52 protein-coding genes and 1 other annotated feature (2 of these 53 cut by a window edge) are annotated in these 57,671 nt (G+C 47.8%); of the genes, 12 read left to right on the top strand and 40 right to left on the bottom strand.

The features are described 5' to 3' along the window. From grpE to gpr, 8 genes are all read right to left on the bottom strand, one after another. Positions 1-533, bottom strand: the 5' portion of a protein-coding gene (gene grpE, locus AB4Y93_RS06115; RefSeq protein WP_441889993.1) for a nucleotide exchange factor GrpE. 7 nt of this gene lie to the left of the window's left edge; only the first 533 of its 540 coding nucleotides appear in the window; the start codon lies at positions 531-533; the stop codon falls past the left edge of the window. 417 nt (positions 534-950) lie between these two features. Further along, positions 951-1,976, bottom strand: a complete 1,026-nt coding sequence (hrcA, locus tag AB4Y93_RS06110) for a heat-inducible transcriptional repressor HrcA (protein ID WP_167272367.1) — start codon at positions 1,974-1,976, stop codon at positions 951-953. Positions 1,977-2,185: 209 nt separating this feature from the next. After that, positions 2,186-2,665: an N-acetyltransferase gene (locus AB4Y93_RS06105; RefSeq protein ID WP_167272363.1), complete on the bottom strand. Its 480-nt coding sequence runs from the start codon at positions 2,663-2,665 to the stop codon at positions 2,186-2,188. A gap of 91 nt (positions 2,666-2,756) precedes the next feature. After that, a complete protein-coding gene (gene hemW, locus AB4Y93_RS06100) occupies positions 2,757-3,935 on the bottom strand; it encodes a radical SAM family heme chaperone HemW (protein WP_441889990.1) in 1,179 nt (392 codons plus the stop codon). A gap of 347 nt (positions 3,936-4,282) precedes the next feature. After that, positions 4,283-6,100, bottom strand: a complete 1,818-nt coding sequence (gene lepA, locus AB4Y93_RS06095) for a translation elongation factor 4 (RefSeq protein WP_441889988.1) — start codon at positions 6,098-6,100, stop codon at positions 4,283-4,285. Between the two features lie 98 nt (positions 6,101-6,198). Next, positions 6,199-6,627, bottom strand: a complete 429-nt coding sequence (locus AB4Y93_RS06090; RefSeq protein ID WP_441889986.1) for a hypothetical protein — start codon at positions 6,625-6,627, stop codon at positions 6,199-6,201. Between the two features lie 62 nt (positions 6,628-6,689). Next, positions 6,690-7,961, bottom strand: coding sequence for a stage II sporulation protein P (gene spoIIP, locus AB4Y93_RS06085; RefSeq protein WP_441889984.1), 1,272 nt, complete (start codon positions 7,959-7,961; stop codon positions 6,690-6,692). Between the two features lie 170 nt (positions 7,962-8,131). Then, on the bottom strand, positions 8,132-9,139 hold the full coding sequence (gene gpr, locus AB4Y93_RS06080; RefSeq protein ID WP_441889982.1) for a GPR endopeptidase: 1,008 nt from the start codon (positions 9,137-9,139) through the stop codon (positions 8,132-8,134). Positions 9,140-9,356: 217 nt separating this feature from the next. Between gpr and rpsT the strand changes: the two genes are divergently transcribed. Beyond that, positions 9,357-9,629 carry a 30S ribosomal protein S20 gene (gene rpsT, locus AB4Y93_RS06075; RefSeq protein WP_167272346.1) on the top strand — a complete coding sequence of 91 codons (273 nt, stop codon included), beginning with the start codon at positions 9,357-9,359 and terminating at the stop codon, positions 9,627-9,629. 66 nt (positions 9,630-9,695) lie between these two features. Here rpsT and holA read toward each other — a convergent pair whose 3' ends face one another. From holA to AB4Y93_RS06040, 7 genes are all read right to left on the bottom strand, one after another. Then, positions 9,696-10,733, bottom strand: a complete 1,038-nt coding sequence (gene holA / locus AB4Y93_RS06070; RefSeq protein WP_441889980.1) for a DNA polymerase III subunit delta — start codon at positions 10,731-10,733, stop codon at positions 9,696-9,698. 242 nt (positions 10,734-10,975) lie between these two features. Further along, positions 10,976-11,980 carry an anti-sigma factor family protein gene (locus tag AB4Y93_RS06065; RefSeq protein WP_441889978.1) on the bottom strand — a complete coding sequence of 335 codons (1,005 nt, stop codon included), beginning with the start codon at positions 11,978-11,980 and terminating at the stop codon, positions 10,976-10,978. Then, positions 11,977-12,525, bottom strand: a complete 549-nt coding sequence (locus tag AB4Y93_RS06060) for a sigma-70 family RNA polymerase sigma factor (RefSeq protein WP_167272307.1) — start codon at positions 12,523-12,525, stop codon at positions 11,977-11,979. The genes AB4Y93_RS06065 and AB4Y93_RS06060 overlap by 4 nt, the downstream gene beginning before the upstream one ends. A gap of 231 nt (positions 12,526-12,756) precedes the next feature. Beyond that, positions 12,757-15,342: a ComEC/Rec2 family competence protein gene (locus AB4Y93_RS06055; protein WP_441889976.1), complete on the bottom strand. Its 2,586-nt coding sequence runs from the start codon at positions 15,340-15,342 to the stop codon at positions 12,757-12,759. Positions 15,343-15,429: 87 nt separating this feature from the next. Then, a complete protein-coding gene (locus AB4Y93_RS06050) occupies positions 15,430-15,960 on the bottom strand; it encodes a deoxycytidylate deaminase (protein ID WP_441889974.1) in 531 nt (176 codons plus the stop codon). 118 nt (positions 15,961-16,078) lie between these two features. Then, complete coding sequence (locus AB4Y93_RS06045; RefSeq protein ID WP_441889972.1) at positions 16,079-17,383, bottom strand: homocysteine synthase; 1,305 nt, start codon at positions 17,381-17,383, stop codon at positions 16,079-16,081. A 153-nt stretch (positions 17,384-17,536) separates the two neighbouring features. Continuing rightward, entirely contained in the window at positions 17,537-18,028 is a 492-nt protein-coding gene (locus AB4Y93_RS06040) for a ComEA family DNA-binding protein (protein WP_441889970.1), read from the bottom strand. A 106-nt stretch (positions 18,029-18,134) separates the two neighbouring features. Between AB4Y93_RS06040 and comER the strand changes: the two genes are divergently transcribed. Further along, the gene (gene comER / locus AB4Y93_RS06035) at positions 18,135-18,974 is read left to right on the top strand and encodes a late competence protein ComER (RefSeq protein WP_441889968.1); all 840 of its coding nucleotides are present in this window, start codon (positions 18,135-18,137) and stop codon (positions 18,972-18,974) included. 46 nt (positions 18,975-19,020) lie between these two features. Here comER and leuS read toward each other — a convergent pair whose 3' ends face one another. The 4 genes from leuS to AB4Y93_RS06015 all read right to left on the bottom strand — a co-directional run bounded on the left by leuS (position 19,021) and on the right by AB4Y93_RS06015 (position 23,846). Next, a complete protein-coding gene (leuS, locus tag AB4Y93_RS06030) occupies positions 19,021-21,453 on the bottom strand; it encodes a leucine--tRNA ligase (protein WP_441889966.1) in 2,433 nt (810 codons plus the stop codon). 85 nt (positions 21,454-21,538) lie between these two features. Continuing rightward, positions 21,539-21,753, bottom strand: a binding site (T-box leader). A gap of 61 nt (positions 21,754-21,814) precedes the next feature. After that, a complete protein-coding gene (locus tag AB4Y93_RS06025) occupies positions 21,815-22,258 on the bottom strand; it encodes a DUF350 domain-containing protein (protein ID WP_441889964.1) in 444 nt (147 codons plus the stop codon). Positions 22,259-22,271: 13 nt separating this feature from the next. Further along, entirely contained in the window at positions 22,272-23,516 is a 1,245-nt protein-coding gene (locus AB4Y93_RS06020) for a glutathionylspermidine synthase family protein (RefSeq protein WP_441889962.1), read from the bottom strand. A gap of 3 nt (positions 23,517-23,519) precedes the next feature. Next, positions 23,520-23,846 (bottom strand): aminotransferase yhxA, encoded by a 327-nt coding sequence (locus AB4Y93_RS06015; protein WP_441889960.1) that lies wholly within the window; start codon positions 23,844-23,846, stop codon positions 23,520-23,522. Positions 23,847-23,978: 132 nt separating this feature from the next. Here AB4Y93_RS06015 and AB4Y93_RS06010 point away from each other — a divergent pair, with 132 nt between their 5' ends. Further along, positions 23,979-24,431, top strand: coding sequence for an RNA helicase (locus tag AB4Y93_RS06010; RefSeq protein WP_441889958.1), 453 nt, complete (start codon positions 23,979-23,981; stop codon positions 24,429-24,431). A 70-nt stretch (positions 24,432-24,501) separates the two neighbouring features. On the opposite strand, the gene AB4Y93_RS06005 is transcribed toward AB4Y93_RS06010, so the two are convergent. Continuing rightward, a complete protein-coding gene (locus AB4Y93_RS06005) occupies positions 24,502-25,914 on the bottom strand; it encodes an arsenic transporter (protein WP_441889956.1) in 1,413 nt (470 codons plus the stop codon). A gap of 168 nt (positions 25,915-26,082) precedes the next feature. Then, positions 26,083-26,817, bottom strand: a complete 735-nt coding sequence (locus AB4Y93_RS06000; protein ID WP_441889954.1) for an alpha/beta fold hydrolase — start codon at positions 26,815-26,817, stop codon at positions 26,083-26,085. Positions 26,818-26,961: 144 nt separating this feature from the next. Between AB4Y93_RS06000 and AB4Y93_RS05995 the strand changes: the two genes are divergently transcribed. Further along, positions 26,962-28,911, top strand: a complete 1,950-nt coding sequence (locus tag AB4Y93_RS05995) for an ATP-binding protein (RefSeq protein ID WP_441889952.1) — start codon at positions 26,962-26,964, stop codon at positions 28,909-28,911. A gap of 19 nt (positions 28,912-28,930) precedes the next feature. Here the strand turns inward: AB4Y93_RS05995 and mobB are convergent, their stop codons facing one another. From mobB to AB4Y93_RS05970, 5 genes are read right to left on the bottom strand one after another with little or no spacing between them, the layout of a single operon-like run. Further along, positions 28,931-29,449, bottom strand: coding sequence for a molybdopterin-guanine dinucleotide biosynthesis protein B (gene mobB / locus AB4Y93_RS05990; RefSeq protein ID WP_441889948.1), 519 nt, complete (start codon positions 29,447-29,449; stop codon positions 28,931-28,933). 3 nt (positions 29,450-29,452) lie between these two features. After that, a complete protein-coding gene (mobA, locus tag AB4Y93_RS05985; protein ID WP_441889946.1) occupies positions 29,453-30,064 on the bottom strand; it encodes a molybdenum cofactor guanylyltransferase in 612 nt (203 codons plus the stop codon). After that, positions 30,061-32,229, bottom strand: coding sequence for an assimilatory nitrate reductase catalytic subunit NasC (gene nasC / locus AB4Y93_RS05980; protein ID WP_441889944.1), 2,169 nt, complete (start codon positions 32,227-32,229; stop codon positions 30,061-30,063). Before nasC ends, mobA begins: the two co-directional genes overlap by 4 nt. Then, positions 32,214-34,199: a nitrite reductase large subunit NirB gene (gene nirB, locus AB4Y93_RS05975; protein ID WP_441890518.1), complete on the bottom strand. Its 1,986-nt coding sequence runs from the start codon at positions 34,197-34,199 to the stop codon at positions 32,214-32,216. The genes nasC and nirB overlap by 16 nt, the downstream gene beginning before the upstream one ends. Continuing rightward, the gene (locus AB4Y93_RS05970; RefSeq protein WP_441889942.1) at positions 34,199-35,503 is read right to left on the bottom strand and encodes a molybdopterin molybdotransferase MoeA; all 1,305 of its coding nucleotides are present in this window, start codon (positions 35,501-35,503) and stop codon (positions 34,199-34,201) included. Before AB4Y93_RS05970 ends, nirB begins: the two co-directional genes overlap by 1 nt. A gap of 462 nt (positions 35,504-35,965) precedes the next feature. Here AB4Y93_RS05970 and AB4Y93_RS05965 point away from each other — a divergent pair, with 462 nt between their 5' ends. Together AB4Y93_RS05965 and AB4Y93_RS05960 are read left to right on the top strand one after the other, a co-directional pair. Then, positions 35,966-37,180, top strand: a complete 1,215-nt coding sequence (locus AB4Y93_RS05965; protein ID WP_441889940.1) for a nitrate/nitrite transporter — start codon at positions 35,966-35,968, stop codon at positions 37,178-37,180. 90 nt (positions 37,181-37,270) lie between these two features. Beyond that, positions 37,271-38,260, top strand: a complete 990-nt coding sequence (locus tag AB4Y93_RS05960; protein WP_441889938.1) for a lipoate--protein ligase — start codon at positions 37,271-37,273, stop codon at positions 38,258-38,260. Between the two features lie 581 nt (positions 38,261-38,841). Here the strand turns inward: AB4Y93_RS05960 and AB4Y93_RS05955 are convergent. The 4 genes from AB4Y93_RS05955 to AB4Y93_RS05940 are packed head-to-tail and all read right to left on the bottom strand — an operon-like array spanning position 38,842 to position 40,825. Further along, on the bottom strand, positions 38,842-39,510 hold the full coding sequence (locus tag AB4Y93_RS05955; protein WP_441889936.1) for a LysE family translocator: 669 nt from the start codon (positions 39,508-39,510) through the stop codon (positions 38,842-38,844). Positions 39,511-39,527: 17 nt separating this feature from the next. Continuing rightward, positions 39,528-40,283, bottom strand: a complete 756-nt coding sequence (locus AB4Y93_RS05950) for a GNAT family N-acetyltransferase (protein WP_441889934.1) — start codon at positions 40,281-40,283, stop codon at positions 39,528-39,530. Positions 40,284-40,308: 25 nt separating this feature from the next. Then, the gene (locus tag AB4Y93_RS05945) at positions 40,309-40,611 is read right to left on the bottom strand and encodes a hypothetical protein (RefSeq protein WP_441889932.1); all 303 of its coding nucleotides are present in this window, start codon (positions 40,609-40,611) and stop codon (positions 40,309-40,311) included. Positions 40,612-40,627: 16 nt separating this feature from the next. Then, a complete protein-coding gene (locus AB4Y93_RS05940) occupies positions 40,628-40,825 on the bottom strand; it encodes a YwbE family protein (RefSeq protein WP_167272225.1) in 198 nt (65 codons plus the stop codon). 141 nt (positions 40,826-40,966) lie between these two features. Here AB4Y93_RS05940 and AB4Y93_RS05935 point away from each other — a divergent pair, with 141 nt between their 5' ends. The 3 genes from AB4Y93_RS05935 (at position 40,967) to AB4Y93_RS05925 (ending at position 44,499) form a co-directional block, all read left to right on the top strand. Next, the gene (locus tag AB4Y93_RS05935; RefSeq protein WP_441889930.1) at positions 40,967-42,760 is read left to right on the top strand and encodes a DEAD/DEAH box helicase; all 1,794 of its coding nucleotides are present in this window, start codon (positions 40,967-40,969) and stop codon (positions 42,758-42,760) included. A gap of 21 nt (positions 42,761-42,781) precedes the next feature. Further along, positions 42,782-44,194, top strand: a complete 1,413-nt coding sequence (locus AB4Y93_RS05930) for an RsmB/NOP family class I SAM-dependent RNA methyltransferase (RefSeq protein ID WP_441889928.1) — start codon at positions 42,782-42,784, stop codon at positions 44,192-44,194. A gap of 206 nt (positions 44,195-44,400) precedes the next feature. Next, a complete protein-coding gene (locus AB4Y93_RS05925; protein ID WP_441889926.1) occupies positions 44,401-44,499 on the top strand; it encodes a dihydroorotate dehydrogenase in 99 nt (32 codons plus the stop codon). A gap of 84 nt (positions 44,500-44,583) precedes the next feature. On the opposite strand, the gene AB4Y93_RS05920 is transcribed toward AB4Y93_RS05925, so the two are convergent. The 3 genes from AB4Y93_RS05920 to AB4Y93_RS05910 are packed head-to-tail and all read right to left on the bottom strand — an operon-like array spanning position 44,584 to position 47,852. After that, positions 44,584-45,381, bottom strand: a complete 798-nt coding sequence (locus AB4Y93_RS05920; RefSeq protein WP_441889924.1) for a Cof-type HAD-IIB family hydrolase — start codon at positions 45,379-45,381, stop codon at positions 44,584-44,586. Between the two features lie 22 nt (positions 45,382-45,403). Next, a complete protein-coding gene (locus AB4Y93_RS05915) occupies positions 45,404-46,153 on the bottom strand; it encodes a pseudouridine synthase (RefSeq protein ID WP_441889922.1) in 750 nt (249 codons plus the stop codon). Between the two features lies 1 nt (position 46,154). Then, on the bottom strand, positions 46,155-47,852 hold the full coding sequence (locus AB4Y93_RS05910; protein ID WP_441889920.1) for an RsmB/NOP family class I SAM-dependent RNA methyltransferase: 1,698 nt from the start codon (positions 47,850-47,852) through the stop codon (positions 46,155-46,157). A 259-nt stretch (positions 47,853-48,111) separates the two neighbouring features. Here AB4Y93_RS05910 and AB4Y93_RS05905 point away from each other — a divergent pair, with 259 nt between their 5' ends. Next, positions 48,112-49,440 (top strand): FAD-dependent oxidoreductase, encoded by a 1,329-nt coding sequence (locus AB4Y93_RS05905; RefSeq protein WP_441889918.1) that lies wholly within the window; start codon positions 48,112-48,114, stop codon positions 49,438-49,440. 75 nt (positions 49,441-49,515) lie between these two features. On the opposite strand, the gene AB4Y93_RS05900 is transcribed toward AB4Y93_RS05905, so the two are convergent. Both AB4Y93_RS05900 and AB4Y93_RS05895 read right to left on the bottom strand, forming a co-directional pair. Continuing rightward, complete coding sequence (locus tag AB4Y93_RS05900; RefSeq protein ID WP_441889916.1) at positions 49,516-50,091, bottom strand: xanthine phosphoribosyltransferase; 576 nt, start codon at positions 50,089-50,091, stop codon at positions 49,516-49,518. A gap of 82 nt (positions 50,092-50,173) precedes the next feature. After that, positions 50,174-52,174 carry a YhgE/Pip family protein gene (locus AB4Y93_RS05895; RefSeq protein ID WP_441889914.1) on the bottom strand — a complete coding sequence of 667 codons (2,001 nt, stop codon included), beginning with the start codon at positions 52,172-52,174 and terminating at the stop codon, positions 50,174-50,176. A gap of 181 nt (positions 52,175-52,355) precedes the next feature. Here AB4Y93_RS05895 and AB4Y93_RS05890 point away from each other — a divergent pair, with 181 nt between their 5' ends. Beyond that, positions 52,356-52,811, top strand: coding sequence for a MarR family winged helix-turn-helix transcriptional regulator (locus tag AB4Y93_RS05890; protein WP_441889912.1), 456 nt, complete (start codon positions 52,356-52,358; stop codon positions 52,809-52,811). A 37-nt stretch (positions 52,812-52,848) separates the two neighbouring features. On the opposite strand, the gene AB4Y93_RS05885 is transcribed toward AB4Y93_RS05890, so the two are convergent. From AB4Y93_RS05885 to AB4Y93_RS05875, 3 genes are all read right to left on the bottom strand, one after another. Further along, positions 52,849-53,808, bottom strand: a complete 960-nt coding sequence (locus AB4Y93_RS05885) for an acetylxylan esterase (protein WP_441890516.1) — start codon at positions 53,806-53,808, stop codon at positions 52,849-52,851. A gap of 155 nt (positions 53,809-53,963) precedes the next feature. After that, entirely contained in the window at positions 53,964-54,767 is an 804-nt protein-coding gene (locus AB4Y93_RS05880; protein WP_441889910.1) for a GTP pyrophosphokinase, read from the bottom strand. Between the two features lie 17 nt (positions 54,768-54,784). Next, entirely contained in the window at positions 54,785-55,882 is a 1,098-nt protein-coding gene (locus AB4Y93_RS05875) for a quinone-dependent dihydroorotate dehydrogenase (RefSeq protein ID WP_441889908.1), read from the bottom strand. A 174-nt stretch (positions 55,883-56,056) separates the two neighbouring features. Here AB4Y93_RS05875 and AB4Y93_RS05870 point away from each other — a divergent pair, with 174 nt between their 5' ends. Then, complete coding sequence (locus tag AB4Y93_RS05870) at positions 56,057-56,197, top strand: hypothetical protein (RefSeq protein WP_167272088.1); 141 nt, start codon at positions 56,057-56,059, stop codon at positions 56,195-56,197. A gap of 70 nt (positions 56,198-56,267) precedes the next feature. Here the strand turns inward: AB4Y93_RS05870 and AB4Y93_RS05865 are convergent, their stop codons facing one another. Then, positions 56,268-56,504: a ferredoxin gene (locus AB4Y93_RS05865; RefSeq protein ID WP_167272158.1), complete on the bottom strand. Its 237-nt coding sequence runs from the start codon at positions 56,502-56,504 to the stop codon at positions 56,268-56,270. Between the two features lie 149 nt (positions 56,505-56,653). After that, positions 56,654-57,671: the 3' portion of a DNA polymerase IV gene (locus AB4Y93_RS05860; RefSeq protein WP_441889905.1), read on the bottom strand. 251 nt of this gene lie beyond the right edge of the window; the window shows 1,018 of its 1,269 coding nt (coding positions 252-1,269); its start codon lies beyond the right edge, outside the window; the stop codon is at positions 56,654-56,656.

The following is a 57,671-nucleotide window of genomic DNA, read 5'->3' as shown; positions in this document are numbered from 1 at the left end:
CTTACTTTAACCATTGCAGGACGCAGGACACGATCCTTCAGGATGTAGCCCTTTTGAACTTCCTCAACGACAATGCCTTCTTCATGCTCATCTGATTCCACTGTCATAATTGCTTGATGGAATTCAGGGTTAAACGCCTCACCAACAGCCTCCATTGCTTTGAGGCCTTCTTGCTGCAGCGTTTGCTCGAGTTGGCGGAAAATCATATCTACGCCTTTGGCAAGCGCATCAAAGTCTTGATTAGCGGTAGCCGCTGATACAGCACGTTCGAAGTTATCGACAACTGGAAGCAGTTGTCCGATTAGCTTCATGGAAGCGTATTGCGCAAGATCTTCTTTTTCCTTTTGCGTACGACGACGGAAATTATCGAAGTCCGCTTGTGCACGTAAGTATCTTTGTTGATTCTCCTCGGCCAGCTTTTCGAGCTCATCAAGGCGCGAATCTTCCTGCACTTCAACTTCTTGCTGCTCTTCCACTTGCTCGTCTATAACTTCATCGATTGTTTCGTTATGTTGTTGGTCATTACTCACCATATTCACCTCCTTAAAAGAATTGCAACACAACTGGCTGAGCCAGTCGTTCAATTCTTACTTCGTAAGCATAATCCTTAAAAGAATTGCAACACAACTGGCTGAGCCAGTCGTTCAATTCTTACTTCGTAAGCATTATTGCGAAGCATTTCTCAACTTAATGGCCAAATAGCAGCCATTTAAAACTACCCAAAGCGCAGATAAATCGTGCGCGTTTGCCTTTGCCGTTCATCTGGTGCTGCGCGCTGTGCGCGGGAGATAAGTGGTGATGCCTGAAGAGCGCCAGCGCTCGCCTTTGAAAACGGGAATATTCCGCAGGAATACATTCAAAATTCCCGTTTTCTACAGCGACGGAAGACAACACCACGTTCGTATGCGCCAAGCATACAGCACCAACTATAATGCAACAGCAAACCGACGCTATTTATAGAAGCGTCCCATGATCAAAGCCAAATCCTTACTAATAACATCAAGGAGGCTAATGACTTTCCCGTACTCCATACGAGTAGGACCAAGTATTCCAATGGTGCCAAGCGACTTTCCATCCAACTGGTACGTTGCCGTAATCAAACTGCAATTCGCGATCGCCTCTTGGTCATTTTCTGTTCCAATCCGCACTTGTATACCCGAAGGTGCCGCGGAAATCATTTTCATAACGGCAGGTGTTTGATCTAGCAAATCCAGGATCGTCTTCACTTTATCAACATCTTTGAACTCCGGCTGCGTTAGCATGTTCGTTGTTCCGCTAAGGAAGATCCGCTGCTCATCATCATTTGTCAGTGCACTGTCCAAAATACCAAGCACTTCTTCGCAATGATCAACATAACGCTCCAGCTCTTGCCCGACTTCTGCATATAGCTTTGACTTCAGACGAACAAGCGGAATGCCAATCAGCTTCGCATTCAGGATATTCACAATCTTCTCCATCTCATCCATTCGGATGCCGGGTGGAATTGTAATCGTCCGATTCTCAACATGACCAGTATTCGTCACAATAATCGCAACAGCGGACTTATCATCTAGAGGCACCAAATTAAAGTGTTTCAGTGAGTTGCTGAACATCTCCGGCCCAAGCAAGATTGACGTGTAATTTGTGAGATTGGACAAAATCATCGCTGCATGCTGGATGACTTGCTCCATCTGACTCATTTTCTCTGAGAAGAAGGAACGGGCTTGATTCATATCCGTATCATTAATTTCATTAAGCTTCACGAGATGATCAACATAATAACGATAACCTTTAGTGGATGGAATGCGTCCTGCCGACGTATGCGGCTGCTCGAGGAAACCAAGCTCCTCCAGATCGGCCATTTCATTACGAATGGTAGCAGGGCTGAAGCCAACGTCACCGCGCTTCGAAATGCTTCTAGAACCAACTGGTTCAGCAGAACGGATATAGTCGTCTACAATTGCATTCAGTATCATTCTTTGCCGTTCAGTCAACATTCGCATCCCTCCAATAGATTATCTGATCTTCTCGTTAGCACTCATTAGACCCGAGTGCTAATCATTAATACAAAAATACCAAACCACCTTGTTCATTGTCAAGTCGGTTCAGCATTTTCAGGCCTGTCTTCTAAGGATTAACATAATAAAAAGGCTAGGCATGCTGCCTAACCTTTGTCTATTCTATAATTTGACTAATCCTCATCGGGTTAGCTCAACATTTTCAATACAGCGATCTCGTCGCAAGCATGCTGCTTAGGACAGTTTACACAGTCTTTCCACACCTTCTCCGGAAAAATCTCCTTCTCCACAACGGTAAATCCGTTCCGCAGGAAGAAATTAACCGCATAAGTGAGCGCCATAACTTTCGGTATACCTTGCTCTCTTGCTTGTTCGATCAAAAAATCAACAAGCTTATTGCCGATCTTGAGACCTCTGTATCCCTCAGTCATGCCCAGCGAACGGATCTCAACCAAATCAGCCCCAAGTCGTAATAATGAGCCGCAGCCTACGACCTTGTCGCCAAGTTCCGCCACAACAAACGTATCCAGCTGGTACTTGAGCGTCTCCCGGGTGCGGGGCAGCATGATACCCTGTTCCGCATAGCCTTTAATGAGTTCATACAAAGTTTCCACATCTTCCGGTGCCGCTTTTCTGCAAACCACCGTTAATTGTTCCGTCGCCTCCATGCTGCAATCGCCTCCACCCGGTGCAAATTCATTCCATGTGAATAAATATACAGCATGTCGCATGTTTTCTCAAGATCTAATTTTCCGAATATTAGCCAGCAACTTCCTCTTCGAGTCCAATGAATGAACCAAATACGTCATTGCCAAATAGAACGCCCTTATCCGTCAATTTATATACGGTATCTCCAGCGTCTTCGATACGTTCAAGCAGACCATTCTTCACAAGTTTCTCAATAATGGAACCAAACTTATCTTCAAGTTTACGCCCTTCAAATTGAGCAGCATAATCGGAGGCACGAACACCTTTAAGCAGACGAAGCCCCACCATCATAAAGTCTTCCATCGCTTCGTATTCAGGCACAACGTTCTCTTCCAGCCGCGGCAGCTTTGTCTTTGTATAATCAATGTATGGCTGAACGCCCTTGACATTGACGTGACGTAGTCCACGTGCGTATCCATGCGCCCCTGCCCCAAGTCCGTAATACGGCTCATTACGCCAATAGGTCGAATTATGTCTGCTCTCATAACCTGGTCGTGCGAAGTTGCTGATCTCATAATGATTACGTCCTGCTTGCTTCAGACGGTCCATTAACAATGTATACATATTAAATTCCTCATCCTCTGGAGGCAAAGGCAATTCATCACGTTGATACAGCTTGTGGAACAACGTATTCTCCTCTACCTTGAGGCTGTACAGGGAATAATGCGGCAGGTCCAGCGCCAGCGCTTTGTTTACGCTATCCTCTAAGGTCTCAACCGTTTGGCCTGGCAATCCGAACATCAGGTCGATCGACAGATTTGTAAAGCCTGCTGCACGGGCATTCTCAAGACTCTTGTATACATCTTCCACACTATGAATTCGGCCAATCCGCTCAAGCAGAGCATTGTTAAACGACTGCACGCCAAAGCTGATCCGGTTCACACCACCAGCGAACATAGCCCCAAGCTTCTCAGGATCAGTTGTGCCCGGGTTAGCTTCCATCGTAAACTCCACATCATCAGCAAGTGGAAAATACTTTTTAACCGAAGCGAGGAAACGTTCCATCTGCGGTGGTGTCAGTACAGTGGGAGTACCTCCTCCAACAAAAACGGTATCGATTCTCTCCGGCGGCATTTGAGCAACGGTTAAGGCCATCTCTCTCTCAAGAGCTTCCAGATACTCATCAACCGGCTGTCCCTTTAATACATACGAAGTGAAATCGCAATAATGACATTTGTTCGTACAAAATGGGATATGAATATAAAGCGCCTTCGGCGCGTAATTAATCATCTTGAAATTTCCTCCTAAAAAGAATGATCACACAAAAGGCTGAATGATAGCCGTTTGTGGTTATTCTTACCTGGTAAGCAATCGCTATTTTACCTATCTAAAAAAATCGACAGGACTAAGGTGAGCAAGCTCTCCTTAGTCCTGTCATTCGTAATACGTGAGTTACGGCGATGGGGTAAAGGGTATCTCGTGGAAGAGCGAAGCGCCCGCCTTTGCCAGCCATTTGCTACTTCCGAATATGATTCAGGCAAATGGCTGGCAACAGCGGCTGTAACGAGATACCCTGTCCCCAATCTGCCGCACCTACTCACTATCTATAGAAACGACAGACTAAGGAGCAGCTCCCCTTAATCCTCGTCGATTTTCAGCACCGCCATGAAGGCCTCTTGAGGAACCTCTACGCTGCCGACCTGCTTCATCCGTTTCTTACCTTCCTTCTGCTTGTCCAGAAGTTTCCGTTTACGGCTGATGTCACCGCCATAACATTTGGCAAGAACGTTTTTACGCATAGCTTTAACCGTCTCACGAGCAATTACTTTCGTACCAATGGAAGCCTGTACAGGAACCTCGAACATTTGGCGTGGAATAAGCTCTTTCATCTTTTGACAGATAATCCGGCCGCGATGATAAGCACGGTCGCGGTGAACGATAACGGACAAGGCATCGACTTGCTCGTTGTTCAACATAATATCCATCTTCACTAGATTTGATCTGCGGTATCCAGACACCTCATAGTCAAACGATGCGTAACCTTTAGTGCTCGATTTCAGTTGATCGAAGAAGTCATATACGATCTCCGACAGAGGGACTTCATAAGTAAGCGTAACACGGTTCGTGTCCAGGTATTCCATATTGACGAACTCGCCACGTTTGCCTTGGCATAACTCCATAATCGCACCTACATAATCATTAGGTACAATAATCGCCGCTTTGACATATGGTTCTTCAACAAAGTCGAGCTTGCCCGCTTCTGGGTAATTGGACGGATTATCGATGGTAAGTACATCACCATTCGTGAGCGTTACACGATAAATTACGCTTGGCGCTGTCGTAATGAGCGGAATATTAAATTCACGTTCGATACGCTCCTGAATAATCTCCATATGCAAAAGACCAAGGAATCCACAACGGAAGCCGAAACCAAGCGCTGTAGAGGTCTCTGGCTCATAACGCAGCGATGCATCATTCAGCTCAAGCTTCTCTAGTGCTTCACGCAGATCATTATAATCTTGCGTTTCGATCGGATACAGACCACAGAATACCATCGGGTTAATTTTGCGATAACCAGGAAGTGCTTCAGCAGCCGGACGTTTCGCTTCCGTTACCGTATCACCAACACGTGTATCTTTTACATTCTTAATACCCGCCACGACGAAGCCAACGTCACCTACTGCAAGCTCGTCCACAATACTCATCCGTGGTTTGAACGCGCCTACCTCAATAACCTCAAATTCAGCGCCTGTCGCCATAAAGCGGATTTTCTTACCCGGTTTGATACTGCCGTCAATGACGCGCACATATACGATAACCCCTTTGTATGGGTCATAATGGGAGTCAAAGATAAGCGCTTTAAGTGGTTCATCTGGATCGCCAGTTGGAGCTGGAACCTTTTGCACAACTTGCTCCAAAATCTCTTTAATTCCGATACCCGCTTTAGCTGAGGCAAGAACAGCATCGCTTGCATCAAGACCAATAACATCCTCGATCTCTTGCTTCACGCGTTCAGGCTCTGCGCTTGGCAGGTCAATTTTATTAATAACCGGAAGAATCTCCAGGTTGTTGTCTAGTGCCAAGTAAACGTTCGCAAGCGTCTGTGCTTCAATGCCTTGTGCAGCATCAACTACAAGCAGCGCTCCTTCACACGCAGCCATACTGCGGGATACTTCATACGTGAAATCGACATGCCCAGGCGTATCGATCAGGTTAAGTAAATATTCTTCACCATCATCTGCTTTGTACGTAAGCCGTACAGCCTGAAGTTTAATGGTGATACCGCGTTCCCGCTCCAGATCCATCTGGTCGAGTACCTGCTCTTGCATTTCGCGCGAAGATAACGCTCCGGTAAACTCAAGAATACGGTCAGCGAGCGTCGACTTCCCGTGGTCAATATGTGCAATAATTGAGAAATTCCTAATTTTCTTTTGCCGGTCACGAACGTCAGTCATGCCTAACCCCCACACAATCCATTATATAGCTAATCATTCTTTCCATTATATCAGCTATACGGTGTACCAGCAATGCGGTTTGCCACAAAGATGCGGCCCTAGCCTGTTACGGAATTCAGAATGGAAGCAATGAACCTTATACTGCCGCTAGATACGGACTGAAGCAAGCCGGCAGTTCCATCCGCTACCTTATTCACCGCTGGCTCACCTGAATCTGACGAGATGCCTGGCAGCCGCTCATGACGGGCCGTTTCCTCAGCAATCTTCCGCACTTCCTTCAGTTCTTTCTCAAGTGCGTCAATTTTCCGCTCAGCTGATTTAGATAACCCAGTGCTTTCCACCGTATCTTCGTAATCTGCTTCCGTTATCGACCTCGTGTTGTCTTGCGACATAATGGCAGATGAAGTGCCTCCACCGTCGATTGGTCCATAGATCTTTTCTATTCCTGTAGAAGACATCTCTACCCCGTACAAAATAATAAAGACAAGAACTCCTCCAAGCAGTATCCATTTCAAAGCGCCCTTCATCGTTCTTCAGCTCCTCCCATGAGGCAAGGCTGCATCAGCAGCCTTGCCTTAACCTAATTTGCTTATTTCACTCCTGAAACTTTCTCAGCATCCCAGTAAATATCTGCGATAATTTTTGCCAGTACATCTGCTGTCCGGTAGCTCTCTGTCAACGTATTGTCCACGCCGCCGATTTCAATCAGCACACTGTCATTGGCAAGAGATTGATTATATTCTCCGTTTCCGGTTGCGGTGGTTTTACCCAGGATCCCACGGGAAATCCCCGGATATTCTTTTTCTAGAGCATTATGAATTTGTGTTGCAAACTCTGCGTTTTTCTTCCAATCAGGATTCTTGTGTCCAATAATGAAATACACTTGTGCATAGCTTTTACCGCCAATATCAACCGTCGTCGTTTTGCGTCTGCCCGAATCCCGATGGATATCGAAAAGAAATTTCAGCTTTTTGTTGCTCGCTAATGCTTCTTGTACAGTTTTCTTCGAGTACTTATAGGAGTAGTTCCAATCATAATCCTTAATGGCTGTCGGATAATCCGTATCCGAGTGAGTTGTGCCAACGCCGAGGTCTTCCAGCTTCGATGCCAGCCTAGCTCCAACGAGAGTAATGTTTTTTGTTGCCGAATTTGCGTCACCATTTTTATCCGTCAGCTCCGGGTACCAGGATTCCCGGCTGTGGGAGTGGTAGATAAACACGACTTTGTCTTTTCCAGTTGTATGTTGTGAGCCCGAATTGTCTGGTGTTGGCGTTTCTGTTGGTGTTGGTGTTGGCGTTGGTGGTGTCGTTGTTTCCGTTGGTTCATCGACTCCACCTGGCAAGCCAGGATCATTTCCATTTCCATTTCCATTTCCAATTCCATTGCCATTGCCATTCGAATTAGAATCGCCTTGACTTGGCGCATTATCTTCCGGCCAAACATTCAAATCTGTTCCGACCCCTTTGGCGATCAGAAATGATTCATCCGCACTCATTCCCGGAATTTCACCTGCTATTAGACTTCTTGGATCACTAGGATTAACATCCGTCATTAGTCGGACGAGAAAGCTGCTAATTTGTGTACCGGATAATTCCTCAGCCGATTTGCTGCTATGGAACTGAGGCATCTCCATTTCTAGCATATCCCCAAAGAACCCGCTTGAAACAGAAGCTGCAAAACCTGTCATAGAAGACACTGGAGCAGACAGTGAATGCTGATGCGCCATGCCGGCAATACCGATTGCAACAAAAAACAACATCGAACATATCGACAACACCACGAATGTTTTACCCGTTACGAGCAGCTCTCGAATACGCTTGCTTCCTCTCGTCAGATCAAACAGCATAATGGTTTTTTTCATTTCAAGTTCTACCTCCCACTTCTCGTTGCTCATCTGCTATTAATCTATGAGACAAGAAGCTTTGATAGAACTAGATATGAAATACTAGATTTCAATTGATAGATTAAGAGAGTTGAGCTAACAACGAAAAAAGCTCCTGAGGCTGTTAAGCTTCAGGAGCTTTTAGTTAATCAATGCGTATAGGCAGCGACATTGTCGGTATCGACCGCTTCATGGAGAGAGGCGTTGAGGCCGCTGGCGATTATGTTGGCGATATCTTCGATAAACTCATCAATCTCCTTAGGTGTTACAAGCAGATCATGGCCCATTGGGTTAAGCGCCTCTTTCACTAGCTGGAGACGTTCTGCCTCGCCCATCTGATTCATCAGGCCAAAGATCTGATCGTTATTCCCATTGTTCGCTGCCATATGGTTTCTCATCAGCTCAATCGTATGGTTAACAATCGTCGAGGCATAAACCACAGTAGGTACGCCAATCGCAATGACAGGGATTCCTAGAATCTCCTTTGTCAGCCCTTTACGCTTGTTGCCGATCCCTGAGCCCGGATGAATGCCAATGTCTGCAATCTGAATCGTTGTATTTACCCGATCAAGTGATTTGGACGCCAAAGCGTCAATTGCAATAATGACATCCGGTTTTGTTTTCTCCGCGATCCCCTGCACAATCTCGCTCGACTCGATACCCGTAATCCCCAGTACACCCGGCGCGACGGCACTAACCGCACGATACCCTGGTGCAACCTGATCAGGCATAAGCTCGAAAAAGTGGCGTGTAACCATTACATTCTCCACCACTAATGGTCCAAGCGCATCCGGTGTGACGTTCCAGTTCCCGAGACCAACAATAAGTACTTTTGCTGTCTTTCCTACTCCAAGTCGTTCAAGGAACATCTCGAAATGCTTCGCGAATTGGGTTGCTACACGATCCTGCAGCTCCGTATCCTGATTCCGCAGCGCAGGTACTTCTATGGTGACGTAACGGCCGGGCACTTTGCCTATCGCACGTGAGCCTTGTTCATTCTGAACATGAAGATGGGTGATCATAATCCCATTATCATCTGTTGTTTCGGAATGTATGCCTGGAATTGGCCCACCGCCGCCAAGCTGCTCCGCCATTTCCTTCGCTTCCAGCGCCAGATCCGTGCGGATATTGTACATCTGCAAATCAAGTTCACTCATCTAACCATTCTCCCTTCAAAGCAATGCCATCATCTCCAGCTTATTGTTCGCAAGGGAGACGATTTCATACTTTGGCAAGAGATGTGCAAAAATGGCAGGTTCGGTACGCTATTGCTTTTCGGACCTGTACATGGTAATATATTTTAAGTTGTGTTACCTAGATTTATAGCGTACGCTTTTTGTTTGCTTACGCAAACTTTGTAGGAGGTGAAATTCGATGCCAAACATTAAATCCGCAATTAAACGCGTTAAAACGAGCGAAAAACGCCGCGCTTTGAACGCTTCCCAAAAATCCGCGCTTCGCACAGCTGTTAAATCCGCTGATCAAGCGATCGCTGGCACTGATGTAGATGCTGCTAAAGCGGCTCTGATCGCTGCAACGAAAAAATTGGATAAAGCGGCTACTAAAGGCCTGATTCATAAAAATGCGGCTTCCCGCAAAAAATCTCGTCTTGCTAAAAAGCTGAACGCCCTTTCGGCTCAAGCTTAATAACCGCAAACAAAAAGGCTTCGCCTCCTGAGTAATCGGGGAGCGAAGCCTTTTTTGATTTCATTTTCATTTGGCACTTTGCTGGACGCCAAGCGACAGGAGGAACAGCTCCAGTCCAAGCGTCTTATCAATGGCGCCTGTTTTCATTTTATAATCCAGATCAGCCACATCATTAAGAAGAGCTCCCAGCCGCTTGACTTGGAACTTCTGACTCTTCTCTGCCGCAAGCTTAACCGCGTATGGATGCAGGCCAATTTGGCCGGCCATTTGCTGCGGCGAATACCGATGCTGTTCAAGCTCCTTAATCTGCAGCATAATCCGCAGCTGCCTTGCAATAAGGGCTGCAATCTTGATTGGCTCTTCGCGGCGTACAAGCAGTGCTCTGTACAGCTTAAGTGAGCGGTCAACCTGTAGACCAGCAATTGCATCTACCAAAGCGAATACATCCTCTTCAACCGTAGAGACCGTCAGCATATCTGTCTCTTCTACGCCAATGACTCCACCTTCACCTGCATGCAGACAAAGCTTGTCCACTTCAATGGCTAGCTGCTGCATATTCTGCCCTGTCCTCACGAGCAGTAGATCAGCCGCATCCGGGGTCATCGTGCGCTTCTGTTCCTCCGCCCGCTTAACGACCCAGCGCCGCAGTTCAGCAGCGTCCAGCTCCTGAAAGGCAATGAGCGCATCTCTGTCCTTCAGCATCTTCACCAGCTTGCGACGTTCATCCAGCTTCTCAGCAATAATAATAAATAACATAACCGTCGTCTCGGATGGCATGTCCAAATAATGCTGCAGCCTATCCGTCTTATGATCCAGCTTGCCGCCTTCCTTGCCGCCAGCGGCGAATACGACAGAGTCACGGACAATGACGAGCTTGCGCTCTACAAAGAAAGGAAGGGTCTCAGCCTCAAGCGCTGCTTCTTCAATCAGCGTCTCCGAAGTATCAAATTTCACTACGCCAAGCTCACGTTCATCCGGTGTGAACATCGCATCCGTCAAAGTATCCGTAAATTGTCCGATCCGATACCGGTCTTTTCCATATATTACATAGGCGGGACGAAACTTACCCGCTTTGATTTCCTTCAACGCTTCTTTCGCGTCCATTGCTGCACCTCTTTCACCTAATACACCGACTTACTTCGCCCTTTGAACGGCAACAAAGGGATGAGCAGATAAGGCCTCATCCCTTTGTCCCTGAACATCTATATAAACACCGGCAGGCAGGTCCATGGTACCGCCCTGCGGATGGTCATACTTTTGATCAAGGCTTACGTTGACTCTTCAATTCCTTTATCTTACGCAGGTGGAGTGAAAAGTGTGCGAATATCGCGGTAAAATCGTCTCGATTAATGAGAAGCCTTTGATTCCGTCATCGTATCGGTACTAATGACGTAACGCTCCATACCGCCAGATTCCAGCTGAATGTCATAGGTCAGCTGTTTGTTATCGTCCGACCAAACAAGATTAGCAAATTTACCGTTTTTACGCGCTTCAAAGACCGATGCTACCTCGCCACTCTTATAAACATGAATGACGAACCCCGTAACTTTCGCAATATATTGCCCATCGGGTGATGCAGCCTCAAGCTGTGCAGGGTCCGAGGTTATACCTAAGGTAGGGCCACTTCCATTTTCACTGCCAACAGTAGGGTCACTGATGGATGGGGCATCGCCAGTAGGAGCGTTGCTGCCTGTTTGCGGTTCCTCGGATGGAACACCGTTCCCACTAGAATTCCCCGTATTGGCAGATGTCCCTTCAGATTTTAACTGATTTGTCATGCTTTGATCTTCTTTTGCAAATGACCGATCTGTCTCCGTACTCACTGCGCCTTTGGTATCATTAGAGTATGGTTGGACCTTCGCATCAGGCATAAAGGTATCAGCCGACATCTTATCTGAAGATGCTGCAGCCGTACTTGCATTATCCGCGTCGCTGAATCTGTGCGAAGGACTAAACAAACCTGCGTTATAAGAAACAAGGAATAATCCCGCCGCAACACTGGCCGCAATAATACCGCTGATTGCTCGGAATCGAAGCTGATGCCGTGCTTTTGCCCGACGGTTCGACTGCTGAGAAGGAATAGTGACTGCCGGGATTTCAACCGCTGCAGCTTCTGGCAGCCGTATTGGCTCCATAAATTCAAGCTTAGGTAATATGGCATCTACCAAACTGAACCTCGGCATAACTTGGGGCAGATTCCCCAGCTCCTCGGACAGTTTTTTCAGCCGCTCAAACATTGCTGCACAGTCCGGACAATGTCTCGTATGCTTCATCAAGATCTCATATTCATGTTCATTCAGATCGTCGTCTAGCTGCCGATTCATGTATTCGATCACCTCTTGACAAGTCATCCCCGGACACCACCTTTCTGATAATCATGTAGTAAAGTTTGAAGCTGCTGCCTAGCTCGGAATAAGTATGATTTAACCGTATTTAATGGCAGATCAAGCGAATCCGCGATCTCGTTATAGGAGAAATCCTGCAAATACCGCAGTACAACCACTGCGCGATGATGCTCAGGCAATTTGTCAATTGCATTGCGAATATCTTGAACGGCATATGTCGTCAAGACCTCATCTTCCACATTTTGCTTCTCTCGGAATACCATTTCATGCTCGTCTATCGATACGGTTGGCTTGCTTCTTCTAAACTTATCTATACAAATATTTGTTACAATACGTTGAATCCATGTTTTGAACTGGGCCTTCTCTTCGTAGGAGCCGATTTTCGTATATATGCGGATAAGCGCTTCCTGAGCCGCATCCATCGCATCCTGTTCGTTATTCAATATATAATAGGCTGTCCGGTAAACATGGGTTTCAATCTCTCGCAACAGAGTAATTAAAGCATCCCGATCTCCTGACTGAGCGGCTCTGATAAGGCCAGGCTCCACCACGAAGGATCCCCCTCTCTTGCAACCTCTCTGACGAGTTGGTTGCATAAAATGTTGCATAACTAAATGAAAATCCTTTAATAATTCGAATGAAAAAGTAGAAAACTCCAACCTAAAGGATAACAAAAAAATGGAACCCCGTATATAGGTAGTTCCTAGTGAGTTAGGTTTAATGGAGCATTTTAGCAGGATGACCTGATAGGCAAACAGGTACTTTAGGCTTCTCCTAAGCGCCTATTTCTGCTTGATGATTTGCTCATATATTCCTGTTCTATTCACTTTGTAACGAATCTCACCATCCTGATCCGTACGGAAAGCATCCACTGCAGCCACATTCAGGCGGTTCAGCACATCCGGATGCGGATGCCCATAAGTATTGGTTGCACCGACTGAAATCGCTGCCTGTAGAGGCCGCCAAAATGAAAGCCACGCTTCAGAGGTGGAAAATCGGCTCCCGTGGTGAGCTACTTTAAGCACATCAATTCTTTTGACTGGAGGAGGAGATGTGGTTCCCTCGGCGTCTGCCTCATCCAAACGTGACAAAATAGCAGACTCAGCTTTTGAGCTTATATCACCAGACATGAGGAACGTTGACTCATAAATCTGCATGAACAGCACAACACTGTCGTCGTTTTGCTCTTCAACTATTGGGATCGTTTTGTTGGAAGCAGGAGGCGGCCATAAGACCGTTATTGCCGTTTCCTCATCCATCTTCCACTGCTGTCCAAGCTCCGCACGGTATAGAGGAATACCCTTCCGAACAGCTTCACGGAGAATTCCTTCTGCATCCTCTGCTGGCTTGATACTTCCATTCCATAAAATGGCTCGAACCGGAATCATATCTAGGACGGCTTTTAATCCACGAATATGGTCACTGTCCAAATGTGAAATAACCAAGAGATCAATCGCCTGAACACCCCGCTTCATTAATAAGGGAACAATTACCTTTCCTCCAACCTCAAAAGGATCAGTTCGCTCCTTCCACTCTTCTCCAGCCTTTCGAAAGGAAAGAGTACCTCCACCATCGACCAAAATCCGTTTGCCCTTCGGCGTACGAATATAAATAGAGTCACCTTGCCCAACATCCAGCACATCTACATCTGCCGTACGATTTAACACATCGGGAAAATACGCATATAAAAGCAATGAGATTCCAGCTAAGCCAGCTGCTGTGATGGCTGCGAGTCTGCTCTGCCATATTGGCCGTTGTTGTTCTTCTTGCAGCTCCCATATAGGAGTGCCTGCCGCAGCTTCTTGCAAGGGGACCGTATCATCTATATCCTCCTTGTGGACAACGGATGGTGCCGCTGGAAGCAAGCGACAAATTACGGCAAGAATAAAATACCAGGCAGCAATCCACCATAACGGCGGCGTTGCCCATATGGAATGGACTACGTCTACTTCCCCAAGCTTCTTGACTAACAGAAATGTCCAGTCATTCGCGTATACACTTACAGCAGCGAGTAACTGCCCACCAAGTGGCCACAACAATCCAAAGAGCAAAGCAACTGCACCAATCGGCATAATGATGAAGCTGATAAACGGCACCAGAATGAGATTCGCCGGAATCGATAACAGATGAAATTGATTAAAATAGTAGATAGTCAGCGGAAAAGAAACGGCCTGTGCAACAATCGTCACGACAAGCAGATCAAGCAGCGCTTTACCTTTGGGCCAATGCGGCATTGCATGTCTGACAGACGGTACAAACAAAATCAACCCTGCTGTAACAGCAAAGGACAATTGGAAGCTTACATCTTGTATGAAATAAGGATTCCACATGAGCATACCAACCGCCGCTGCTGCGAGGAGATGTAAGCCGTCTTTCAGCTTGTCCATACGGGCAGCAAGAAGCCCCAGCATAGTCATCAGTCCTGCCCTGACCACCGAAGGTGAAGAACCGGACAGCAGCACATAGAGCGGTACAGCCAGCATAAGTGTGATCAGCATTCGCTCCCGCGTCATGCGAAACAGACGTAAAATAGCGCCAAGCGCGTATATAAATACAGCCACATGGAGTCCTGATATGGCTAAAATATGAGTCAGTCCCAGCCGCGAAAACTGCTGGAACTGATCCGGGTCCAGGTCCTCGCGGATGCCGAGGACCAGACCCTTCATGTACCCGGACTGATCGGCCGGGTACAATGAATCAAACCGCGCGCCAAGCCAGTCGCGCGCGGCATCAACGCGGCCGAGCACAGCGGCCGCGGTCCAGCCCGGGCCCGGCGCCGCATGGACGGCGCCGATGCCCGTGACCTTGACCAGCCAGTGGATATGCTGGCTGGATAGATAGCGGCGGTAATCAAAGCCGCCGCTATTGGATGCGCCCGCCGGCAGCGACAGCTCGCCGGCGAAGCGCACTTTGTCGCCGCGATGCCACGCGGCGGCGATCTCCTGGTGCGGCTGCTCCGCAAGCCGCACTTGAACAAACAGCCGCTCGCGAAGCTTCAGCGGCTCCTTCCCCTCGACGCGGACGGTATCAGCCGTCACGCGAAACGCCGCGCGGTCACCGTCGACCTCGACCGCGGATACAATCGTGCCGGACACTTCGACTTCATACGAAGCGTCCGGCACATCCATCCCGGCGAGCGCCGTTACATTGCGGGCATCTGCCCACAATCTCTCCCCGGCGGCTAGTGCGCAGCCAAGCAAACAGACAGCGGCCAGCCTTGGCGTCGCCTGCTTTAGCAGCACAAGGGCAGCTAGCACGAGCGCCATCCCCCCTGCTGCCATCACAATCCCCATAGAATTAAACTCAGCCCCAATGGTGCTGCCGATCATCCAAAACACAGCAAACCAAACCAGTGGCCGCTTGTTCACCCTTCTTCCCTCCCATACATGCAAAAAGAACCTCCGAACGCATCAAATAAGATGCATACAGAGGTTCTTCCCCATTCGCTTATTCAGTTAGGATATGACTTTCATACTCGCCTGCGGCGGCGGCTCATAATCGGTGAGCGAACGGAACACGATCCCTTTTTGCTTCATAAGCAGGCTGACCTTATCACTATCCTTCGGATAGCCGCGGTGAAACACAATTTCCTTCACACCGCTGTTCGCCAGCATATTGGCACAGGTCCAGCAAGGCTGATCCGTTACATATACAGTAGACCCTTCCCGGTCTGCCCGATCTGTGAACAGCAATAAGTTTTGCTCCGCATGAATGGTGCGAATGCAGCGCTGTTTTTTTACCATCTGCTCCTTACCGTCAACACCAAGCTTCGTTTCCCATTCCTCTGCAATCATACAGCCTGCCTCTGAGCAGTCCTGTACACCCATTGGAGCACCGTTATAAGCAGTACCAAGCAGCTTCTTGCCCTGCACCAGCACCGAGCCCACATGACGGCGAGGACAACGCGAGCGTGTTGATACCATATAAGCTATATCCATAAAATACGTGTCCCAGTCTTTACGTGACGCATCTTGTACTTCTGACATTATGTCCAGCTCCTTTTCCTTTTGCACGGACAGCTTCCGGCGAAAAGCCTCCTCTTGGGGCGATCGCCGGCTCTGTCTCTTTCTAGTTGTATAAGGTATCTATCATGATAAGACTAATTTATGAGTTCAATTGGCTTCCGCGCAGCGCTTGATCGAGGTCGGACAAAATATCCCGAATTCCTTCTGTACCGATCGACAGCCTGATCAGACCGGAGCTAACGCCTGCCGCTTCCTGCTCTTCTGCAGATAACTGTTGATGCGTTGTACTTGCCGGGTGAATAATAAGCGACTTCGAATCGCCTACGTTTGCCAAATGCGAGAACAACTTCACGGAATTAATGACTTTCTTGCCCGCTTCAACTCCGCCTTTAATGCCAAAGGTCAAGATTGCGCCTTGGCCGTCAGGCATATATTTCTGAGCCAGCTTATACGAAGGATGACTTTCCAGACCCGGGTAGCTGACCCATTCTACGGCTTCATGTGTTTCCAGGAATTGCGCGACTTTTAAGGCGTTAGAGCTATGCCGTTCCATCCGTAAATGCAGCGTTTCAAGCCCTTGGAGCAGCAGGAATGAGTTGAAAGGCGACAAAGCTGCACCCATATCCCGAAGCAGCTGCACCCGTGCTTTAATAATATAGGCAATTGGACCAACCGCATCCGTGTATACTATGCCATTATAACTTGGATCCGGCTCCGTAAGGCCCGGGAATTTGCCGCTGGCTTTCCAATCGAATTGGCCACCGTCTACGATAACGCCGCCAATGGATGTACCATGACCACCAATAAATTTGGTTGCCGAATGTACAACGATATCAGCGCCATGCTCAATTGGGCGAAGCAAGTAAGGACTTGGGAATGTATTATCCACGATCAGCGGAATGCCATGTTCATGTGCAATTGCAGCTACAGCTTCAATATCGAGCACATCACCTTTCGGGTTACCCAACGTTTCCGCGTACAAAGCCTTTGTCCGATCCGTAATCGCTGCACGGAAATTCTCAGGATTTGACGGATCCACAAAGCTCACATGAATGCCAAGCTTCGGCAAGGTTGTCGAGAACAAATTATACGTACCGCCGTACAAGCTTGTAGCGGAAACAATCTCATCACCTGCACCGGCAATATTCATAATGGAATACGTAATAGCAGCTTGTCCGGACGCAACAGCAAGTGCCGCTGGCGCTCCTTCGAGCTCAGCTACACGTTTCTCAAGCACATCCGTTGTCGGGTTCATTAAACGTGTATAAATGTTGCCAAATTCCTGCAGGGAGAACAGGTTAGCCGCATGGTCCGTATCGCGGAAACCGTACGAGGTCGTCTGGTAAATCGGAACGGCTCTGGCAAAAGTAGTAGGGTCAATTTCCTGGCCCCCGTGGACAGCCAATGTGTCGAGTGATCGCTTGTTCTGATCTTGATTCGTCATGTGCAGCAACTCCTTGGATTATAGGATGGACATGCTTCAACCACTTCAAAGCAAGCGGCTCGGTATATGGTAGTCCATTAGTATCGGGCTTACTGCCTGAAATGGTCTTTGGGCTGGGAATAGCTCCCTGCACCTTGTCCCATTTTCTCATACTCAAGGCGCAGCGACAATGCTATCTTTTATACCTGCCAGCAATTTGCTGCCGATCCCCTTCACTCTTAATAGATCATCTACGGATTGAAAAGGTCCATTCTGTTCACGGTCTGCCAATATCGCCTGTGCTTTAGCTGGTCCAATTCCTTTGAGAGAATCAAGCTGTTCAGCCGTTGCCCGGTTAATGTCCAGCTTACCAGCAGAAGTGTCCAATGTAGTCTCCGTTTGTTTAGCTGATGGACTATTTGCTTCCGGCACATCGCTCTTAACCTTCTCAGGCACCACCACTTGCTTTTCCACTTCCACTTCTGCTTGCGTCTGCAACGCACTATCTACTTCTCTGTTTAACTGTGTCCAATCATCTTGTACCTTCTGCTTCGGCTGGGCGAAGGCAGCAACTAATAATCCAACAGCAATACTTATAAGCAATAAAGGAACAATCAGCTGCCGTACATTTTTATTTGTGCGACGTCTATAGGGATGACTAACCAAAATAACGCTCCTTTCTTCGTAAAAAGGGATTTTTAGCAATTTCATGTCATATGTGGCAAGTCTTACGGAATAGGTTAAAAGAGCAAAACTGTTGGGAGGGCTGAGCATGAATGTCGGATTCATCGGGACGGGCGCGATGGGAAGCCTGCTGATCGAAGCATTCGTCGCATCGGGAGCACTCGACCCGTGTCAGATCGTTATCAGCAACCGCACATACGCCAAAGCGCAGGCGCTTGCCGAGCGATATCCCGGAATGAGAGCCGAGCGTTCGAATGCAAGCACCGCAAGTGCAAGTGATATCTTGTTTTTATGTGTCAAACCGCATGAATATAAACATGTAATCGATGAGCTGCTGCCGGTCTTGCAGCCAGAGCAGCTTCTAATATCTATTACAAGTCCGGTCCTTATCGCGCATTTGGAAGAGTTATTACCTTGCAAAATTGCAAAGGTCATTCCAAGTGTCACCAACCTCGTCTGGAGCGGAGCTACCTTGTGTATATATGGCTCACGTATAAATGAAGAGGATCAACGCACAATTGAAGATCTGCTTGCATTCATAAGCGAACCGCTTCCGATTGAGGAGCCTTACACCCGGATCGTCTCGGACCTGTCCAGCTGCGGACCTGCTTTTTTCGCCTATCTAGTAGAGCAATTTGTTGATGCTGCCGTATGCGAGACTGGCATTGCCCGTGAGGATGCGGTAAAGGTAGCAAGTGAGATGCTGCTCGGTACAGGGCTGCTCTTAACCGAAGGCGGACTATCGCCGGAGGATGTTCAGCGCAAAGTTGCCGTTCCCGGAGGAATAACCGCTAAAGCACTCAAGCTGCTGAGCCGTGAACTTGACGGCACCTTTAACCGGCTGATCCGTACGACCCATCAAAAGTTCGATGAAGACGTAGCAAAAATAACCGATGATTTCTACGGGAAAGAGGTGAACGGACAGTAGCACAATTCGTGCTGCTGGACCGCTCACCTCTTCTTTTATCTGCTATTTAGTTGGCCACAATGTTGACGAGCTTGCCCTTAACAACGATCAGCTTCCTGATCGTTTTGCCTTCTATCAGTTCTTTCACTTTATCCATGTCTTTGGCGATCCGTTCCATCTCTGCTTCATCCGTGTTAGCAGCAATGGATACGCGCTCGATAATTTTACCGTTTACTTGTACAACGATCTCAACTTCGTCATCAACTGTCAAAGCTTCTTCATAGGACGGCCATTCAGCGTAAGTGATCGACTCGGTACCGCCAAGCTTCTCCCACAGCTCTTCCGTAATATGCGGAGCAAGCGGTGACAGCATTTGCAGGAAGTTCTTCATCGCTTCAAGCGGCAGAACATCTGTTTTATAAGCTTCGTTGACGAAAATCATCAATTGGCTGATCGCCGTATTAAAGCGCAGGTTCTCGAAGTCATCCGTTACTTTCTTGATTGTACGGTGCCAAGTTTGCTTGAACGCCTTAGTCGTCTCGCCATCCGAGATTTTCGCTGTTACGCTGCCGTCATCACTGATGAACAAGCGCCATACGCGGCTCAGGAAGCGATAAGTGCCTTCTACGCCGTTTGTGTTCCATGGTTTGGTTGCTTCCAAAGGTCCCATGAACATTTCGTACATACGAAGTGTATCAGCACCGAACTCGCCAACGATATCGTCCGGGTTAATCACATTGCCGCGTGATTTGGACATTTTCTCGTTGTTGGTACCAAGAATCATACCTTGGTTAACCAGCTTGTGGAAAGGTTCTTTTGTATTCACGACGCCAAGATCGTAGAGTACTTTATGCCAGAAACGAGCGTACAAGAGGTGAAGCACCGCATGCTCAGCTCCGCCGATGTACAGGTCAACCGGCAGCCATTCCTTTTGCTTCTCTGGCGAAGAAATTTCGTTCTCGTTCTTCGGATCGATAAAGCGCAGGTAATACCAGCAGCTTCCCGCCCATTGCGGCATCGTGTTTGTCTCACGACGAGCTTTCATGCCTGTCTCCGGATCAACCGTATTCACCCAATCGGTAACATTCGCAAGTGGTGACTCGCCTGTGCCGGATGGTTTAATCGCTTCTACATCAGGCAATACAAGTGGCAGTTGATCTACCGGAACCGGCTTCATTGTGCCGTCTTCCAGGTGAAGAATTGGAATAGGCTCACCCCAGTAACGCTGACGGCTGAACAGCCAGTCGCGCAGGCGGTAAGTCACTTTACCTTGACCTTTACCCGAAGCATCCAGGTGCTCAATCATTGCTTTAATGCCGTCTTCATTGTTCAAGCCATTCAAGAAATCAGAGTTTACGTGAGGGCCGTCGCCTGCATAAGCTTCTTTCGTTACGTCACCGCCTTGGACAACCTCAACGATTGGCAGATCAAATTGTTTTGCAAACTCCCAGTCGCGTGTATCATGGCCTGGTACCGCCATAATTGCACCTGTTCCGTAACCGGCAAGTACATAATCTGCAATCCAGATTGGTGTCTTCTCGCCGTTAACTGGGTTGATTGCATAAGCGCCTGTAAATACGCCTGTTTTGTCCTTCGCAAGGTCAGTACGTTCGAGGTCGCTCTTACGTGCTGCTGCTTCTTTGTAAGCTTCAACTGCAGCCGCTTGATCCGTTGTTGTAATTTGAGCAACCAATTCATGCTCAGGAGCAAGAACGCAATAAGTTGCACCAAACAACGTATCTGGGCGAGTTGTGAATACAACCAGCGAAGCATCGTGACCATCAATCGCGAAAGTCACTTCAGCACCTGTCGATTTGCCGATCCAGTTGCGCTGCATATCTTTAATGCTTTCCGACCAGTCGAGCTCTTCCAGATCTTCAAGCAAACGTTCTGCATATTCTGTAATTTTCAGCATCCATTGACGCATTGGCTTGCGGATAACTGGATGGCCGCCGCGTTCGCTCAGGCCGTCAATAACCTCTTCGTTAGCCAGTACCGTACCAAGTGCCGGACACCAGTTAACGGGAACCTCTGCCACATAAGCAAGACCTTTGTTATACAATTGGATGAAAATCCATTGTGTCCACTTGTAATAATCCGGATCTGTTGTGCTGAATTCGCGGTCCCAGTCATACGAGAAGCCGAGCGATTTGATCTGACGGCGGAAGTTGTTAATGTTCTCAACCGTAATCTCACGCGGATGGCGTCCTGTTTGCAAAGCGTATTGCTCAGCCGGCAAGCCGAAAGCGTCCCATCCCATTGGATGCAGAACGTTGTAGCCGCGCATCCGTTTGTAACGGGATACAATATCCGTAGCTGTGTAGCCTTCCGGATGACCTACGTGAAGGCCTGCGCCGGATGGGTAAGGGAACATGTCAAGGGCATAGAATTTTTTCTTACCCGGATCTTCCGTTGTTGCGAACGATTTGTTCTCATCCCAATATTTCTGCCATTTCGGTTCTACCGTCAGCGGGTTGTAACCGTGAAATTCCTGACTCATGATCATATCCTCCTAAATGTGTGCGGTGCTCCAAGAAGCAACGCATCATCAGACATAAAAAAACTCCCGCCCCCAGCGTATTATCGCTAGGGACGAGAGATTATTCCCGTGGTACCACCCTAGTTAACGGCCGGCATTCTTTGCCTTCCGCTCACTTATTGCCCTTAACGCAGGCTAATCGTTGCGTTCTCACGCAAGGCTCCAAGGCGAGATTCATATCGCTGCAGGTCCGGCTTGCACCAACCGCCGGCTCTCTAAGCCTTGCCCCGCGACACTACTGTTCCTCTTCAACGCCATAAATATATTAAAACATGGTTAGCCCCGATTATAATATTAAGTTAGCCATGTGTCAAGAAGACTCCTACCCAATCAAATCAGGTTCATAAGTCAAGCAGCCCGCTATAATCATGCCAACGCTGCAAGAGATAAGCAGAATAAGAATACCTACTGCAATATTGTTTTGCTCAATCGCTTTGAAGATCGTCACGTTTACCTTAAGCGCTTTGCCGAACAGGTACGTAATAAACTCTGTCACATAATACAAAATAACAAGCGCGACGATCCCAATTACACCCCACAGCAGCATATCCGAGAGCGATACGGAGTTCTCAGCCGCTGCACGTACGACGATTGCAAGTCCAGCTAGTCTGCCGCCGAGTGAAAGCGCCGCTGCAACATTACCATTGAAAATAAGAGCGAATTCTTTATTCTTGGTCGTCAATTCAAATAAGAGAAGACCTACAATCATAATCGCAAAGCCTACTAAAGAATAAATAAGGAAATCTACATATAAATTATTGTCCATTCCGATTAGCTCCCTACAAAGATTTATTTATGCCTACCGGCAAAAAATACGATAAATTGTCTGTAATTTGATTGCCTATCCGAATACCAATGGCACCAGCTTTTCCGCCAATTAGGAAGCAACCGAACATATATGAGCCCTGGCGTAACCCTTTTTCCGTCTGAAAGGCCGTAGTTGGCAGCTCTACGTATTCCTGATACACCTGAAGATAATCCATATAGGAGTTATGACTATCTTCTGCCGCTAAAGTGCCGTTGCCGTCAAAAATTTTAACCGTATCCCCCTCCCGGCCAAAAGCAGGCTTCATCACATACTTCATCTGCCGCTTAAGAAAGGTATCCGGTTCAAGATAGGTTGGGAGAAAATGCTCTTCGATCCATAGATGTTCTTCAGCAGTGAAAAATAGACTGCCCTCTTCATGTAGTCCCCAGATGATAGCAAGATCGGCCTTCGACTGCAGCAGGAACGCGGAAGGCGGATTGACCACCGCTACTTTATTCTGCTCAATCAATTCCAGCAGCCAAATCCCAATCGGATTCCCCGCTTCATCCTCGTCCTCGATCAGTTGTTCTATAGGAAAGGTTTGACGGTACAGCACATCGATTATTCGGCCTTCCTGATCAAAGAGACCCTCACCCCGGATAATTTGCAACTGGTCTAGCGGTACAAAGCTGGACGGAATACGGATAAGACTTTTTAAATAAGCTGCTGTATGGGCATCCTCCACATTGTCTCCATGTGCAGTGAACACCACATACGGGGCTTCTTTAGTAGTGCCAAGGTATTCAAAGCTCTCAACAATCGCTTTTTCTACAGCAAGCGCCAGCTGCTTCTTGTACCCTTCATTCGGATTATGCTGATCAAATGCTTCACAGACACGGCCATTCACATCATGCAGTTCTTTGATAAAGGTTGGTGTATCTGAATTAATCTCCATACATTTGAACGTATCGCCCGATCTGACCAAATCTAATCTGGCAATTACACTCTCGACAGACAGGCTGCTTGTTCTAATGTAGGTTAACGTTTCTCTTGGGAAACCAAGACATAATAAAGTGTCGTCATCTACGGTACGAAGCAAAGCTGCTGTCTTGAAAAAAATATGGCCAATCCGGTTCGTCGATTCCCGAATCTTTTGGACTTCTTCTTTCGTAAGGGAATAGAAATCATACAGAGAATATTCTTCTCCGTATAAATCCGCCCAATAATCGTCAATCTGGTCGTAGAAGGCTTTTCTTGCCTTAGCAAATTCATTCACTCGCTAACCTCCGCTAATCGAGCTTCCTTTACCAAACCCGGAGCTCGTTTTGCTTGAGATGCTGGATTTATAAGTGGAATAAGAGCTGTTTTTCTGCAGTGCAGAACGGGATGAATAGTAACTATTTCCATAATAGTAATGACGATAGTAGGAAGAGCTGGAATCATCGCATTGATAGACCCCTTGCGAGCTGTCCCACTCCCAGTCCTTGCATTGACTGTCTGTAGGCTGTGCAGTCCGTGGGTAGCTGGTCGACTGACCGCAGCCAGTGAGCGCTGTAGCCATGGCTACAGCGGAAACGCCAAGCATTGCTTTTTGCGTTAAATTCATACTAGTTTCCTCCATAGCTTAATAGTTCCTATAAAGTTATAACATATTCGAAAGATTGGTAGGAAAGAAAGTTAATGTTTCCATAAAATGATGGTATGATAATAAAATCATTTTTAATACGGAGTGATTGAGATGAACAAATTAACTTATTTTATCGACCTTGGACTTCATCAATATGAACCGCTGATGGAATACCAATCCGCAAATGTCGGAATCGACGAAATGTATGCGAGGCAGCTATGTACTTATCTGATTTCCAATGGTATTCAATACGAACTAACTTCTAATGAGATGCAAGAAAAAGAAGAAATGCTAATCGTTAAGAAGCGTGGTTTCAATGAGAAGTATGCAGATGAAGTGAATTACCGTGGCCGTGGCATTTACATCGAGTTCCGCAAGCCTAACGAACGCGGGCGTAAGCTGACTGAGATTCAAAGCCCAAATCATTATGATGTCATCCGGTATTTGCTGAAGGACATCGTAGATATCCCGGGCTATGGCCTAATGTTCACCACCTCCACCGAGATCGATGAGGATCGGGGCTGCTACGTGATTTATGTACGTGGAATGGATGAGCCCGAATAATAACATATGAATAAAAGAACAGACCCACTTCTTCATCGGAAGTGGGTCTTCGTTTGTCGCGCAGATTGGTCTATGCAATCTGCTTCTCTGTTTTTTGCTTTTTGCCGGAGTTCAACTTGTATAAGATTGTAATGATTACCGCAACCGCAAGAATCAGCGCAACGATTCCAAAGCCTGCATATACGCTGTAGGAATGGATATATTCAAGCCAGGCATACAGCCCCGCCAATGTAATAAACAAGGTCGGAACGGTTAAAACAAAGCCTGCTTTCATATATGCTCCCCATGAAATCTTCACATCTTTTTTCGCAAGAACATGCAGCCATAATAAGGTGGCAAGTGAGCCGATTGGTGTCATCTTAGGTCCTAGATTACACCCAATCACGTTCGCATACACAAGTGACTCTCTAATCGCTCCAGCTGTTGCCGTTCCTTTAATCGCCAAAGCATCAATCATGACCGTTGGCATATTGTTCATAACGGACGATAGGATGGCAGCAAGGAAGCCCATTCCAACCGTTGACACAAACAAGCCTTGATCTGCAATCACTTGAATAACATCGCCAAGTGTATCCGTTAATCCTGCATTACGAAGGCCATATACAACGACATACATGCCAATGGAGAAAATAACGACTGCCCACGGCGCTTCCTTGACGACCTTCTTCGTCTGAATAGCGCTGCTCCGCCTCGCCGCGACAAGAAAGAATATGGAGATGACACCTGTAATAATGGATACGGGTACTTGGATGAATTGGCTGGCCAGGTAAGCAAGCAGCAGAATCGTCAAGAGAATCCAGGATAAACGAAATAATCGATGATCCTTAATGGCTTCCCTTGGCTCCTTCAGTTCACGAACGTCATAGTTTGCAGGAATGCTTTTCCGATAGAACAGATACAGCACTAGCAAACTCGCCCCAAGTGCGAACAAGTTAGGGACAATCATCCTGCTCGCATACTCTACAAAGCCTACTCCAAAGTAATCAGCCGATACGATGTTGACAAGATTACTTACAATGAGCGGCAGCGAAGTTGTATCCGAAATAAAACCACCTGCCATAATAAACGGCAAGATCATTTTGTAATCAAACTTAAGCGCCCGCACCATGGCTAGAACGATTGGTGTCAGGATTAGTGCAGCACCGTCATTGGCGAAAAAGGCTGATACAGCAGCACCAAGCACAATCACGTAAATAAACATCCGCTTCCCGTTGCCTTTGGCGAGCCGTGCCATATGAAGGGCTGCCCATTCAAAGAAACCGATCGCATCAAGAATAAGTGAATTTAAGATTATGGCAACAAACGCTATCGTTGCGTTCCACACAATGCCGGTTACTGTTCCAACATCAGCAAAGCTGACGACTCCAAACATTAAGGCCAGAATAGCTCCGCCAGCAGCAGACCAGCCAATTCCCAGCCCTTTGGGCTGCCAAATCACAAAAGCTAAAGTAAGAAGAAAAATGATAACTGCAATAATTGCCACTGTTAGATCCCCGCTTTAATTCGTATCAATATGGTTACCATCCTGTACTATAGCAGGTTTTATACCGCTAAAGCATTAACAAAATTTCCTCCTAAAAAGAATGATCACCCAAATAAACGGATGGCTGTTCATGATGACTCTTACCTCGTAAGCGTTAGCTTAAATCTTTTAGCTCGTCTTTCCTCCCTCATCCACGGTACTTAAGAAGCCAATAATATCTCCATATAATTGATCTTTATCTTCGCCTTTCAGAGCATGCCCGGTTCTTGCGTACTCCATCACAGTTAACTTAGAGCAAAGCTGTTTATAATGGTCCAGATCCGAATCGGTTACCAACGAATCTTCTAATTGCCCCCTGGCAACCAACACCGGAATATGCAGTGGATGATCAAACTGGATTTGAGAAGAATCGCGATGAATCCCCCATACCGCTGTTTCCCGTATATTTTCCGTACGTTTATAAGGAATTAAGTAATTATTAGTATAATCAACCGCCCAATCAGCAGTCATCGCTCGATGTTCAGCCAGGTAATCTCCAATCATTAAAGAACGGACATGCTCTTCATGCAGCTGCGTATAGCCCAAGGCATACGAGACACCTCGAGAATAAGCGAATAGATGATAGGATGTCACACCAGCATGTTTCACAACGGCTTCAAGATCAGCTATGTGATTGGCCAGATCATAACCATTCTCAGGCGTATCACTTTTCCCTCTGCCCCGGAAAGATAAGACGATACTCCTTCTAGGTACTACTGTCTGCACAAGATCCAGGTACTCCTCTGCCGTTTCAGATAATCCAGGGCAGATCACAAGCGGAAGCAGCTTCGCGTCACTCTGTTCTCCTGAATCATAATAATGAATCTGCACCTCACCATTAGAAGCATAATGCTCCTTAATCATAGGATCCCCCCTGACGTCGAAAAATGGCTTTATTATACCATTCTATCCCTAAATTTGATACGCATTTTGTTGGTATATATTGCATTTTGTTAGATTAACAAGTATGGTAAATGATGACAAAAGTTTGGGTTGAAGGTGACTGAGATGAGATCAACTTTATTGTTGGTATCGGGCATTGTTCTATTAATTATTTGCTCCGTTTACCAGATTCAACAGGTTTCTGACAAAACAGAACTGAAACCGAATAGTACAAGCATAGAGGAATGGGAATATCAATGGTTAAATCCTCCGAAAGAAGAGGCATTCTCCTCAGCATGGGCAGCAGATGCCAGTCCGAATAATTGGCAGCATGCCGACAGTAATCACCCGATGCCTAAGCGTGTTAACAACGCCGATGCACTGGTGCTTCGGATATCGCTCCCTACCATAGAATGGAATACGCCAGGTATATGGCTTAAACGTGTCTATGGTACCGCAGTAAGCGTATCGTTCGAACAGCAGCCCACTCCCATTTATCAGATTGAACGAACCTATAGCTACGATGTGAATTATATGCTTCTTCCGCTAGAGAATGCGGCCGATAATAGCAAACTGGCCGATAAAAGCAAACTGATTGTTTTGCTTCGTTTATCCGATGAACGGCAGTCATTAGAACCCGAAATTATTGTTGGCGATTATTTTCAGATGCAGCCTGAATACGAGAGATATGGTTTAATCGAATTAATCTTTGGCAGTTCTTTTATGTTCATCGCTTTAATCATGATGACTTGCCTGTTCTTTTTGAAGCGTGAGCAGATCGTGCTATGGATGTCTCTTTGTCTCATCATTCTCTGCCTAGGCGAGATTATTCTTGCTTACTCACCGGCGTTATACCATCATTTCCAAGCGCATGGAGAGCCGTTTCTTGCCTTATTTGATTTAGCGTTGTTTTTACTTACCCCTGCTGTCGCTGTCTTCTTCGAGAATGTTCTTGGCCAGGGTATTTATGGCCTGTTGAGGAAATTTAGAATCGCATTGATGCCGGTTACAGTCATTGTGATTGTACTTTGGGCGCTTGGCAAAACCATCGTCCCTGCCATCAGCATAAGTCTGCTTCAAGTTGTGCCTCTTACGGTTTGTGTATCCATACAGTTTGTCATCTTGACCATTCATGCGATCTGGTACGCATGGAAAGGAAATCGTGATGCCATCTTGATCTCCGTTGGCTATTCCATCTTTTCCATTATTTCGATCACTGAAATCATCAATTATTTTCAAGACGAAACGTATCACCTAATTTACTGGAAATGGGGTTTACTAGCCTTCTTGCTATCACTGATTGCAGTAATGGGAAGACAATTCTCTCGGGACCACGATCGGTTAGTGAAATATTCCCAAGAACAGGAGCTGTTCAATAGGGAAATTCAACGCTCGGAGAAAATGGAGCTGATCAGCCATCTGGCTGCCTCCATTGCCCATGAGATTCGTAATCCGCTGCAGGTTACACGAGGCTTCATCCAATTGGTTGGAGAGAAAGCTGTAGATAAAGACCGCCAGTTTCTGAAAGTGGCCGTACAGGAGCTGGACCGCGCATCCAGTATTATTACCGAATTCCTGACCTTCGCCAAACCAGAGCTGGAAGACGTCAAGACGTTGAATATTTCAGAAGAGCTGTATCAAATTCAAGATATTTTAACCCCTCTTGCCGCCATGCAAAGCGCACGGCTTGATCTTCTTTTAACTGAATCAGACCTATACGTCATGGGCAGTGCTGAGAAATTCAAACAAGCCATTATCAATATAATCAAAAACAGTCTTGAAGCGATCGCGAAGGATGATGGCTCGGTAACCGTTCATGCGAGAAAGGATGAAAGCAAGATCATCATTCGTATCACAGATAATGGCGAAGGCATCGATCCGGAAAAACTGGACAAGCTTGGAGAGCCCTATTTCTCGAGCAAATCCAAAGGGACCGGTCTCGGGCTGATGGTTACGTTCCGCATTATTGAGGCTATGAAAGGTACGATTCGTTTCAGCAGCACAAAAGGTATCGGAACGGAGGCGATTATCCAGCTGCCTGCAAGCGAAAGCCCTGTACCGTTAAAAACAGAATAAAAGAAGTAAAGAGGCGGTCCTAATTTCTTAGGACTGCCTCTTTGCCTACTTGCTCTATATGATCTCCTATCCGATCTATATCATTTATCTCTATAAGTACTGCTCCTGCAGGAATACAGCTGTCCTGCAACCTATATCCCGGCCAGGTGACTACTGCCGTAACACCTGACAACTCCGCTAATAACCGTTCATCCTCTTCCCGCCTGACGATTACAAGCTTAGGGTATGATTCCATTTTAAAACCTTCAACCAGAACAAATGCATCATGTGGCGCTTCCGCGATCAATTCTTCCAGTGAGGATGATCTTTCTTTTACAATAGCGGTCCGCTCACCTGAAGTAATGGCTGACCATACAGCGCCAGATGCACGGTGTCTTGCTGTATCTACTCCAGCAGGCTCCGCCTCAAATTGATGACCGTCATGTTTAATCGTTGCAACCTTCCTATTGCGAGAGGACAAATAATCGATCAGTCGGCACATTAGGGTTGTTTTGCCTGTATTTTTGTAACCCGTAATTTGATAGACGGCAGCTGCCAATACCTACACCTCCTTTCCCGCAAGTTGCGCTTCTTGATACTCCTCGGGTGTATTTATGTTATCAACGAAGTTGAGAAGGATACCAGCAGCCATAAATTGCTCTTCATTGACCCGAACATAAGGAATACGCTTCAAAAATCCTTTCATGCTGTAGTCGCCATCCAGCAAACATTGCTGGGTCTGCACCGCGCATTCCACCCGATAAACAGCCTGAAGTGGGTGAAGTCTGCCATGAATCTCCGGGACAGCCGCCATACTCCCGCTCCGTTCCATGTAATCAACAAGTAAAGCAGCTGCCTTCTCGGACACAAACGGCATATCACAGGCGGATACCCAAAGGACAGAATGATTGCTATATTGGAAGGCGGTATGAAGGGCAGCAAGCGGCCCCTGACCTGGCGAAGTATCGATTAATGTCGGCAGCTTTAGTTCAGACAACAGCTTTATTTGCTCTTCAGACGCTACAACAGCTGTTATATTGCCGCATAGCAGCTGCATTTTTTCCCGCACTCGTTCGATCATAACCTGCTCGCCAACAGGAAGAAGCGCCTTCATGCTGCCGCCCATTCTTCTGCTTTGTCCCCCAGCCAAAATAATCCCGTCAAGCCCGTTCATTCCACTTTCACCTTCTTTGTATTCGCATCTGTCTCTTGTAAATACTCAGCAAGCGGCTGAACGCGTACCGCACTTGATTTGAAATCAGGCATCCTGCAGTTCGGATCAAGCAAAGCATTCGTAACCCGGTTTACATTTTGCGCATCGCCCCAATGCATAGGAATAAATAAAGTATCCTCCCGAATCGCTGTACTTAGCTTTGTACGAACAATAACGGTACCTCGGCTCGACTGTACGCTGGCTAAAGCTCCTTCCTCCAGCCTGTGTTTCTCAGCCGTTCTTGGATGAATCTCCAAAATATTTTCCACCTCACGGGCTGCAAGTACGGGACTTCGACGGGTTTGAACCCCTGTTAGGTAGTGCGATAACATCCGCCCATTGGTCAGATAAAGCGGATATTCATCATTGGGCTGCTCGGCAGGTGATTCGCTCTCCACACTCTGGAATACAGCTAATCCATCTTTATGGGCAAAAGCTTCTCCGAATAACCGCGGCGTCCCCGGATGCTCTAATGAAGGGCAAGGCCAATAAATGCCTTCTTCCTTACGCAGCCGGTCATACGTAATGCCATAGTAGTCCGCAATGCCGCCACGGCTTGCAACCCGCAGCTCATTGAAAATATCTTCGGAATCCCGGAACGTAAAGAATTTCTCTTTTCCAAGCGAATATGCGAGGTCACATAGAACCTGCCAGTCATGCCGTGCTTCACCAGGAGCGGAACGTCCTGCCTGCCGGAGCAATACACGCCCTTCCAGGTTCGTCATCGTGCCTTCATTCTCAAGATAGGCGCTGACCGGAAGCACAATATCCGCAAGCCTCGCCGTCTCGGATAAGAACATATCCGCCACTACAAGAAAATCAACCTTTTCGAAAGCTTCTTCTACTAATGTTGCATTTGGATTTGAGACAATCGGATTAGAACCCATAACAAACAACCCTTTAATATCACCGGAATGAACGAGCTCCATCATTTCATACGCCGAAACGCCTTTACCTGGCAGCTCCTCCGGCTGAATCCCCCACACTCCAGCGATATAAGCGCGGTCATCAGCATTTTCAATCAGACGATAGCCCGGAAGCTGATCCGCCTTCTGCCCATGCTCCCGGCCTCCTTGACCGTTTCCTTGACCGGTTACCGCCCCATAGCCGCAGCCTTCTTTGCCGATTTTCCCCGTTGCAAGAATCATATTGAGAAAATTCCTTACCGCCATATGTCCGTCCGCATGCTGCTCGACACCCCGCGCTGTGAAGATCATTCCCGTTGCTGCCTTGCCAAAAGCAATCGCCGCCTTGCGGATCCTGTCCATGCCAACGCCTGTCATCTCCGCAACTTCCTCGAGATCAACCTGATCCAGATGCTCTTTCACTGCTGAGAAGCCTTTCGTTCTCTTCTGGATAAAAGATTCATCCGTCAGCTTCTCATCCAGAATAATCTTCAGCATCCCATTCACCAGTGCAGCATCCATACCCGGCTTCACCTGCAGATGAATATCTGCAATGGAGGCAGTGGCGGAAGCCCTTGGATCAATTACAATAATCGTTGCCCCATTTTCCTTCGCTCTTGTAAAATACGGCATCAGCGTCGGCTGGCACTCCGCAATATTCGTTCCAGCGAGAATGATGCACTGTGCTAGAGGGATATCGGAAAGCCGATTCGTTAGGCCGCGGTCTATGCCAAAGGTCTTCACGCCTGCCGAGGCGGCAGCTGACATGCAGAACCTGCCATTATAATCGATATATTTGGTCTTCAGAGCAACTCGAGCAAACTTGCCAAGCAAATAGGCGGATTCATTCGTGAGCGAGCCGCCGCCATACAGCCCTACCGCATCCAATCCATATTGGGATTGAAGCTCCGTGAATCGAGTGCTGATGGCTGACAGTGCTTCTTCCCAGGATACACGCTTCAGCTCGCCTTGAAGACGCATCATCGGATATAACAGTCTCTCTCGGCTTACAGCATGCTGATGCGCATTCATCCCTTTTACACATAATCTGCCTTCCGATGCTTTATTCGGAATAGCTGTTACTTGATAAGTCGGGCGGCGGCCCGACCGGTCCTCTACCACTTCCATCTTGCATTGCACGCTGCAGAAAGGGCACTGCGTCGCCATTACTTTTTTCGCTTCCTCCGCCGAGAACGTCATCGTATCTATTTGCCGCTCCATGCCATCTCCATCCTTTCTGCTGCCTGCCAGCGTTCCGACAGCTCTTCTTGCGTTTCCCGGTCAAGCAGCTTCTCACGAAGAGGCAGAAGGCCTATTCGATCAAGCCATTTCCAAGGACGTTCCCCGTAATAAGCAGATTCCCGGTACCATTGCATACAGGCTGCAGCCAATTGCCGAGCATTTGTTTCCTCTGCTTCCACCGCAAGCAGCTGCGCTTGCTTCACCGGGTGCTCCGCATGCCCTCCAACGTATACTTCCCAGCCGGCAGGAACAGCAGAAAGAGAGAAATCACGAACCAGTACATCGGAAGGCTCTAAATAATTAGAGGAAATTTCAAAACGTACAGGATAAGGCAGTTTAACCGCATTCCGATCACTCTCATCGACTAATCCCAAGTAATAAGGAATAGCTGCACGGCATACCTGGCAGCCTTCTGATCGATTCCAGTCTAAATCCGCTCTGACATGAGCCGCATTTGTATAAGAATTAGCTATAATGGCTTCTTTCACTTGCTCATGACCAAGCGTTGTACAGCTGCAGATCGGAATAACGGTCTTAACTCCTCCTGCACCAGACAACACACAATTAAGCACTGCTCCAACCATCGGTTTACAACCGCCGCATGAACCTGAGGCCTTCGTTTTATCCCTGATTTGTTCAACAGTCTGCAGATTGTCTTCTCCAATCGCCTGAACGATGGCTCCCTTACTCACCCCGTTACAGGAGCAGATCGTTTCATGATCCGCCATCGCCATAACAGCGCCATCCATCCCGCCGGCACCTGAGCTTTCAGCCTTCTCAAGCAGGACTTCGGCAGCCGCTTTCTTTTTCAATAGATCTAGCAGCTTCATTCCTTCCGTACTATCGCCATACAAGACAGCTCCCGCTATCTTACCTTCCTTAACAGTGACCTTCTTATACGTGCCTTGAAGACCGTTATATTGCTGGAGTGCTACCTGGACTTCACTGCCTTGAATATCGCCAGCAGAGAACACATCTACTCCAGATACCTTCAACATGGAGTAAGGAATAGAACCCTTGTAGGGAGCCGTATCCACACCTGTAAGCGTCCGCGCCAGTACCTTGCCTTGTTCATAGAGCGGGGCAATCAATCCGTATACGGTGTCATCATGCTCCGCGCATTCCCCAACCGCATAGATGTGAGGAACACTGGTCCTCATATAATCATCAACGATAATTGCACGATTCGTCTTAATCCCGCTATTTGCCGCGACAGCTATATTAGGACTTATGCCAACTGCAAGGACAATCAGATCCGCAATAAGCTTAGTGCCATCGCTGAACTGCAGACCTTCCGCCCGTTTCCGACCGATAATTTTCTCCGTCCGCTTCTCCATCCAGAAGCGCATCCCCTGTCCCATAAGCTCCCGCTTCAGCATATCTGCAGACATGGTATCCAGCTGTCTGTTCATCAAGTAGGACGCATTATGGACGACATGTACTTCCATACCCAAATTAAGCAGCCCGCGTGCAGCTTCAAGACCGAGGAGTCCTCCACCGATAACAGCTGCCCTGCGATACGATTCCGAAGCCTCCATCATCTTCTCGCAATCTTTAATATTACGGAAAGCCGTAACGCCAGATTTATGAATACCCGGAATAGAAGGAATAAATGCCGATGAACCAGTGGCAAGAATGAGTTCGTCATAGGAAACGTCTTTCCCCGATTCCAAATGGATCTTTTTGTTGCCGGTATTAATTCGTACAGCCTTCTCGCTCAGCAGCAGCCGAATTCCACGTTCCTTGTACCAGCTGAAATCATTAATTGTAATATCTGTAATGGAGGTATCTCCCTGAAGCACTTTGGACAACATGATCCGATTATAGTTCGGATGAGGCTCATCTCCAATGATTGTTACTTCGAAAGCATCAGGCGATAACCGGTAAATCTCCTCTACGCATCTCACGCCAGCCATTCCATTGCCGATTACCGCAAGTTTCCTCTTCATCACAACGTCAATCCCCCGTTTGCCATATGCGTTAGTAATAGAAAGGAGATCGTCTCCCCCTTCGCCGCGCCTCGCCCGCCTGCCGGAATAACCGCGATTGCATTCGCTTCAGCAAAGGCTGCAATATTGCCCGATTTGTCATTAGGCAGAGGAGTAAGCCGCCAAACGCCAAGCTCCATTGAAGCAATCGAACGGATATAGCGCGGATAAGGACATGGCTTGCCGATCGAGTCCTCGAGCCGCCCTTTCTGCCATTGATTGCGGTAGTTCTTCATCCCCTTTATCCATTGAATGGTTGGCTTCACTAATAGCTCCAGAGCGGAGTAACAAGCCGATGGATTACCCGATAGACCAAACAGCAGGCTGCCTTCTTTTTTAAAAGCCGAAGTTGGTGTACCCGGTCTCATCAGCACCTTCGTAAATAGAGGTTCATAGCCTGCGCGTGCAGCTGCTCTCTCTACATAATCATGATCTCCGACCGAGATCCCACCGGTTGTGATAACAAGATCGGCCTGCTCGGCAGCTTGCTCAATCTCCTTCGTAAGAATGGCTGGATGATCTGGAACCGGCTTTCTGCGGGTCACTTCGACGCCTAGCTGTTTCAGAAGGGCATAAACAACAAGCCCGTTAGCGTCATAGATGCGATCTCCAGACAAAGGAGTTCCCGGTTCTTGCAATTCATCTCCTACTGGCAGCACGGTTACTCGAGGCATAGCAAAAACTAGGGCTTCGCCTTGTCCGTAGGAAGCAAGCACCGCCATCTCTTTCGCACCAATCGTTGTCCCCTTCACGAGAATCTGCTTGCCTGGAGCGAGATCCTCGCCAGCTTCTGCGATATGTCTTCCGCTTGGATGGTGCCGGTCTATTCCTATCCATAACGGCTTGTCGTCTTCACCCTTTATTGGAGTAACAACCTCCTGCATGACTACGGTATCGTAGCGATGCGGCACTGGCGCGCCAGTAAAAATACGAACGGCATCAATATCATCTATTAATCTGCTGCCTGTACATTCTTCCACCCAATTCCGGGATGAGCCGGCTTTGATTTCAGCAATGACACGAAGCATAACCTCACTGCCAGGACCAGCACCTAAAGTTGTGTGCGAACGGATCGCATATCCATCCATCGCCGCGCGTCTGAATGGAGGCATTGGGAAGGGGGTGAAGAAATCTTCTGCCAGCACCCTGCCAACACATTCCTCCAAAGGCAGCTTTTCCGTTCGACCAGGGGACATTCCCTTACACAAATGACCAATCGCTTCTTCTATAGATACAACAAGCTGCTGCTTCTGCAAGGTAGTCATAACTGGCACTTCCTCTCCACTGCTCAAAATGAACACAAAAAGCCCGTTCCCTATCGAAAATTCGAAATGGGGAAGCGGGCTTCTTTGCCGGGTTGACAGCACATCGTTGTGCTGCACATTTGCTTTGAGCATACTGGAAGATAGCTTACATGTCAATATAAGTGACGTAAAATAGTCGGAAAACCATCATTTTTTCAGAAATTACGAAATCTGGTGTTAAGTTTATTGACATGAGTTTGGAGATTCCCCTATAATTCGAATTGGGTTCACAATGATGTGACCGTACGATCCGGTGGGTACAATGTTGTACCGCCTTCGGCAAAGAGGCCGCTAACTGTCCACAAGGGCAGCTTGCGGCCTCTTTTTATTTACATTCGTGTTTGTTAGAGATGGTTAGAAGCAGACCCTCGCCCCGGAACGCGTGTCTGCCATACCAAAAAAAATAATTGGAGGGATTTGGATATGAGTAACCCTACGTCTTTTTGGAAGAGCGGCCATAAGCCTTCATTATTTAGTGCATTTATGTATTTCGATATCAGCTTTATGATCTGGGTACTTATCGGCCCGCTTAGCGTTGTTATTATGGGAGATTACGAAATGACAGCGGTTGAAAAAGCGAACCTCGTTGCCCTCCCGGTACTTGGTGGCTCCATTCTTCGTCTCGTATTTGGCTTCCTTACCGATTATATCGGACCAAAGAGAACGGGACAGCTTGGCATGCTGCTCACTATGGTCCCTCTTATCTGGGGCTGGAAATTTGTTGATTCCCTTGGTGATCTTCATATCGTTGCTCTTATGCTTGGCGTTGCAGGTGCATCCTTTGCTGCAGCACTACCGCTTGCGAGCCGCTGGTATCCCCCGCAGTATCAAGGACTTGCAATGGGTATTGCCGGAGCCGGCAACAGTGGTACGGTCTTCTCTACGTTGTTTGCCAATCGGATTGCCACGCATTACGGCAGCTGGGAAGTGGTCTTTGGACTTGCGCTCATCCCGATCGCCATTGCCTTTATCGTCTTCACCATCTTTGCCAAAGACAGCCCTAATCAGCCTGCTCCAAAAAAGCTGTCTCATTACGCAAAAGTGTTAAAGCAGCGGGATACTTGGTTGTTCTGCATTATGTACAGCGTTACTTTTGGCGGCTTTGTTGGTCTTTCCAACTATTTGACGATTTTCTTCAACACCCAATATGGATTATCAGCTGTCAAAGCAGCCGATTTCACAACTCTCTGCGTTATTGCAGGCAGCTTCTTCCGTCCAATAGGCGGTTATTTATCCGATAAAATTGGCGGTATTAAGGTACTTATGATCTTGTATACCGGAGCAGCCGTCATGCTTGCCTCCATCTCAAGCCTTCCGCCGCTGTATCTGGTGATCTGCATGTTATTTATCGGCATGATGTGCCTTGGTGCAGGTAACGGTTCCGTATTCCAGCTTGTGCCTCAGCGGTTTGGCGATGATATCGGTCTCGTAACGGGCATCGTTGGCGCGGCAGGCGGTATTGGCGGGTATGCACTTCCGCTGATTTTAGGCAATCTATATCAATCAACCGGCTCCTACACGCCAGGCTTCCTAATCTTATGCGGCATAGCTATCTTGAGCGTTGTTATGCTGGCTATTGCTCAGCTTGATTGGAAGAAGACATGGATCGGAGATGGCGGTAAAGCACGCAGTATGTAACCATTATGTCACTCCTCTTCGATGAAAAATCTATTCATCAAGGTTATAATACGAAGATGAATGAATTATTGCAGAGGAGAGTTGCATCACATGCAGTTTATCGATAATAACAACATCACTGATCCAGCGATTAACCTGGCGCTTGAGGAATATATTTTACGGTCGCTTCCAGGCGATGAGTATTTGCTCTTCTATATTAATGAGCCGTCCATTATTATCGGCAAGAATCAGAATACCGTAGAAGAAATTAACGCGGACTATGTGAAGGAGAATGGCATCCATATCGTAAGGAGGCTGTCTGGCGGTGGTGCGGTCTATCACGACCTTGGCAACCTGAGCTTCAGCTTCATTATGAAAGATGACGGCAAGTCATTCCATAACTTCAAGAAGTTCACCGAGCCTGTTGTGCGAGCATTACGAAGCCTTGGTGTTGACGCTGAGCTGTCAGGACGAAATGACCTACAGGTTGGTGAGCGGAAAATATCCGGTAATGCCCAGTTCGCTACCAAGGGTAAAATGTTCAGCCACGGTACTCTCCTATTCGATTCGGAGATTGAGAATGTCGTTTCTGCGCTGAAGGTGAATGCGGAGAAATACGTCTCTAAAGCAACCAAATCGATCCGCAGCCGCGTAGCGAATATTACGGAGTTTCTGAAGGAACCGATGACGATCCAGGAACTGCGGCAATATTTGCTCGCCTCCATCTTCGAAGGAGAATCGGAAATTCCGGTTTACAAGCTGACTGAGCAGGACTGGGCTAACGTCCGGAAGCTTGCCGACGAGCGCTACCGCAGCTGGGAATGGAATTATGGCCGTTCCCCGGCCTTCAATGTACGTCAAACAAAACGAATTGAAGGCGCAGGCACATACGATGTACGGCTCCAAGTGGAAGAAGGCAACATCGTCGATGCAGCCGTCTTCGGAGACTTCTTCGGCAGAGGTGAGACCAGCGAGGTAACCGAAAAGCTGATTGGCACACGTTATGATGCGCAGTCGCTTGGCAAGCTGCTGGATGAGATTGATGTGAATTTCTACTTTGGTCCAGTAACGAAGGAACAGCTGTTGTCATTGATGTTGTAGTGTAGATAAAAACGAAGGGGCAATCCCAACAGTCATTTAATATGACAATGGGATTGCCCCTCTGTTTCTTTTAGTACGTGGAAGTGCACGATAAGACCCTGGCAGGGTCTTATGATGACTAATTTCATTTAACGCTCACCCAATAAGACCCCCGCAGGGTCTTATTGGAGCTCCGAGTGCTCAAAAGCAGCCTTATTTCTTTCATATCAAGAAAATAAGACCCTCATAGGGTCTTATGATGACTCATCTCACTTAACGTTAACCCGATAAGACCCCCGCAGGGTCTTATTGCACCGCAGACAGCCGCTTTTTCGTTAAAGGAGATTAACTCATATGAAAAATTAAATAGAGAGGATGATCTACACTGTATTAAATGCAGAATAGCACGGGTTAAATAGCAGCTGATCAACATTAGGTTGCATTCTTTACAGTATAATTCGGAAAATCGGGCTGCTCATGCTCATAAACGATTGAATTATACTGCATTTAATACAACATAAGATTGATTACTAGGCTAAAACAATGAATTATACTGCATAAAGTACGACATAGCAGCCATATCGCTAAGTTCCCCGTCCCACCTACTTATTGCCCAGTACATACTGCAGACCTGACAAAAATACCCGGACTGCAAAATAAATAAACAGAACCGCCGAGAGCAGCGAGATCACTCTCACGAACTTCGCACCAAGTGCTTTCCCAGCCCTGCTGCTGATGAAGGCCATACCAAGTGACCATAATAAGCCTGCCGTGAAGAAGCCTGCTATAAATACCGCAATGGCATAACGGCTGCTTCCGTGCATCTCTGCTACAATCGGCCCGGCCGAGGCAACGAACCATAGCATAATGGTCGGCGAAGATAGTGCCGTTCCTAAGCCAAACAAGAAATCAGCCAGCTTTTTCTTCGGCTTCCGTTCAGTTCCCCCGCTGCCCTCTCTAGCGTTCCAATCGATCATTTTCGGATGAACAGACTCCTTCGCCATTTTATAAGCTAGCAGAAGCAGCACCGCCGTCCCCGCAATCCATAGAACCCAACGAACAACCGTAATTTCCAGAACAAAACTAAAGCCTACCAACGCAAGAGCAAGATACGTTAAGTCCCCAAAACATGAACCAAAACCGATCATAAATGACGACTTAAAGCCGCGCTCAACGCCGGTTTTAATAATGGCGACATTCACCATACCCAGATCAAAGCATAAAGATAAAGAAAATAAAAAGCCTTGTACAAAAGAAAGCCATAAATCCATACTACCGTTCACTCATCCTACTTCTTTGATTTAACCCGGTACCAATACTCATATTGCGTCTCAAAACCAAACTTATCATACAACCGATTCGCGGGCTTGTTTTCCTGAACAACCAATAAGTAAGCGTCAGTCGCCCCATTCCGCTTGCCCCAATGAAGGATCTGAAGCAATAATTGATAGCCAAACCCCTGATTACGGAACTGATGTGCCGTTACAACATCATACAGCCCGATATACCCTTGCTCAACAACGCCAATCCCGCAGGCAGCAGGAGTACCGTCATCCGAAAATACCGTAACGAAGCATTTGAGAGGCGGCATATTATTGAGCAGTTTTACCGCTGTTTCTCTATGCTTTTCTGCGAGCGGCATCATTTGCGTAAATTCTTCAAACCAGCGCTCATTCATATGGTCATCAATCTGACAGCGGTTAGCCGCCGGTACAGGCAGCTCCAGCAAGGAGGCCGTCTTCACATATACAGGCTCCACAATCCTGTAGCCCTGTTCCTCTAATAAAGAATCTAGATGACTTGGACTTGCGAACGGTGTTATTTTGAAGACAAAATCTAATCCAAGTACCGAATAAATCTGCTCGCAATAACGGATTTTCCCCTCGGCATCGCCATGACTTTCATACAGCGGCATAACGCAATTGGATCGTTTCGTATAACCATTCGCATACCGCAGAAGCCAGCCGTCATAGACAGATGTCTGAAGGGATGGCCAAGCGTTTAAGCTCAGCTCCTCTAACTTCCTATATAAAGGATTGTCCAAATCTATTCCTCCCCCTTACCAAAAACTATATAAGATGAAACCGCTCGAGCTGTGCCAGCTGATTCTCCCGAAGCAAGATTTCACGCTGTTTAGGTCCAAGCAGATCAAAATGAGGAAATAAATCACGTCTATGTATATACTTCGGATTAAGACCATTGCTAAGACACCACTCTGCCAGCTTATCCAGATCAGAGCAGCCTACCTTCGTCACGGTCTTCATCCCCGGAAATCGCGGGTCAACCCAATAATGCGTCAGGAATGCAATCTCCCCGCGGGCGACCGCTTCCTTCCATGCCGTCATTTCAGCCCTGGAAATTCCGAATGCCATGGCGTAGCTCCTTTACTTACGTATAAATATGCTTAACTCTGCCGACCTGGCCATCTGTCAGACGCACCTTAATGCCGTGAGGGTGATTCGGTGAATTTGTAAGCAAGTCCTTAACGATTCCACGCGTCAGCTTACCTGTCCGCTGATCCTGCTTCAGAACGATATCGACCTCCAGCCCCGGCTTAACCGAAGCTCTCTGTGTACCATTTGTCACTGTTGATCATTCCTTCATTCGCATGTATGCTTAATAGTTTATGACGCACAGCATAGCATATGTAGCTGAAAGATGCACTTCCAAGGCACAACTGTTATACTAAACGTTAAACGAGATCGATGAAATGAGGAACATTTACAAATGTCAAACGAATTTAGTGCAATGGGTATTATCCCGGAGATAACAGATATTCTGCAATCAGACGGTATTACAACCCCTACGCCTGTACAAAAGAAAGCAATCCCTGTCCTCCTGTCCGGACAAGATGTCATTGCCCAGGCTCAGACAGGAACAGGAAAAACGATAGCATTCGCTCTGCCAATCCTGCAGAAAATCGATATTAATAAAGATCAGGTACAAGCCCTTATTCTTACTCCAACGCGTGAATTGGCCATCCAGATCACTAGTGAGCTGAAAAAGCTGGTACCAGCTGTAGGCGCCAAAGTTCTTGCCGCGTATGGCGGACAAGATGTTGACGCACAAATACGCAAATTGAATAACGCACCACACATCGTTGTTGCAACACCTGGCCGTCTGATTGACCATATGAGACGTGAAACGATTAATCTGGGCAAGCTGAAAATGCTCGTACTGGATGAAGCCGATCAAATGCTGCATATGGGCTTCCTTCCTGAAGTACAAAGCATTGTTGAACAGACGCCTCGCGCTCGTCAAACGATGCTCTTTTCAGCTACAATGCCGGATGCGATTAAACGTCTAGCAGAGAATTATATGAAGGTACCTGTTGATATTAAAATTCAAAGCGCAAATGTCACTTTGGACAATATCAAGCAGCTTGTTGTAGAAACGACTGACCGCGGACGTCAGAAAGCATTAATTTCCATGATCGAATCACAGCGCCCTTATCTGGCTGTTATTTTCTGCCGGACGAAGGTTCGCGCGAAAAAACTAAACAAAGACCTTCAGGAACATGGCTTCGAATCAGACGAGCTTCATGGAGATCTTACACAAGCCAAGCGTGAGCAAGTTATGAAACGTTTCCGTGATGCAAAGCTTCAAATACTTGTCGCAACAGACGTTGCAGCACGCGGGCTTGATGTGGAAGGCGTTACCCATGTCTTTAACTTCGATGTTCCAACGGATTCCGAAATTTACATTCACCGTATTGGCCGTACTGGCCGTGCCGGACAACGCGGAACTGCAATAACCATTGCATCCCCTTATGATCGGGGAGCGGTTGCCCATATCGAGCGCAGTATCAATGCTGTACTTGAGCGCCGCACAGTGGAAGCGGACGGTACAATTGTGAAGGTTACTACACCACGTCCAAGCAACGAAGGTAGAAGCTATGATAAAAAGCCGGAACGCGGAAGACGCGGTCGCGGTGCTCGTGATTCCAAACCAGCGCAAGGCGGGCGCAGCGGCAGAGGCGAGCGTAATGAACGCGGTGGCGGCGCAGGCCGTTCACAAGCAGGCGGACGCGGCAAGCCGGAACGTGCTGCTGTAGCCAGCAACACCGAAAGCAATCCGTGGGAAGTTGGCAACAATGAACGCGGCGGGAAAGGCGAACGTGAATCTGGTGGACGCGGCGGCAGAGATGCACGTGGTGCTAACCGTGGCGGTACACGTACTCAAGGCGGTTCAGAACGCGGCAATTCGCGCGGACCATCAGCTGGCGGCAGCAGAGGCGAGCGGTCTCAAGACGGCGCAGCACGCGGCAATACACGCGGACCATCACCTGGCGGCAGCAGAGGCGAGCGGTCTCAAGACGGCGCAGCACGCGGCAATACGCGCGGCGCATCTACTGGCGGCCGATGGGAAGGCCGGCCAAGCAGCAATAAAGATTCGCGCGGGCCATCAAGCAGCGCACCACGTGGTGGACGAGATTCGCGTGGCGGCAGCAACAACGGTAATAGAGGCGGGACGCGTGGCGGTTCATCGCGTGGTCCTAGCTCTGGCGGTCGTAACAGATAAGAATAAAGGAGTTGCGGTACATTGAAGAACGTGCAGCTGCCGGAAGCCTATGTCCGGCAAATGCAGGCTCTTCTCGGAAGGGAAGAAGCCGAGCGGTTTCTTGACAGTTACAACGATGCCCGTGCTTTCGGGCTGCGGATTAATCCATTGAAATGTCGACAACTAATCGGGGACAATGCGGCTGCTGCTCTTAAGCAGCCGTTTCATTTGGAACCGGTACCTTGGTGCAAGACAGGCTATTATTATGAGGAATCTACAAGACCGGGCAAGCATCCTTACCATACGGCTGGCCTTTATTATATTCAGGAGCCATCAGCTATGTCTGCCGCTGAGCTGCTGGGCGCCCAGCCAGGCGAGACAATATTAGACTTCGCAGCAGCTCCGGGCGGCAAGACAACTCAAATTGCTGGCAGTATGAACGGCGAAGGATTACTTATTGCAAATGAAATCCATCCTGCAAGAGCTAAGATTCTTAGCGAAAATGTAGAGCGTCTGGGCATTCGCAACGCCGTTGTTACAAATGCTGCGCCACAAGAATTGTCCAGACGCTTCCCTGCCTTCTTCGACCGAATTATGTTGGACTCTCCATGTTCTGGTGAAGGTATGTTCCGTAAGGATGAAGTCGCTATTACGGAATGGTCGGAAGCACATGTCACCTATTGTGCCGAGCGCTCTGCGGATATATTAGAGCATGCAGCCATCATGCTGAAGCCTGGCGGCGTGCTCGTCTATTCTACTTGTACGTTTAACCGTTCTGAGAATGAAGATACGATTGATCAATTCATTGTGTCTCACCCCTCCTTCCGCGTCGAACAGGTCGAGCGGCTGTGGCCGCATCAGGTTCGTGGAGAAGGTCATTTTGTAGCCCGGCTCCGCAAAGCTTCGGATGAGGGGCAACTGAAAGTCGGCCACATCGACGAACCTGACCTTCGCAGCAGCAAAGACAAACGGCGTGAACGCGATATGCGTTCAGCAAGGCAAGCCAAGCCGCTCACAGCTGAGCTTGCCTTGTGGAGCAGCTTTGCCGAACAGGCATTACCGGGATTCACTTTAGGCGCAGGTGAGCCTATTCGCTTCGGTGATGCCCTCTACTGGCTGCCGCATCAATCCAGCGGCAGCTTTGGCGCTGCTGACCTTGACGGCCTCAAGGTCGCACGACCTGGTCTGCACCTCGGCGACATCCGTAAGAACCGGCTGGAACCCGCGCATGCGCTTGCTCTTGCCGTACAATCGGATGAGGCAGCCTGGGTACAGAGCTATACGCCTGATTCTCCTGAGATTGCCGCTTACCTGCGCGGGGAGACCCTTCCTGCCAATGGCGATGTAAGCGGCTGGGGACTTGTTGCCGTTGATGGTTTGCCGCTTGGCTGGGCAAAAGCAAGCAATGGTCAGTTGAAGAATCACCTGCCGAAAGGGCTTCGCCGCTTCAGCTAATAGAGCGGCGATTGTCAGGGCTCCTCATCCTTGCCGCGCAGATCAAGCCTTCCTCATTAGGTGATTACCCAATTATGAATGTACCGTGATAAGCGTCCATTCGAATCAGGGCAAATCACATACTATACTGTATACCGAACGGAAGGGCGATTGCACTCGAATGGCAGCAGCCCTCCAGCGGAATACAACTACAAGGAGGAATTAGCATGTCTGGCGTATATGGAGGCGGCGTCAATACGGTAGGTTTCATCCTTGTCCTTTTCATTCTTCTGGTAATTATCGTTAGAAGTCTTTGTTGGTTCTAAGGACTTTGCACCAAACCATGAAATAAAAAAGGGGCAGCCCACAAGGTCATCATGACCTGCGGCTGCCCCTTCTTTTTGATTTATTTAGCTCCAGGCGAATTCGCGCAAGGCATGTGCAACGCCGTCTTCTGCATTGGAACGCGCTATAACGTCTGCTGCTTCCTTTACCCCGTCAGGTGAGTTGCCCATCGCAATTCCGCAACCGGCAAACTCCAGCATGGAGATATCGTTGAAATAATTACCGATCGCCAGAATCCGGCTCCGGTCAATCCCTTGACTAAGAGCAAACTGCTGCAGGGCTCTGCCTTTGCTTGCCTCCGGATGATGGACGTCGATAAAGAAGTCGCCGCTGCGGATGGTCAACAGGGATGGCGGCCATTGCTCCCAATCTTTCTGCACGCGGTCCATCTCTTCCTTGTCACCAAATATCGTAAACTTCACAAGCCCTTCAGGCAGCTGTGTCCCGCGCTCCAGAATGGACGGTGCAGCATGGAACTTGCTGTACATATCCTCAAGCTCAGGTGTCATCGATTCCACCATCATACTGAAGGCTGTATTTAAGTCAAAGTGAACTTGGTTCGTCCGGCAATAGGCAAGGTAAGGCTCAAGCTGCTGCGGTGCAATCTCATATTGATGAATGATTGTTCTTGTGTCCGAGTTAATTGTCGCTCCGCCGTTATGCGTAATAATGATTCCGTTAAGTCCCAGCTCCTCCAGAACCGGAAATACACTTACAGGAGCACGGCCGGTACATAATACAATACCCGCTCCGCGTTCAGCCGCTTCCCGCACAGCCTCGCGCGTCTTGCTTGTCAGTTGGTGGTCATCTGTTAATAACGTACCATCCACATCAAGTGCAATCAAATCATACTGCAGTGTCATTTCCCCACTCCTATTTCTATATTTACTCCGATGCCCGGTGAGCTCGTAAAAGAGCAAGCTCCTCATCCGTTAATTCACGGTATGTTCCTTCCTCAAGATCCGGATCCAGTTCAAGCGGTCCCATCGATACTCTCTTTAAGTATACGACTTTTTTGCCCACTGACTCGAACATCCGCTTCACTTGATGGAACTTACCTTCCATTATCGTAAGGGATATAACGGAAGTAACGCCACCCTCATCATGGTCTTTTTTCAAAATCTTCAAATTTGACGGCATCGTCACATATCCATCATCCAGTATCACACCTTTCTTGAACTGCTCCTGATCTTTCTCGCCGACATCCCCTTGCACTACAGCTTCATAAGTCTTCGGGACATGCTTGCGCGGGGATAAGAGCTCATGAGCCAGCTGCCCGTCATTAGTCAGCAGCAGCAGACCAACCGTATCCTTATCCAGTCTTCCAACAGGAAATGGCTCCATGATTTGATCTTCAGGCTCAAGTAAATCGATAACCGTCTGCTCCCGCTTATCCTCTGTTGCAGAAATAACACCGGGAGGTTTATTCATCATCAAATAGATAACTTCCCGGTACATCACCCGTTCTCCGTCATAGGCAACTTCGTCCAGCTCCGGATCAACCAGGAGTCCGCTATCCTTCACGACTTTGCCTGAAACCGTCACTATTCCCTGCTTCACCAGCTTCTTGATCTCGCTGCGCGTCCCATAACCTGTATGAGACAATAGTTTGTCCAAACGCATCTTTTTCGCCATCTTACATCCACCTCCAGCCAGCTGGCAGCTCATTCTTCAGCATACCGTCTGCCGAATATTTGCCCCATCCGATCGGGTAACCATCCGTGCATACTAAGGCATATCCTTTCAAAGGCTGAGGCGTCTTGCCCTCCCTTTGTGCAACCGTTAATTGATCCGCTTCAACAAAAAGGGTCTCGCCCTTCAAATAACGAATAACGTTAGGATCATCCGACTGCATATTAATCGAGCGCACGGCCTCAGATTGGCGTAGTCCCAAGGCAAGCGCTTGTGACGGCTCGAACTTATTACGCCCCGCGTCCCCAACGTACCAGCCAGCACGGACGACACGCAGCCCGTCCAAAGAAGGCAAGGAAGCTGGCTGAAGATAAACTCTTGAGCCGAAGCATTGAACGGTTCCCGTGGCTTCGAAAGCATCTGACAACTCCCGCTCCACAAAATCAAGCCACATCGCTGACGGATCTATCGTCTCTGTTTGACCACGGCCTGTATGACGTCCATTATTACGCTCAGGCGCTTTGTTCAGCTTACCAACATCCTTCGCCCCTTGAGCACCACGTTTCTCGGCTGCGCGCAAAGTAGCTCCCGCATTGCCCTTTGGATGCTTCTTACGCGTCTCCTTCTGAGCTTCGATATCAGGAGAAATAGCAGCTGCCTCGTCAGACTCCTTGCGTCTCAGCACTGCCGCATAATGCCCTTCCCCTTCAATATGATGGGGCCAGAGTCTAACCGTACCAGAAAGAGAGGCTAAGCGCGCAGGTGCGAGTTCGCGCCCTGCTTCGCCCGCCCAATCAGGCTGTCCATTCTTCCAGCCGTAAAGATGTTCCACTTGTACGACTTCAAAGTCTGGCAGCTCGGCAAGCAGCTCAGCGATTTGTGATTCATTCTCCTCAGGAGAGAACGTACAAGTCGAATAGACAAGTATGCCGCCAGGGGCAAGCATAGCAGCCGCATCACGTAAAATATGCCGCTGCATAGCTGAGCAGCGTTCAATAGAATGCTTCTCCCACTCTGCGATCATTGACTCGTCCTTGCGGAACATGCCTTCACCTGAACATGGGGCATCTACGAGAATACGGTCGAACCATTGCCCGAATACTGGAGCAAGCGCCGAGGGCTCCTCATTGAGAATGACCGCGTTGCGAACACCGGCAAGCTCGATATTTTTCGCTAATGCCTTCGTCCGTTCTTTTGCATTGTCATTGCTGACTAGAACACCGCTGCCTTGCAGCTTTGCCGCGATTTGAGTGGACTTGCCGCCAGGCGCCGCGCACAGATCCAGTACCCTCTGCCCTGGCTGAACATCCAGCAATTCCACAGGAGCCATAGCACTTGGTTCTTGAATATAGTAAAGACCGGCATGATAATGCGGATGCTTGCCTGGTCTTGCACCTTCTTCATAATAGTAGCCATCTTCTACCCAAGGTATAGGACGGATTGCATCTCCCATCGGAGAGATCGCCTTCCATGCTTCACCGTTAAGCTTTAACCGATTTACGCGAATCCCGTACAAGCGCGGGTCATCATAAGAAGAGATAAAATGATCATATTCTTCTCCAAGCAGTGATTTCATCTTTGTTGTAAAAGCAATCGGCAAATAGCCGGACATCTGGTCATCCCCTTGCAAGCAGCTTAAACGCTCTTTGAAATATAACTTCGAGTATACTCCAATGCTCCTTGAATTCAAAGATGAATTCATGATTTGGCTTTCCGCCTCCCTTTATTCTTCATTTGTGATGAATATGTGAAATTAATCACAACCTCTTGTCAAATTCAAATATCTCGCATATGATAAGAGCAACAAAAGGATTGTGAATTAAATCACATAACTAGTTGCAACCTATATCATCCCTTTTTATTGGAAGCCGCCCTACTCTTCATCCCCTAACAAGGTCCGCTTCCTTTTTTTGCAACGATGTTTGTGAATTATTTCACAGGAAATTGAGGAGGAATTTTCTATGAAGATCGCTGTTATTGGTTGCACACATGCAGGTACCGCCGCTGTTACTCAAATGGCTAAGCTTTATCCCGAAGCACAAATTACGGTATACGAACGCAATGACAATGTATCCTTCCTCTCGTGCGGCATTGCCCTCCATGTCGGCGGCGTCGTGCAAGATGTGAATAAGCTGTTCTACGCATCGCCTCAGCAGTTAACCGCAATGGGTGTTAAGATGAACTTGCGCCATGATGTCCTGGAAGTCCATACAGAAGCGAAGACCATTCTGGCACGTAATCTCGATACGAATGAGGAACAACTCTGCGAGTACGACAAGCTTGTCGTGACGACTGGTTCGTGGCCGATCATTCCGAAGCTTAAAGGGATGGAGCTGGACAATATCCTGCTGTGCAAAAACTATAATCACGCGCAGACCATCATAGAAAAAGCGAAGCACGCTAAACGGATCACCGTTATTGGTGCTGGCTATATCGGCATCGAGCTTGTTGAAGCATTCGAGCAGCTTGGCAAGCAGGTCACACTAATTGATAATATGGACCGAATCCTGTTCAAATATCTTGATCGTGAATTTACTGAAGCTATTGAGGTAGAACTGCAGCAGCGGGGTATTGAACTTAAGCTGGCTCAAACGGTAACTGGCTTCCGAGGTGAAGAAGGTCAAGTTGCCAAAGTCGTGACAACGGCTGGGGAATATGAGACGGATCTGGTCGTCTTATGCATCGGTTTCCGGCCTAATACAGATCTGTTAAAAGGCCAGGTCAACATGCTGCCTAACGGAGCCATTATCGTGGATGAGTATATGCGTACCAGCCATCCTGATGTATTTGCAGCCGGTGACAGCTGTGCCGTCTATTACAATCCGACTCATAAACATGCTTACATTCCTCTGGCAACAAACGCCGTACGCATGGGAACGTTAGTCGCCCGCAACCTGGTAGAGCCAACTGTCCGCTATATGGGTACACAAGGTACTTCGGGCATTAAAATATATGAGAGCAACATCGCATCGACTGGATTAACTGAGCTAGCGGCACTTGATGCAGGCATGAATGTGAAATCTGTCGCAATCGAAGACAACGACCGCCCTGAGTTTATGCCAACCTACGAGAAAGTGCAGCTCAAAGTAGTCTATGAAGCCAATACCGGACGAATTGTGGGGGCTCAGGTCATGTCGAAGGATGATTTAACCCAAGCCATTAATACGATGTCGGTCTGCATCCAGAACAGCATGACGATGAATGAACTTACCTTCGTCGACTTTTTCTTCCAGCCGCATTACAACAAGCCATGGAACCTGCTCAATCAAGCCGGATTACAGGCGATGTAAGTAAGTCAGGTCAACAAAAAAACTTGCGAGAGCTTCCTTTTACGGAGCTTTCGCAAGTTTTTATCTTTGTACGGATTATTCCTCTACATATTGAATGCCATCAGGAGAAAGGACAGAGATCCGGGCAAGCGAATCAACCCGGTATCCCGCTTCCTTCAACCGATCCGCACCGTTCTGGAACGACTTCTCAATGACAATACCGATTCCAGCAACACTGGCTCCAGCTGTCTCAATAATTCTAGCCATCCCAAAAGCTGCTTCACCGTATGCGAGAAAATCATCAATGATCAACACGCGTTCACCAGCCGACAAAAATTTGCGCGAAATGGCTACCTCGCTCTTCACCTGCTTCGTGAAGGAATAGACCTCCTCAACATACAGATCATCACGAAGTGTAAGCGACTTCTGCTTCCGCGCGAATACAAGCGGTACCTGAAGGGCAAGAGCTGTCATGACAGCCGGCGCGATGCCGGACGATTCCAGCGTCAACACTTTCGTTATCCCTTCGCCTTCATATGCAGCAGCGAAGCATTGGCCGATCTCCCACATTAACTGAGCATCCACCTGATGATTTAGGAAGGAATCGACCTTTAGCACTGTATCACTGAGTACGATCCCTTCCTCACGAATTTTATCCTGTAAAGCTTTCATAACCGCACATACCCTCCTGCTCAAATCTTATATATTGAGACTACTCGGAAAACAGGAAGTTCGCAAGACTCCTCATTTATTTTTAATGAGCAGTTGCTGCAGAAGCTGGCGCCTCTTTCATGGAACGAAGGAAGTAGGCAGCAAGCATGACGACAGCAAAGCCAACCAAATAAACCATCAGGATGCCCGTGTTGCTCCAGTACATGTCCCAGTTGCTCGTTGAAATCACACTCTTCATACCGCGCAGCACATACGTCATCGGCAGACATTGTCCAATCGCCTGTATCCATTGCGGTGCCAGCTCCATTGGGAAGGTTCCGCCGCTGCTTGCCAGCTGCGTAACTACTAGGGCAATAGCCACAAGCTTCCCAAGTGTACCAAAGATGGAGACAAGCATCAGAATAAGGGTAGTGAACGTACATGCCGTAACGAATGTAAACAAGAAGAATTTCGGTACACTTTGAACCTCTAGACCAATGGCATAGAGAAGAATCAAGTCAAGTACAATCGTTTGAAGCAAAGCGACGAAATAAAACAAGCTAATTCTGCCCCAGAACTTCTGCCATGCCGAACGTACTTGTCCCTCTTGAAAATGAATGATATTGGATGCCATCAAAGATCCTACTAATAGACCCAAGGCAAGAAAATAAGGAGCTGATCCGGCAGCATACGTCTTAACCGTATTTAAATCATTCTGCTCCAGTTGAATCGGCTGAGCATACATATCGAGCTCTGCGTCGCTGACTTCAATACCTGCTGTTGATTGCGCGGCATTAGACAGCTTATCCGTTAATTGCTTGGAACCGTCTACCAGGCGGATTACACCGCCAAGCAGCTCCTCGGAGCCGTTGTTCAACTGCTCAGCACCTCCAGCCAGCTGACTGATACTTCCCTGCAGCTTATCAATTCCTAGACGATAGCTTTGCAATCCTTCACCCAACTGAGAACTGCCGGCTGCCAGCTTACTGCTGCCCGTATAAGCTTCAGAGATTCCGCTAAAGACAGCCGTCTGAGCCGCGGCGAGCTTTGCTCCAGATTGCTGTTCCGCCTTAGCAGGCTTCTCCAGCTCCTGCACGGACCTGCTGACATTGCCCGCATCTTGAACCAGCTTCTCACTGTCGTTAACAATTACTGCAAACGATGAATCATCCTTCAATTCCGGATGCTGCGCCATATAAGTTTGGAGCTTCGAATGTAAGCTTGCGGCCGATCCATTCATGTCTGATGCACCCTTGGAAGCAGTGTCGGCAGCATTAGCCCATTCCACCATATCCTTTTGAAAGCTGCTTATTTCGGTTGTCAGCTGTTCCCCCGATGCTTTCAATTTCCCTAGGTTATCTGTCAAAGCAGCCGTCCCTGATGCCAAACCACCTGCTCCGCTGCTAAGCTGGTCGATTCCTTGCTGAAGTGGTTTGGTGCTGTTGCTTAACTTCATTACACCGCCAGCAAGTGATGCGATCCCGTTATGCAGCTTGCTTACGCCATCCTGTGCTGTCTCGGTTCCTTCCGTTAATTGCAAAGCACCGCTGCTTGCTGAGGAGAACCCATCCGCCATTTGATGCATTTTACCATATACCGTCTTGGTGTAGCTCTTGATCAAATTTTGGCTTACTTCTGTTTTTAATTCCTTCAGTACGTTACTGCCGATTTGTCCCGATACGTAATTGTTCCCCGGGTTCGTCATGAATACTAACTCAGCAGGCTTTGGATTCTCATTTGTTAAAGTAGTTACACTCGTTGAAAAGTTGTCTGGTATGACGATCGTCATATAGTAATCGCCGTCATACAATCCTTTATCTGCGTTATCTCGGTCAACAAAATGATACTCCAAAGCAGGAGACCTCTTCATGTTGTCCACAATATCCTGCCCAAGATGAAGCTCTTTTCCTTCTGAGACAGCTCCCGCATCCTCATTGACGATGGCAACTGGAAGCTTATTCAGATGTCCGTAAGGATCCCAATATCCCGCGAGGAACATTCCTGCATATAGCAACGGGATAAATAACAAAATAATTGAACCCACTCGAAGTGTTTTGTGGTTGGCCATTAATTTGAGATTGGTCCAAAACAAATTTCCTTTCATTCGTCATGCACTCCTACTATTTATTTGTATCATACAAGTAATAACCATTGTATTATACAAGTTTATTTTGAGAATGCAAATACCTGACCTATGAAAACATTACTTACCAGCATACTTGCATAATGCAAGCACGAACGGTAAGCTAACCATAATAACTAATGTCAGGAATGGATTCGTCGATATGAATATGAACGAGCAATCTCCCTTCAGCATGATTGAAAGTCAGATTTCGATCTTTATCCGTCGAGCCGAGGCAGCCCGATTATCCAACATAATGGGCAAAGAAATGGACCGCTCCTCTTACCTCATTCTGCAGCATTTGGAGAAGGCTGGAGCCGTCGCGATCAAGACGATCTCAACCATCTTTCAGCTTGATATTTCAACGGTTAGCAGACAAATTGCGGCATTAGAGTCTAAAGGTCTGATCAGAAGGCTGACAGATCCGAATGACGCACGAATCAGTCTATTGGAATTAACAAAGGAAGCACCTTCGCTGCTGGCAGAGGTTCGCGAGTCAAGGGAAGCTTTTTTCAAACAGCTTCTTTCGGATTGGTCCGAGGATGATGTCCGTTCATTAGGAAAGCTTCTGCTAAAGTTCAATGAGACCGCGGAACAACGAATCCGGTCCCGAAACTAAGAAAGGAGGTTGTCCAGATGGACAGCCTCCTTCTCTATTATAATCCAAGCATGAATTGAATAGTCCGGTCAGGTACCTCCGGAATATGTTCATGTCCATAATCCGGATAAATATCAACAGACTTTGGTGAAGTAATGTTATTGTACGCAGCAAATTGTGTCRATGGCGGGCAAATCGTATCAGCCAAACCAACCGTCATGAGCACTTCGCCTTTAATGCGGCCGGTCAGATGCTGCAGATCGATATAACCAAGCTTTTCGAATACCTCATCTTCACGCTCATGTCGTGGATCAAAGTGACGGAAGTAGGTTTTTAGCTCTGCATAAGCATCCTTCGCCAAATCCATTTCCCATACCCGCTTATAATCACTAAGGAATGGATATACAGGAGCCAACCGCCGAATACGAGGCTCAAGCGAAGCACATGCCAATGTCAATGCACCACCTTGAGAGCCGCCCATAGCTCCCACTCGGTCCGGATCAACTTCTGGCATATTCATAGCAATACCTGCAAGCTGTGCTGTATCGAGGAAAATATGACGCATAAGCAGATTATCCGGATGATCATCCAAACCGCGAATAATATGCCCGTTTAGCGTCGTACCTTTTACCCCGCCTGTATCCTCTGAACCTCCGCCTTGTCCACGGCAATCCATTGCAAACACCGAATATCCGAGAGCAGCATAGTTCAGCTTATCGGACCAGTCACCAGCATGCCAGGAATAACCGTGAAACTGCACAATTGCTGGATGAGGCTCTGCTGCATGTTTTGGCCGAACGTATTTTACATGAATTCTAGCTCCGCGTACACCTGTAAAATACAGATCGAAGCAGTCTGCAAACGGCACTTGGAAGCTGCTAGGTATAAGTTCAATTTGCGGATCAACTGCACGCATCTCTTCGAGGGCGCGCTCCCAGTAAGCGTCTATATCTTCCGGACGAGGGTTTCGTCCTTTATAGCTGTACAGCTGTTCTAAAGGCATATCAATAAGCGGCATATTATTCTTCCCTTCCATCATCGTATGGCAAATCTTCTCAACCAATTCCATATTCGCATGATCAATGTTCATTGACAAGCCCCTATTGAAGTTATCTATCATCCCTAAAACCAAAAAGCCCCGCATCCTGCATTGTAAGCAGGACACGGGACTTGCTATGTCTGATTATTCTTTTTGGCCCGTAAGATGGCCCCTTCTATATCAACCGAGAGCTGCTTGAGTCCATACAAATCTTCCTGCTCAAACAATTCGTTAAATTTCATCTGGAATTGAGCCGCTTCTCTCACCCGGTGATAATAATACAAATCCTGAATTGAGCTAAGCACCTTCGACACCACATTAGAGCGCTCCTCGAAGTCCCGCTGCGCATCCAGAATTTCATGACGGATGCTCGACATCTCGGTATCCAGCAGGAATGCGGCTTCTGATGCTGTCTTTAGCCGTTCACGCACATCCTCTGGCAGACTTTCCTTGTACTTATAATTCAGAGAATGCTCGATGGTAGCCCAGAAGTTCATGGCTAGCGTCCGAATCTGAATTTCAGCGAGTACGAATTTCTGTCCGAGTGCCGTTTGTACCGGATATTCCACGATCATATGGTAGCTTCGGTAGCCGCTGTCCTTGTAATTCGTTATATAGTCCTTCTCGTAAACGAGGGTTAAATCTTTACGCGTCCGGATGAAACCTGCAACACGGTGTATATCGTCTACGAATTGGCACATAATGCGAATGCCCGCAATATCCTCGATCCCCTTTTCCAATTGATCCGCAGGAACGTTCAGCCGCTTCGCCTTTTCCAGTATACTGGATACTTTCTTCACTCTACCGGTAACGAACTCGATCGGGGCATACGCTTCCCTCATCTTAAGCTCGACCCGCATTGTCTTTAACTTGACTTTCAATTCTTCTACTGCTTGCTCATAAGGCTGCAAAAAAAGATTCCAATCTCTGCCATCCATCCGGCCGCCTCCTGTTCTTATCGATGATCTGCGCCTACTGCCTCCGATATGTTGCGGTAGCCGTCTTTACGCAATCGTTCTTTCAAGCCGTTCGTCAGTTCGCGGAGCACCCCTGGACCTTTATAGATAAGCGCGGTATAGATCTCTACGAGCGAGGCTCCGGCGCGGATTTTATCGTATGCGTCATCAGCTGTAAAGATGCCGCCCGACCCAATAATCGGAAGCTTGCCCTCCGTCTGTCGGTATACCGCTCGCACAACCTCGGTTGAGCGCTCACGCAGCGGAGCTCCACTTAATCCGCCCATTTCCTTCGCATTCGCATGCGTAAGCCCTTCCCGCGAAATCGTTGTATTCGATGCAATAATGCCCGATACGCCGCTCTCTTTAATGGTCGAGACAGTAAGCTCTAGCTGCTCGTCCGTCATATCAGGAGCAATCTTCACAAGAACCGGCTTTGCTTTGCTACCTAATTTCGACGCCTGAAGCCCGATTTCCTCTAACACCTCGCCAAGAAGCGTACGCAGCTCGTCGCCATGCTGCAGAGCGCGCAAATCTGGTGTATTTGGAGAACTAATATTCACAACGAAGAAATCGCCATACGGATATAACACTTGTATGCACGAGCGGTAATCTTCGTGAGCCCGTTCATTTGGTGTTGCTTTATTTTTACCGACATTCACTGCAATCGGAATCCGGTTGATCCGGCGCTGTGAAAGCTTGCGAGCCATCGCCTCGGCACCTTCATTATTGAAGCCCATTCGGTTAATAAGCGCTTCGTCAGAGGGCAGACGGAAGAGTCTCGGCAATTCATTGCCCTGTTGTCCTTTTGGTGTTACCGTCCCTACTTCAGCGAATCCAAACCCAATGCTGGAGAACCCGTCAGCAGCTACACCGTTCTTATCAAGTCCCGCGGCCAAGCCGACTGGATGAGGGAAATGAATGCCAAAGAGATCAACGGCAAGCTCAGGTGCCTCCATGACGCCGTACATTGCGTGCAGCATGTTGTTCATGCCTGGCACACGGCCGGCAGTATGTAATCCGTCTATGACAAGATGATGGGCTTTCTCTGGATCCATCTGAAAGAATATAGGTTTAAGAATTGAAGAATAAAGCAAGGTTACACACTCCGTTTCAAGTTGTCTGTTCTATCTGACAGTTTATCTTTTTTATAGGAAAAAGAAAAGGGCGACAGCCATGCGTAAGGCCTATTCGTTATTGCGGCAGTACGAGAAAACGATTACAATGGGTTTATATTGGTAACCATTTTTCCATGGAAAGGTTGATTGTGGATGAGCACAGCCAAACGGAAAGCACCTGCAATGAAAACGAAGCCAAAAGAAGAGGTAAATGTCAAGGCGCTCGCTTGGATCGGGGCAGTCGTGGTCGTCATCATTGCCGCCGTTGCCGTCCTTCTCATCGTCAATCAATAGACAAGCACACAAAAAAACTCCATGCCTGACAGCATTAAGCTGCAGCAGCATGGAGTTTATTATTTCAAGCTTACATATTAAACGGATCGTCAGCAATCTTGATCGAATCTGTTGGGCAGCCATCGCAAGCATCTTGCAGGTCATCGTACAGATCTTCAGGAATTTCTGTATTACCGTGGTTGCCGTCGTTCGCGTAAATAACTTCAGCGATACCTTCATCGTCGTAATCATAAATATCTGGTGCTGTAGCGCCACAAGCTCCGCAAGCGATACAGGTGTCTTTCTCTACCCATGTAAATTTAGCCATTGGTATTCCCTCCCACAAAAAATATACATTAAAAATGTGTGCAGCAAACGTTAATGCTTGTATGCCGCTCGCTATAAATAGTGTAAACCTTCACTCATCAATATATAACAAACACTCCACCTTGGCAACAAGCTATCCTTAGGCAATTCTTACATTTCATCCTTTTGAAGCGAAGTTCCACGCAAACGTTTATTGCGAATTAGAGCTGATGGATCATCGCCTAGCATCCCAGCAGTAAGCACTGCATTCTCGCCAAATTTGTCACGCAGGACATCCATCGTTTTGGTCAAGGCTTCCTTACGCGGCTGCTGCTCGTAATCAAACAAATCAAGCTGGACAACGGTTTCTTCTTCCGCCGTTAAGTTCTGCAGCGTAACCCCGAGCAGACGAGCAGGCTCATTCACCGGCCAATGCTCATCAAATAACCGGCAGGCTTCATGATAGATGATATCTGTTGAATGGGTTGGGGCACGGAGCGTGCTGGAACGCGTTATAGTCGTCATATCCGGCTTCCGGATGGTGATCTGGACAGTAGAAGCCATAAGCTTCTGCCGGCGCAGCCTGCGGGCTGTTTGATCCGCCAGATTAAGCATGATTCGATGAGCATCTTCCCGGACTGTTACATCGTAGGGAAGAGTGGTTGTATGCCCGATTGACTTGCTTTGCTCCCGATCTGCACGAACTTCGGAATGGTCAATGCCATGCGCTGCTGATTTCATCCAGGAACCATAGGTGCCAAATTGACGGATTAACAGCTCTTCGTCTGCAGCAGCAAGCTGACCAATCGTTCGTATCCGCAGACGCTCCAGCTTATCTGCTGTCTTCTTCCCAATCCCATGCAGCACATCACAAGGTTTATCCCATAGCACCTGCGGCACATCCCGAAGACGAAGCACGGTCAGTCCGTTAGGCTTCTTCATATCAGAAGCCATCTTGGCAAGCAGCTTATTAGGAGCCACACCAATCGAGCATGGAAGTGTCCATTCATCGGCAATTCTCTTCTGCAGCGTTTCAGCAATATCGAGCGGCGAACCGAATATTTTGGACCCTGTAATATCCAAGTAACATTCGTCAATCGAGATCGGTTCCATTAATGGTGTGTATTCCTTTGCGATGCTCATAAAGCCGCGTGAATATTTGCGGTACAGATCGAAATCGGGCTGAATA

It is taken from the genome of Paenibacillus sp. YAF4_2 (assembly GCF_052113225.1).
Classification (GTDB): domain Bacteria; phylum Bacillota; class Bacilli; order Paenibacillales; family Paenibacillaceae; genus Pristimantibacillus.
This window is presented reverse-complemented; position numbering and strand designations above follow the sequence as displayed.

Excerpts from the sequence above, each read along its gene's own strand:
- AB4Y93_RS05925 (WP_441889926.1), top strand. The coding sequence starts at position 44,401 with ATGTCTGGCGTATATGGAGGCGGCGTCAATACGGTAGGTTTCATCCTT.
- AB4Y93_RS05960 (WP_441889938.1), top strand. The coding sequence starts at position 37,271 with ATGCAGTTTATCGATAATAACAACATCACTGATCCAGCGATTAACCTG.
- AB4Y93_RS05900 (WP_441889916.1), bottom strand. The coding sequence starts at position 50,091 with ATGAAAGCTTTACAGGATAAAATTCGTGAGGAAGGGATCGTACTCAGT.
- comER (WP_441889968.1), top strand. The coding sequence starts at position 18,135 with ATGAATGTCGGATTCATCGGGACGGGCGCGATGGGAAGCCTGCTGATC.
- AB4Y93_RS05865 (WP_167272158.1), bottom strand. The coding sequence starts at position 56,504 with ATGGCTAAATTTACATGGGTAGAGAAAGACACCTGTATCGCTTGCGGA.
- nasC (WP_441889944.1), bottom strand. The coding sequence starts at position 32,229 with ATGGAGCGGCAAATAGATACGATGACGTTCTCGGCGGAGGAAGCGAAA.
- AB4Y93_RS05895 (WP_441889914.1), bottom strand. The coding sequence starts at position 52,174 with ATGAAAGGAAATTTGTTTTGGACCAATCTCAAATTAATGGCCAACCAC.
- nirB (WP_441890518.1), bottom strand. The coding sequence starts at position 34,199 with ATGAAGAGGAAACTTGCGGTAATCGGCAATGGAATGGCTGGCGTGAGA.
- AB4Y93_RS05920 (WP_441889924.1), bottom strand. The coding sequence starts at position 45,381 with ATGACACTGCAGTATGATTTGATTGCACTTGATGTGGATGGTACGTTA.
- hemW (WP_441889990.1), bottom strand. The coding sequence starts at position 3,935 with ATGATTAATTACGCGCCGAAGGCGCTTTATATTCATATCCCATTTTGT.
- AB4Y93_RS06010 (WP_441889958.1), top strand. The coding sequence starts at position 23,979 with ATGAACAAATTAACTTATTTTATCGACCTTGGACTTCATCAATATGAA.
- AB4Y93_RS05965 (WP_441889940.1), top strand. The coding sequence starts at position 35,966 with ATGAGTAACCCTACGTCTTTTTGGAAGAGCGGCCATAAGCCTTCATTA.
- AB4Y93_RS06050 (WP_441889974.1), bottom strand. The coding sequence starts at position 15,960 with ATGTCAGAAGTACAAGATGCGTCACGTAAAGACTGGGACACGTATTTT.
- hrcA (WP_167272367.1), bottom strand. The coding sequence starts at position 1,976 with ATGTTGACTGAACGGCAAAGAATGATACTGAATGCAATTGTAGACGAC.
- AB4Y93_RS05910 (WP_441889920.1), bottom strand. The coding sequence starts at position 47,852 with ATGAATTCATCTTTGAATTCAAGGAGCATTGGAGTATACTCGAAGTTA.
- rpsT (WP_167272346.1), top strand. The coding sequence starts at position 9,357 with ATGCCAAACATTAAATCCGCAATTAAACGCGTTAAAACGAGCGAAAAA.
- lepA (WP_441889988.1), bottom strand. The coding sequence starts at position 6,100 with ATGACTGACGTTCGTGACCGGCAAAAGAAAATTAGGAATTTCTCAATT.
- AB4Y93_RS06105 (WP_167272363.1), bottom strand. The coding sequence starts at position 2,665 with ATGGAGGCGACGGAACAATTAACGGTGGTTTGCAGAAAAGCGGCACCG.
- AB4Y93_RS06025 (WP_441889964.1), bottom strand. The coding sequence starts at position 22,258 with ATGGACAATAATTTATATGTAGATTTCCTTATTTATTCTTTAGTAGGC.
- AB4Y93_RS05905 (WP_441889918.1), top strand. The coding sequence starts at position 48,112 with ATGAAGATCGCTGTTATTGGTTGCACACATGCAGGTACCGCCGCTGTT.
- AB4Y93_RS05935 (WP_441889930.1), top strand. The coding sequence starts at position 40,967 with ATGTCAAACGAATTTAGTGCAATGGGTATTATCCCGGAGATAACAGAT.
- AB4Y93_RS06090 (WP_441889986.1), bottom strand. The coding sequence starts at position 6,627 with ATGAAGGGCGCTTTGAAATGGATACTGCTTGGAGGAGTTCTTGTCTTT.
- AB4Y93_RS05945 (WP_441889932.1), bottom strand. The coding sequence starts at position 40,611 with ATGGCATTCGGAATTTCCAGGGCTGAAATGACGGCATGGAAGGAAGCG.
- AB4Y93_RS05970 (WP_441889942.1), bottom strand. The coding sequence starts at position 35,503 with ATGACTACCTTGCAGAAGCAGCAGCTTGTTGTATCTATAGAAGAAGCG.
- spoIIP (WP_441889984.1), bottom strand. The coding sequence starts at position 7,961 with ATGAAAAAAACCATTATGCTGTTTGATCTGACGAGAGGAAGCAAGCGT.
- AB4Y93_RS05880 (WP_441889910.1), bottom strand. The coding sequence starts at position 54,767 with ATGGATGGCAGAGATTGGAATCTTTTTTTGCAGCCTTATGAGCAAGCA.
- AB4Y93_RS05890 (WP_441889912.1), top strand. The coding sequence starts at position 52,356 with ATGAATATGAACGAGCAATCTCCCTTCAGCATGATTGAAAGTCAGATT.
- AB4Y93_RS05995 (WP_441889952.1), top strand. The coding sequence starts at position 26,962 with ATGAGATCAACTTTATTGTTGGTATCGGGCATTGTTCTATTAATTATT.
- holA (WP_441889980.1), bottom strand. The coding sequence starts at position 10,733 with ATGGACGCGAAAGAAGCGTTGAAGGAAATCAAAGCGGGTAAGTTTCGT.
- AB4Y93_RS05955 (WP_441889936.1), bottom strand. The coding sequence starts at position 39,510 with ATGGATTTATGGCTTTCTTTTGTACAAGGCTTTTTATTTTCTTTATCT.
- AB4Y93_RS06000 (WP_441889954.1), bottom strand. The coding sequence starts at position 26,817 with ATGATTAAGGAGCATTATGCTTCTAATGGTGAGGTGCAGATTCATTAT.
- leuS (WP_441889966.1), bottom strand. The coding sequence starts at position 21,453 with ATGAGTCAGGAATTTCACGGTTACAACCCGCTGACGGTAGAACCGAAA.
- AB4Y93_RS06015 (WP_441889960.1), bottom strand. The coding sequence starts at position 23,846 with ATGAATTTAACGCAAAAAGCAATGCTTGGCGTTTCCGCTGTAGCCATG.
- AB4Y93_RS06045 (WP_441889972.1), bottom strand. The coding sequence starts at position 17,383 with ATGACGAATCAAGATCAGAACAAGCGATCACTCGACACATTGGCTGTC.
- mobA (WP_441889946.1), bottom strand. The coding sequence starts at position 30,064 with ATGAACGGGCTTGACGGGATTATTTTGGCTGGGGGACAAAGCAGAAGA.
- AB4Y93_RS05870 (WP_167272088.1), top strand. The coding sequence starts at position 56,057 with ATGAGCACAGCCAAACGGAAAGCACCTGCAATGAAAACGAAGCCAAAA.
- AB4Y93_RS06065 (WP_441889978.1), bottom strand. The coding sequence starts at position 11,980 with ATGACTTGTCAAGAGGTGATCGAATACATGAATCGGCAGCTAGACGAC.
- gpr (WP_441889982.1), bottom strand. The coding sequence starts at position 9,139 with ATGAGTGAACTTGATTTGCAGATGTACAATATCCGCACGGATCTGGCG.
- AB4Y93_RS05915 (WP_441889922.1), bottom strand. The coding sequence starts at position 46,153 with ATGGCGAAAAAGATGCGTTTGGACAAACTATTGTCTCATACAGGTTAT.